The organism is Pseudomonas sp. SIMBA_067 (genome assembly GCF_046534675.1).
Taxonomy (GTDB): Bacteria; Pseudomonadota; Gammaproteobacteria; order Pseudomonadales; family Pseudomonadaceae; genus Aquipseudomonas; species Aquipseudomonas putida.
The window spans coordinates 56461-106983 of sequence record NZ_JAWRYH010000011.1; the positions used below are offsets into that span (position 1 = coordinate 56461).

Genomic DNA, 50523 nt, shown 5'->3' on the forward strand with positions numbered 1-50523 from the left:
GTGGTGCGCTCCAAGGTACTGGAGGCGCACAAGATCCTCATGGGCCTGAACGACTCCAACCGCGAAGCCTTCCATGACCTGGTCAATGCGCTGGAGCGGACCTGATTCTTGACCTGTGCCGGCCCTTTCGCGGGTAAACCCGCGAAGAGGCCAGCACAGACTGAAGACGAGACTCAGCCAGTAAACTCGGTAGCCTCACCCCCACCCGCATCGAGCTGATACACCCGTATCGGCCGCCCCTGTTCATCAAAGAACACCTGCCCCAGCCCCGCACCGTTCCACAAACGCTCCCCGGCCTTGCTGTGGCTGGGCGTACGCGGCACCACTTCCATCTCCCGGCGCTTGGTAAACCAGTTCAGCGGGGAGCGCGGTGCATACAGCCAGCGGTTGAGCCGGTCGAGTACGTCCAGCAGGCGCCGGGGGAACTCGTTCTTGATCCCGCTGCTGGTCACCTGCCACAAATGCGGGCTGCGCTGGCGGTGGCGGATCAGCACTTCATAGACGAACGAGTAGTGCACATCCCCGGACAACACCACGTAGTGCCCCGGCGTGCGCGAGTGGCGGAAGATGTTGAGGATGACCTGCGCCGCACCCCGGTGGGCCATCCAGTTTTCGGCATCCACCAAAAGCGGGTAGCCCAGCCAGCTGAACACCTTCTGCACCGTCTCGATCAGCTTCACGCCAAAAATCGGCGCAGGCGAGACAATCACCGCTGACGGGTGGTCGAGCAGCGCCTGCTGCAATTCGCTCAGTGCTTCCCAGTCGAGCAGGCCGGATGGCTTGGCCAGGTTGCTTTCGCTGCGCCAGCGGCGGGTACGGGTGTCCAGTACCAGCAAGGGAGGGTTTGTCGGCAAGCTGAATTGCCAGCCCTGAAAGCGCAGCAGTTCGCCGATCAATTCATCGCGGGCCTGGCTGCACAAGGCCTGGCATTGCCTGACCAGTGGCTTGCAGCTGTCCGGATCGTTGCCCCAGGCCTGACACAGCAGGTAGCCAAGCAGTGCGTTGCCAATGATCCGCCGCGAGAAGGGGTGGCCGTAGGCGGTTTCTTCCCACTGTGCCGAGAGGTTCCAGTCGTCGGTGATGTCGTGGTCGTCGAAGATCATCAGGCAGGGCAGGTGGGCCATCACCCGCGCCACCTGGCCAAGGTTCCCGGCAAACCCCTGGATAAGCGGCAGCTCCTGTCGATAACGGGCCTGGCGCTGGTCGGTCAGCCCGCTGGGCATCGCCATGTCCACCAGCTGCCAAGGCACGGGTGACCACACCAGCAGGTACATGGCCATGACCTCGGCGAAGGTCACCAGATGGTTGTCGGCATTGCTGGACGAAAAGATCGGCTTGCGCTTGCCGCCAAAAAACCGCTCGCGCAAGGTGTCGTTGGTTTCCTGCGCCGGCAGCAGGTCGGCGCGGTGGTAGTAGCTGGCCGGGTGCTGGTACAGCGCCTGGCTGTCGGCAACCACGGCGCCATCCAGCTGCTCGTCGAACAGGCCCAGGCGCTCAATCAGGCTATGGATACCACGCAGCATCGGGCCGGCGACATCGTCGGCGTACACCTGGTCGCCGGTCATCAGCAGCACGGCCGGGCGATCTTCAGGCTGCTCGCAGGCCTGCAGCAGGCGGTCAGCGCACAGCAAGCCATCGGCAGCGGGGTGGTGCGGCTTGCGGCAAGAACCGTGCAGCAAGTGATCGAGACGGTCGCGCAGCACCAGGCTCGGGCGCTGGGTGCCGGGGTAGAGCAGGTGCGGCGCCCAGCCCGCGATGCCCTGGCCGTTGATGAGCAGGTCGTAGTCGAGCTGCTGGTTGCAGGGCAGGGGGTTGGCGAAGTGGATTTCCAGCAGGTGAATGAAAGCGTGCTGGCCGATCGGGACGACCTGGCAATCCACCTTGGCCTCGCTTGCCGGGAAGATGAATTCGGGTTGCAGCGGTTGGGTAGCGACCAGCCAGATGGCCAGGCGCTGGGGTTCCAGGCGGCGCAGTACCGGGCCGGTGAGTACAAGGGGCAAGGATGGGGTCATCAACAGCTCTGAAGGCTAGTCGACCCCTTCGCCGGCAAGCCCGCTCCCACAGGTACGGCACTGCACTCAAGGGCCGCACTTTACCTGTGGGAGCGGGCTTGCCCGCGAAAGGGCCCTTGGATTCAAGAAAATGCTAAAGCCTGGCGCGGAAACGATAGCAAACAAAAACGGGCGGAAAATGCTGAACACTTCCCGCCCGTCAGGCAAATTCGATTTGTGTCAGGCTTTTTCAGCCATCAACTTCTCCAGTTTCTCCTGGTCCCGCGCAAACTGGCGAATACCCTCGGCCAGCTTCTCGGTGCCCATGGCATCTTCGTTCATTGCCCAGCGGAACTGGCTTTCATTCAGCTGCTGCTTGGGCTCGCCGGCATTGCCCGGCTTAAGCACGCGCGGCAGTTCACCCTGGTCATCGCTCAACTGCTGCAACAGTTCAGGGCTGATGGTCAGGCGGTCACAGCCGGCCAGTTGTTCGATCTGGCCGATATTGCGGAAGCTGGCGCCCATGACCACCGTGTTGTAGCCATTGGCCTTGTAGTAGTCATAGATGCGCGTCACCGACTGCACGCCAGGGTCGTCGGCGCCCACGTAATCCGTGCCGGTGCTCTTCTTGTACCAGTCGTAGATACGGCCCACAAATGGCGAAATCAGGAACACCCCGGCATCGGCACAGGCCTGGGCCTGGGCGAAGGAGAACAGCAGGGTGAGGTTGGTCTGGATGCCTTCCTTCTCCAGCTGCTCGGCAGCACGGATGCCTTCCCAGGTGGAGGCCAGCTTGATCAGCACGCGGTCTTTGGAGACCCCGGCTGCCTCATACAGCCCGATCAGCTGGCGGGCCTTGTTCAGCAGTGCCGGCTCATCGAACGACAGGCGAGCATCCACCTCGGTGGAGATACGCCCCGGAATGACCTTGAGAATGCCTGAACCCACGGCCACCGCGAACTTGTCGCAGGCCAGGTCGACATCGCCCTTGGCATCGGCCTTCACCTGCTTGAGCAGGTCGGCGTAGCCCGGGATGGCGGCGGCCTTTAGCAGCAGGGACGGGTTGGTGGTGGCATCCACCGGCTTGAGGCGGGTGATGGCGTCCAGGTCCCCGGTGTCGGCGACCACGGTGGTGAACTGCTTCAGTTGTTCCAGCTTGGAAGTCATGGGCGTGCTCTGTCCTGTGCATTTACTCGACATTACCCGAGCCCCGACAGCCGCTCAAGGGCCTGTAGAAGCGGGCTTGCCCACGAAGGGCCGTACGTAAGGTGAAGATTCGAGTGCCCGGCTGCCTTGAGGTTCCACATACTGCAATTCTCAAGCTCGCACGATCGTCTGTAGGAGCCGCCGGGTTGCGTGCACGGGTAGTATCACCGGCCTTGCAGCAATTCCACCGCCTGGTCAAACACTGCCAGCGGCTGCGCCGCCTTGTGAATGTCCGCCGACAGCAACTGACGGAAGCGCCGCGCCCCTTTGAACCCTTGGGCCAGCCCCAGAATATGCCGGGTAACGTGGTGCATCGCGCCACCGCTTTCCATATGCGCCACGATATATGGCCGCAACTGCGCCAACGCCTCGCTACGGCTGACCACCGGCCCATCGCTGCCAAACAGCTGCTGGTCCACCTCGGCCAGCAGGTAAGGGTTGTGATACGCCTCACGCCCCAGCATCACACCATCGAAGGTTTCAAGGTGTACCTGGCATTCTGCCAGGGTCTTGATCCCGCCATTGAGCACGATCTCCAGGTCCGGGAAGTCCGCCTTCAGCTGCGCCGCGATGTCATAGCGCAGGGGCGGAACCTCGCGGTTTTCCTTCGGCGACAGCCCCTCCAGAATCGCGATACGCGCATGCACGGTAAAACTCCGGCACCCAGCCTCACGTACCTGTCCGACGAAATCGCACAGTTCGGCGTAGCTGTCGCGGCCATTGATGCCGATACGGTGCTTGACCGTCACCGGTGCCGACACCGCATCCCGCATGGCCTTCACGCAATCGGCCACCAGCGCCGGGTGAGCCATCAGGCAAGCGCCGATCATGTTGTTCTGCACCCGGTCGCTCGGGCAGCCGACATTGAGGTTGACCTCGTCATAGCCCGCGTCCTCGGCCAGGCGTGCGCAGGCTGCCAGGTCGGCGGGTACGCTACCGCCCAGTTGCAGGGCCAGCGGGTGCTCGGAGGCATCGTGGCGCAGGAAACGGTGGGCGTCGTTGTGCAGCAGGGCACCGGTGGTGACCATTTCGGTGTAGAGCAGGGTTTGCTTGGAGAGCAGGCGCAGGAAGAAGCGGCAGTGGCGGTCTGTCCAGTCCATCATCGGCGCAACAGAAAACCTCCTAACTACCGTATCGCCTGAGGTTCCTATGTTTTCTGCTTGTTTCTGGGGCATTTCTCTATCTCTAGTTGTTGCCGCTTTATTCCGGTTCTTGCTGGTTTTGCTACTGCGGTTGCTACAATGTAGCAACTCCAACCAGCCGTGTAGCAAATCATGGGAACCATCACGCAGCGCAAGCGCAAGGACGGGTCTTCGGGCTTTACGGCCCAGATCCGAATCATGAAGGAAGGGAAGGCAGTTTATCAGGAAAGCCAGACGTTCGACCGGAAGGCGACGGCGCAGGCCTGGATCAGGAAGCGTGAGGCCGAACTGTACGAGCCGGGCGCCATTGAGAAGGCCAAGCGGAAGGGCGTGACTGTCAAGCAGATGATTGACCAGTACCTGGCCGAGTACGAGAAGCTGCGGCCGCTGGGTAAGACCAAGCGTGCAACCCTCAAGGCTATAGGTGAAAGCTGGCTTGGCGAGGTGGAAGACCAACAGCTGACCAGCCAGAAGCTGGTTGACTACGCTATGGACCGGATCGAGAAGGACGGCATCCAGCCGCAGACGGTCGGTAACGATCTGGCGCACCTGGGAGCAGTCCTGTCCGTGGCAAGGCCGGCCTGGGGCTATGAGGTTGATCCGCTGGCGATGCCTGACGCCCGGCGCGTATTAAAGAAGCTGGGCGCCGTGACCAAAAGCGTTGAGCGCAACCGCCGACCGACCAGGTATGAACTGGAAAAGCTGATCAAGTACTTCCAGAAGGTGCGCGATGCCAGGCGGCAAGAGATCGACATGGTGCGGGTGGTGGTCTTCGCGCTGTTCTCCACGCGGCGCCAGGAAGAGATCACGCGGATTCGCTGGGATGCGCTCAATGACCATGAGCAGTCGGCGCTGATCACCGACATGAAGAACCCGGGCCAGAAGTACGGCAACGACGTGTGGTGCCACATGCCCGACGAGGCATGGCGCATTTTGCAGTCCATGCCAAAGGTTGCCGACGAGGTGTTCCCGTACAACTCGAGATCGATATCGGCGTCGTTCACTAGGGCATGTCACTTCTTGCAGATTGAAGACCTGCACTTCCACGACCTGCGCCATGATGGCGTAAGCCGCTTGTTCGAAAAGGGGTGGGATATTCCGCGCGTGGCCAGCGTGTCGGGCCACCGGGATTGGAACTCGATGCGGCGCTATACGCACCTGCGGGGGAAGGGAGACCCCTACGAGGGGTGGGAGATGCTGGAGGAGGTGGTAACGGGCCCCGTTATCGAGGCCCAAAAGAGGGTCAAGAGACACGCCTGAGGCCGCGACCCATGAGCTTGTCCTGCTCAGCCTTGGCCTTCTCGCGCTGGTTGTCGATGTAGGCAGCCAGGTCGGTCAGGTGTACGCCTCGGGCGCCTTTCTGACTTGGCTCCATCCAGACCAGGGGCAGGTTGATTTCGCCGCGGGCCACCTTGGCCTTGAGCTTGGTGGGGGTGATGTCGAAGTAGTCCTTGCAGACCAGGTCGATTGGGATGATGGCCTGGCCGTTGTACTGGGCCATCAGCAAGAAAGCTGTATTCATAGGTGTCTCCTTTATATAGACGGTCAGGCCGTGAATTTGTGCCCGACCTGTGCCGCGGGGGCGGCTTCCTCGGTGCGGAACATGAGCTGGGTTTTGCTGGTGCGGCCCCAGCTGTTGTATTCGACGTCGACCCACCAGGCGCCGAACTTGCGGTACGGCTCGCCGAGGATCTTCGTGACGTAGCAGTCGATCAGGTTCATGGGCAGAGCTCCTTCGGGACTGTGATCGTTTCGCCACGGGCGTGGTGAACCACAGCACGGGCTGCAGCTTCTGCCCGTGTATCGCCGGGCTGGCGGTCGAGAGGGTGACCCGACACGCAGGCCAGCCAAGGCCAGCTGTACCCGCGCTCGATCCACATGCCATGCTTCTGGATCAGGTGCTCGCCGGTTGCGTCGTCGATGACCTGGTCGCCCAGTGACAGTTGCAGCTGGCCTGCCGCCGCCGGCACCGGACCGTCCACCAGTTCAACGGCCCAGAGCAGCGCTTTGCCGGAGAGGTCGCAGGTTTGCACTCTGATCAGGCCTGACATGGCATCAGCTCCTTCGGCACCTGGACGGTATCGCCGAGCTTGTAGCTGACGAAGCCGCGGCAGAACGCGACCAGCGCCGTGGGGCCGTAGCACCAGACACCTGCGCCCTCCGGGCCGCCGCTGTAGCTGACATCCTCAGCCAGGCCTGGGCAGTACTGGGCGCTGCCGCGGTGCCTGTCGATCAGCTGGCCGCCTTGGGCCCAGCAGGTGGATGGGCGGTAACCGAAACCTTTCGCTGCACCTCGGATGCTGATGCTGGTAGGTATACCGTCGCGGTGCCATACGGTTGTCCGGCATTCCGGATCTATGGTGAACCCCGCGGCCATGGCCACCGCCCAGTCGAGCGGTGCGCCAAGGAGGGTGGAAACCCTCACTTCGATCAGGTCGGTCATGGTGCCACCTTCAGGCCCAAGGCCTCGATGTTCGAGCGGACCACGCCGAGAACCCCAATGATCACGCCCCTGGTAAGGGTGCCGTTCTCCTCAACACTGGGGAGGTCAACGACCACGGCTTCGCGAGAGGCCTGCCAGCCAATCCAATACCGCTGAACATGCACGTTGCGGTAATCGCCGTTGTTGTATTTGTCGTGAGGCGGTTCGCCAACAACCACGCTGGCATGCCACGCCTCGAACTGCTCACGCATCTTCTCGCTCACAGCTGATACCTCTCATCAATCCAGCGCCCAGGCGCCAGTGCGGGTGTAGGTTCGGGTTGTGTTTCGTGCGGGGAGAGCTGGCGCTGGTGATGGGTAACGCAAGGCGTCGCCTGCTCGACCTTGTATTGGTTCATCCATGAGGCGCCGATCAGCGCGCCGATGGCGCCGTATGTCAGGGCCTCAATTAGCCAGCCGATCATGGCTGCACCTCGGCGTTGTAGCGCTTGTAGTCCTTGCCGAACTCCCAGCAGTAGGTCGCAGGCCATGCGCCTGGCGTGCCTTCGTCGACGAACACGTAACGGTGCGCAAACTCGCCCGACCGATCCGGCACCGTCTTGCACCATTTGTGCTGCGGCCCACCCAGGAACCAGCCCGGGCACTCCTTCACGGCTTCAGCCATAAACGCCTCAAGGTCGTGGTGACCCTTGCTCATCGCGATGTAGGTGTCGCTGCCGACGCTCTGTATGTCGAGCGGATACTGTTTCAGTCTCATGGCTGCACCTTGTGGCGAACCCACACGCAGATCGGGCCATCCTCGGTGTCATGGATGGAGAAGATGAACCAGCCATCACCCGCCGGTTGCGTAGGGTTCCAGCTGGTGCAATCTGCCGTTCCGTCGTGGTACCAGGCTGCCTGCAGGGTTTCGGACGCGTCGTACTCAAACTCAACCTGCTTCACGTCCAAGCCGCGATCATAGAACCAGGCATAGGGAATCAACTCCTCTTCCGTGGATGGCCACGCAGGGTGAGTCCAGAAGCCGTGCTCATCACGCTCAATGGCTACCGGCTGAATCAGTTGCTTTTCTTCAGGCATGACTTCGTCCTTGGCCGCCATATCGCGGCAGTGAATAGAGGGGAGAGGGGTTACAGGTGACTCAGGCTCGCTCAGGTGTGCTGCGCGTCTCGCTGCGGTCGCGGAAGTATTTCCCGTGGACATCAGTGATGTCGTTTTGCTAGCGTCTCCTGCTCGGATATCCACACAGGGAGCGTTTTGAAATGGGTTCAGCACTTTTTGTAGACGGCGGTTACGCCATTAAAGCTTGGGCAACCGTCGCTGACGGCGCCAAGATGGATTACCTCAAGTTTCGAAAGTTCATCGAAGAGGAAGCTGGGGAGCAGCTTGGGGATGCCTACTATTTCAACTGCGATAACGACCCTCCAAGCGCAGCACAGAATGGCTTCCACAGCTTCCTGCGCTCTGCGCCGCCGCGCGGTGCTGGGATTCGAGTGAAGCTGTATTGGCTTCAGACAAAGCATCATGAATGGCCAACCCATATGGGTGGAGGCCGCATTGTTCACCCTGAGTCGGGTGAGCAGTATGTGACTAAAGCTCAGAAAGCGGTTGATGTTGGACTGGCGTTCCATTTGATGAGGTCTTTCAACAAAGAGAAATGGGATCGCCTCTATTTGGTAGCCGGTGATGGTGACTTCAGTGAAGTCATCCAGCATTTGGTCGAGAATGAAGGGGTGCACGTAACGGTCATTGGCAACTCAGGCTCTATCAGCAGTGAGTTGGCCCCATTCGTCCAAATCATCGAATTCGATTCGATTATTGATAAGGTCAGCAAGGACTAAGTCCCTCTACTAGCGGCGCCGGCGCTCCGTCCGAGGGGGCCGGCGAACAGGTCGATTGCTGTTGTCATGTGATCCTCAGATTCAAGCAGCTGGCGATTGGTCCAGCAGGAAGTCCATTTGCGCGGCGCCTTCGATCCAGGCTGTGTCCAGGCGCTGGCGGGCGAGGGCGGCATATTCGGGGTTCAGCTCGCAGATGACCGATTGCCGGCCTTCCTGCATGGCCACGAGCGCGGTGGTGCCGGCGCCGCCGAAAGGGTCGAGCACCATGCCGCCGCGGGGTGATCCGGCCAGAACGCAAGGGCGAATTAGGTCCGGGGGGAAGGTGGCAAAGTGCGCGCCCTTGAATCTGGCGGTAGCCACCGTCCAGACGCTGCGCTTGTTCCGCGTCTCGTCATAGTCGATGTCATCGCGTCCGGCGCGGTGCTGGGCGGTCTGACCGTGTTCGCCTTCGGTGTACTTCGTTTCCCTGGCGAAGCTGTTGCGCCTGCTGGCTCCATCCGGTGCAGATTGGGCGCGGGCAGGTTCTCGGATGGCGTCTTGGTCGAAGTAGTAGCGCGGACTCTTGCTCATCAGGAAGAGGTACTCATGGGCCTTGGTGCACCTGTCCTTGATCGACTCGGGCATGGGATTCGGCTTGTGCCAGATGATGTCCTGACGCAGGTACCAGCCATCGTCCTGCACCGCGATCGCCAGGCGCCAGGGTAGGCCCATCAGATCCTTGGGCTTGAAACCACTGTGGTTGGGCTTCTTGAGCTTTCTGGCGCTTGCCGCCACCTGCCGAGCACTGAGCGACTGACCGCCCAGCCCCATATCATCCCGGCCGTGCGCGCCCCAACTGCCGGCGTAGCTGTCGCCCAGATTCACCCACAGCGTGCCGTCATCGCGCAGCACCCGCCGGACCTCCCGGAACACGGCGACTAGGTTGTCGATGAATTCGCGCGGAGAGGGCTCCAGCCCGATCTGGCCGTTGACCCCGTAGTCGCGCAGTCCGAAGTAGGGCGGGCTGGTGATGCAGGTGTGCACGGATTGATCCGGCAGCGTCCGCATCATCTCGATGCAGTCGCCCACTAGGATGCGGTGCTGCTGGGTCATGTTGTGGTCCTTGCGTGCAGGCGCCGCCCTCGCCGGGCTGGCGTGATTTGTTGATGTGGGGTATTGGTATCCGACTAACTCTGTTCTCGAGATCGGAATGAACAAGGAAGCGAAAGCAGATCAAACGCACGGAAGGATTGATCTTTCAAAAATGATGCAGTCCGGTCACCCCATTGCTTGGCTGTCAAAGCTCAGTTGGGAGATCGCGGAAGCCATTACTCATCGGGATAGCAACCCTGCTGGCCGGGTATACAAGTCAATGAATTGCGCAATAACTGCTTGGCATATGCATGATTGGATCTGGCAGTTCAGTGATGAGGAGATGAAAGAGCAATTAGCCCTTTATTTAAAGGTGCCGAAATTTAAGGCCATTGGAGACTTTTCCAAGGCCATCCAACGCCTCTCTCCCGCTATCGCTCTCTGTCGTCAAATTGGTACAGCTGTGAAGCATGTTTCGCTCGCTCATAATCGGCCAGAGGTGTCTACTCACGTTGTGCGATTTGAAGATGAGTATTCCTGTGGTTACAGAGTGAAAATCGTTGATGGCGATGTAGAGCATCTGGACACAGATGTGTACACCGCTGCGCTCGATGTATGGTCAAGGATCTATGTGGAGCTCGAATTCCCCATGTGGGAAGCCGTTTACGAGCTGTGGCCTGAGTGGCAACAGGGATAAAATTAAGGCTTGCAATCGGGCTTATAGTAGTTCGTGCTAGGAAGTTAGGTCCTTGAGAGGGCGCTGTGTTTCTCCATTGCAGGCCCCGCCCTCGCCGGGGAGGCGTTATCGTTGAATAGGGGAAGGCGCTGGCGGGCAGCGCGGGTGGTTCAGGGGCAGTTGTTCGCGCCGCAGTTCTGGCAGTCGTTGAGGTATCGCCCGTCCCAGCTGATGAAGCGTCCGCAGCCGCAGCAATTGAGCATCGGCTGGCGGCGCTTGGCGACCTTGGGCGGCCTGGGCATCTTCACGCCTGCCACCCGCAGGGCCAGCTTGTGGTCGACGTTCTGGCGATGTACCAGGCGTCGGCGGATCTCCTCGATGTAGGCTGCCGGCCAGAATACTCGCGTGCCTTGGCCGGCGTGGTTGGCATAAGTGAACTGGGCGTTTTCCAGATCCATGCAGATGGCCTGCTGCAGATTCTCGGTCACCTTTCCGCGTTGCTCGCTGACCCAGTAGACGTCGTTCCCATTCCAGTCACCTGGCACGTGCACGTAGACGCGGGCGCCGGCCTGCAGGCCCGCGATGCGCCTGTCTTCCTCCATCAGCTGGCAGTCGACTCCGTAGTGCGCCCTGGCGTCGATGTAATCCTTCGGCCAGGGGATATCGGTGTCACGGTGGCGGCATGCCTCCTCGAAGGTGAACAGCTCGGCCTGGTCCAGGTTGGTCACGTAGCCGCGACCTTCCTTGGCCCAGAACATCATGCCGTCACCGACATGGCTTCGGCTGTCCTGCAGGTAGAACTGGGTCATGGCTTTCTCCATGCATGCGCCGCCCTCCGTGGCCGGATGCGGCATAGTGGCAAATTAGGAATGAATGGGGTAATTAGACCTCTCCACCCAGTGAGGAAGAGAGACATGGCTGAATTGCTAGAGGATGTAGTAGGCGTAAATAAGGCCGGCTTGGTCTGTCATCCGTACAAGCTCACCCGCGGCAAGAAGGCGGGTCAATACAGCTATACGCTTGAGACGGATAACAACCTCAACTACATCGGTATCGATGAGGCTGGCCTCCGCTCTTTGATTGAGTCTGGTGCATTCAATGAAAAGGGTAGGATTCGCATGCTGCCCGCCAGCTGTCCTCCGGGTGCAGTCGGCAACGCTTTGTCAGTCCGCCGCTATCAGGGAAAGCCGATGCCGATTCGCTGAAATTTGGCATGGTGGCAATTTGGTTTGGGATGGGGTATTACGGGTGACCGGCATGGGGCCGGGTCAAGGAGAGGCAATTGAACTACTGGGATTCGTACGATTATCCAGAGACAGATCCTAAGGTCAGGATCACTTTCGGCGCACAGCATGCCGGTTCGCCGGTTGTCGCGTGGATCGGTCTTTACGGGAAAACGGTTGTGCCCCCAAAGGTTAATGTAGAGGCTGAGTACAGCATACATACCACTGACGAAGCAGAAGCCAGAAGGATCATGAATGCTCATGCCGACGACTTCATCAGAGAGCGCGATATAGAATCAGTCGTGGTGAAGCCGTAAGGCCTCTCGGGCCCGGAAATTCTCAAGCTTCCGCGCCACAGCCGGTGACACCGTGATTTCGTGGCGCGGAGGTTCCAGCAGTGGTAGTGCTCCACCCGGGCCAAGTCCATGCAGGTGATGAATCATCAGCGTCATCGCCTCGCCCTGTTCCTCGATCCCAGCCCACTCCATCAGCTCAAGCAGGGCCTGTTTAGTCCCTGGTCGAACCTTCAAGCGCAGGTCTTCTTCCTGTAGGCGCTCGGCCTTTGCCCGGCGCTTCTCGTCACGCTGCTGCTGCGTCAGAGCCATCGTCGCCTCCATTGCGCACGAAGGTGGCGCCCGTTCCGATGTCGAGCAGGTCGCATACCCGGTTGATGATCTTGAGGGCAGCGTCGAACACCTTGGCATCGTCCGGCTCGCGTGCCAGGCGCTTCATGTTCGGCTGATGCTCCAGGCAGACTTTGTCGACCAGGCGCCGGGCCAGTCTGCGCAGGTGGTCGGCGCTGTCGTGCATGCGAAGGCTCAGCGCGAAGGCCAGGGCCACATCATCAGGCCGGTACTGGCCGCCGCTGCGGGTGTTGTACAGCTTCTTGACCGGCCGATTCATCCAGGCCGGCAGGGTAACCACTCCAGAGGGTGCTTTCTGCATGTCTGTGCTCCTGTAGGCCGCTGGGCGGCAGGTGGAACTGTTCTTGCCGCCGGCGCTGGCGGACCAGGTTGTTGAGTCTTTTCATTTCCTGATGCGTACCCGCGGGAAGTCGATACTGTTGCGCTCGATGATCTTCACCAGCGTTCCGTAATTCAGGTCGAGCTGCTCGGCCACCTGGGCACGGTGCAGGCCGGTATCGCGCAGCGCGCATATTTTCTGGACCACCTTCAGTTCCTCGATCCGCTTCAGGTTCCGCTGGATCTGGCGCTGGGCGTCCCGTTTGCTGTTGGCTGACTTTTTCCTCTCGGCTCGACGGAAAACAAAGTTGCCTTCGCGGGCGGCCCGGAATAGGGCCTGCTTGGAAATGCCGGTCGCCTCGTGAACCTGCTGACAGGTCATGGTCTTCGCCATCTCGGCCACCGTTGCAACTCGGGCCTTCACCTTCTCCTTTCGCGGGGCTGGGGTAGGCTTCTTGGGCCTAGCCTTAGCGGCTGGCTTTGGCTGCGTATCGGGATGCTTGCGCGGGGGCAGCGGTCGATAGGTGAAGCCTTCAAGGACGACGAGTTGGCCACCAGAGGCAAAGAAGGCCGCTGTTGCGGCCTCCAGGTCGATTGATGGGTTCATACTTACCTCACTTGATGCGGATTGAGCTCTCGCCGCGCTCCAAATGCGCCCAGGCTGGCTCAGGTATCAGTTCGTGTTCGCAGTCTTCGCCGGCGGCCATGCGCTTGCGGACGGCTTCGTTGTGCTCGCGATCGGCCTTGAGCTTTGCGGCGATGGCGTTCTTGTCCGGCGCGATCTTGGTCTGCACTGATGTCAGGTCGTCCGGCACCGCCTGTTCGTTGTCGACGATCACCTTTTCCTTACCGGCAACGAGGCTGATGGTGAACAGCGGGCGCTTGATCGACTTGATGTTGGCTGCGTCCATGTTGCGGCGTAGGTAGTCGGTGATCGCGGTCACGCTGTTGGCCTTGATGCGCTTTAGCTCGCTCAGGCGCTCGATTTCAGCGTCGATCGCACCGATGTCACCCTCGATGTTCCGACGCAGCATGACGATGTTGTCGGCCTTCACCTCGAATTCGCCCTGGATGCCGGCCATGGTGTCCTGAATGGCCTGCTTGAGGCCTTCGTCGTCGGTGTCACACATGGCTGCCAGTTCGGCCATCTGGCCGGTGAGTGCGTAGAGCTGGGTCATGCTGCGGCCTCCTGCGGCTTGCCGGCTTCGAGTTTCTTCAGTTCAAGGGAGATCCGTGCGGCTCCTTTCTCGTCCTTGCGGCCGACGAGCTTGCGCACGGCGTGGTCGTGGATTTTCTTGCGCTCATGCGGCGTTACCGCCTTCTGCATGGTCTCGATCGTTTCCTTGATGAAGTCCAGGCGCTCCTGTTGCTGGCGTTCAATCTCGGCCTGGCGGTCTTCGGCCTGTTCGATCGCCTGCTCGGCCTGCAGCTGCTGCACGTAGTTCACATCGTCGAACATGCCCAGGAACACGTCAGCGCTGAAGCCGAGCATGGACAGGGCCTTCTTGATGGCATCGGTCAGCGACTTCTTCGGCGCCTCGCCGTCGGTGGTGGTGCCGTACTTCGACTTGTAGAGATACTGGGTGCAGCCGTACTGCTCGATCTCGCCGCGCTGGCCGTCCAGAACGAACCAGAACTTGATCTTGATCGTGTGGTTCAGCTCGAAGCCGAGGCTGACGCGCTTATCGCCTTCGCCGCTGAACATCTCGGCGCCCTTGTCGAAGCGCTCTTCAACCACGTTCCAGCCAAAGCCGATGCCAGCCGGACCGAAAACCTCGGTGGCCTTCATGATCATCGCGGTGCCGTTCAGGCTAGTGATCTGCTGGCCGCCGACCTTGGCGTCCTTGGTGAATCGGGTGTCGGTCGTTTGGACCTTCTCCCAGATGCTCATGTTGGTAGTGGACATTAGAAAACCTCGCGCCAGGCCGGCGCCGTCAGTTGGGATAGGGAAATGCCAGGTCACCCAGATTGGAGGTACGCTCCAGGCCCTGGCTGCGGTGGATGGTTGCGCGCTCTCGCCGCTTACGCTCCCGAACGGGTACGGTTATCCCGGAGGCCCGCCGTGCGCCGGGTGTGAATTCAGGAAGTGATGGTGCCGGCCAGTGCGCTGAGGAGGAGCCAGCCGGTGCAGAAGGTGAGGGCGATGAAGGAGCCGCGCCAGGTGGGGAAGCGGCTGGCTCGCTGGGGGCCGGTCAATTGGGAGACTCCCATGGATATTTCGACAGGTGCTGTTTGACCTCTTTCGAAATTATCTCGACCAGAGATTGGTCGGTCGGCATTTCACCCGTAGTCACGACGTTGATGGTGAGCGCCTCGCGCACCGATCCCTGGCGGATGAAGTCGATGTCGATGAGCATGGTCACTTCGCTCATGCCCGCACCTCATACCCGACCGTCCACTCCCCGCAGATGCAGGCCCGGCACTTCCAAGCCTGCGGGTTCTCGATGCTGGCCAGCGCCGCCTCATTCACTGCGGCGGCGAATGTCGGCCCCTTGAACAGCATCAGCACCCGGTCGGCCGGCATGGCCTGAGCTTCGGGCAGTTCAGCGATCTGCTCGTCGATGAGAGTCTTCACGATAGGCGTTGTCATGCAGCCTCCTTGCGCCGCTCGGCAATACGCCGGATGCGCTCGCAGTAGTGTTTGAACTCGTTGGAGTCGATGGCCAAGAGGGAGAAGTAGGCGACCACCAGGGTTTCGGCCTTGGCGTCCTCCACCGGGCCAGAGCCCGGCAGAAGCATCGTTTCGATTGCGGCCTCGATTGCGCTGACTGCCAAGCTGTGAGGGCTCATTGCGCCTCCTCGGCCTGGGCCAGTACTCCTTCTTTGGCGAAGGGGGTGAGCAGCTGCCGGGCGATCTCTTCCAGCGCCGACTCAGGGTTGGCCACGCTCATGATCTCGTCAGCTGCCGCTGCTGCGTCGCTGGTCACTTTGCAGCGCGCCGCCAGAACCAGGCGGCCCAATACAGAGTTGCTGATGCCGTTCAGGCCCAGCTGGCCCATCACGAACTCATCCACCGCCTGGGCGAAGCGCTCATAGGTGACGCCCTGCTTCGGGCGCATCCGACGCTGAAACACTACGTCCCGGCGCGCCATCAGCTCAGCGATGCCGTCGTCGATCCAAGTGGATTCCGCGTCGGCAACTTCGCTCACCGCCGGCGGCATCCGGTTGTCGTACTCAAACTGTGCTGCTCGAAGTGCGCCCATAGTCGCCTCCAGGTGGTGGGTTCAGTCGGTGTATGCGATGTACTTGAAGAGGCCTTTTTCCGCGTCGAATCGCTCGAAGCGTCCGCCGAAGGTGCCGCGCACCTTGTCCTCGACTTCCTTGGCGGTGGTGCCAACAGGGAAGACGCCTTCCTTGATCATCGAGCTTGCTGTGTGAAGCTTGGCCACCCAGTCGATCTTGGTCGGATCAAGCACGCGCGGTTTTGTCTGGATGCAGGGAAGAGGGGCACCCAAGCTGATGGATTCGATCTCACGGACGCAGAGAGGGTCATCGGCCGCACGCCAACCGCAATCAGGGCAGTGCATGTCGGCGTGCTCGTGATTCCAGCAGGGTGCAGCGATGTGGCAGCTGCAATCCTTTACTGGCTCGATCTCGATGGAGCCCTCGCAACCGTCGCGAGCGCAGGTCTCGCCTTCGAAGTACCCGAATTCGCTCATGGCTTCACCCGGGCGGCGAGCATGGCCTTGCCGTAATCGTAAGCCATGCTTGCGGTATGAGCCGGGTCGCTGTTTGAGTGATAGCTGCCGCTTCCCTCGTCGCCAGGCCAAGACAGAAGGCCGACAAGCGCCTTAGCTGCGAAATAGTCGAGCAGGGTCATGCCAGACATGAGCTGCTTGGCCTCGTCGACATGAGATGGCTGGAAGGTGTCGTGGTCGTATGAGACCGGGAAAGCCGGCCCGCCTGTGTCGTTGCTCATGTTGGAAACCTCGGTAGCCAACCGCATTGGCCAGGAGCCAGGCGCGGGTGACCAAACCCACCGTGAAAGGTGGCCTGGCGCCTGCCGATGCGGTCGTATGTGAAGGGAAGGGGATGCAGAGGCCGGGCGCTACCCCGGCAGCTGGCTTGGCGTGGACCCATCCAGCGGCGCAATTCGTTTACCCTCAGTGCGAGGGAAGGGACGTCCACAGGTGCTTCGGTAACCGCGCCCTGAGCTGGGCGCTTCTCTGCATCGGGGTGTGATCTGCATGACGTTTGCCGCCCATTGCTCTCGCGCTGGGGGACGGTACTCAGATCACACTCCGATGCAGCCTGCGATGGGGAGCAGGGCATCGGGCCGTCTTTCCGGCTGTCATGCACCAGAGCCCGGCGGGCCGTGCAGCTGCGCGTCACCGAGGATTGCGCAGCCTGATGATCTCACCTCGGTTGATTCGTTGATTTCCCGTCTGGCCCTGTCGCCAAGGCCAGCCAGTGAAATCTGTGTTTCCTCGCTGCTCGCGCTGTGCCAGGCACCGACGCCCGTTCTGAGGGCATCCCGACAGGGAGCGTTTGCAGCGCAACCCTTGGCCCGCTTGACGCTTTCAGTGAGGGAGCGCGCCGCATGGCTTCGAGCTGGCCAGTTCCAGAGCTGGCATGGGGATCGAATTTATTGCTCGCGCTGTGCCGTTGCCGGGATCGATCCGCGAGGTTCCCATCAATGTTAAAGAGCGGTGAGGCTTGAGGGCCTCTGCAGCCCCTCGTGAGTGACTGCGTGTTGGGGCAAATATCACGCAATGTGTTTTTTATGTCAACACGAAATGTGATTTATTTTTTCGAGGCCGTGTTGGAATTCTTCCAAGCGAAGCGTGTTCACCTTTCACAAGGCGTGATGTATGCTCTGCCCATTACTGGATGTATGTACAGTTTACGGAGGAATGAATGGCCAAGCAGAAGAAGTCGGTGCCGCAGGCGCGCCAGGAAATGACCGGGCTAGAACGCCTGGGCCTGCGGGTTTCGTCGATGATCAATCACCCGATCGCGCAGGCTCAGCGCTGGGTGACGATCCATCGCCTGGACACGGATGGAGACATGGAGTGGGAGGAGGTAATGGGGCTGCTGGCCGAAACGCCAGAGCTGGATCTGACGTTCAACGACGACGAGAGCGTGACCATTCGGTGGGAACCGCAGAGCGCAGACGATCGAGACGACATGGTCGTGGAGAGGGATTGGGAGGAGGAAAGGGTAGAGGAGGAGGCGCCTTTCTAGCAGATGGAATCTATGGCCTGCCCACCCATCCAGCATGGATGGAAAGCCAGTAGCGACATCTGTGGTGGCGTAGTACGGTCCGCCTTCAACAAACCACTCGGTTCGTTGCCTCCAATCCCACGGACCGGGGCTCTCATGACCTGGGAGGTCGAATGGAAGTCGCTCGAAAGATCAGCCAACAAGAATTGGATAACGCCCTGGTAGCCTTCGCCCGCTACAAAATCGGAGAAATCAAAATCTTCGACTTGGAGCAGGCGATGAGCTTTGAAGCTGGCGAAGCCTTATCCCAAAGCGGGCTGGTCCGATTCTCAATAACCAAGATGGTGTCCGGACGGTATCGCATTAGCGATGAAGGGGAGAACGCCATCACACCGGCCGGCCGGGATCGCCTTGAGGTGATCCGCGCCTGACTATAGGCAAGCTTGGCGACGGCCGCAGACAGCTCCTGCGGCCATCTGCAAAACATAGGCAAAGAAAAGCCCGCGCTAGGGGCTCTTCGGAGCAATGGAGGACTACATCGAGTCGATTTGAGCCTTCAGCTGATTCGCGGAAAGCTCATACTTGCGCTCATAGGCTTCGCGGTCGTCGTCAATGAGATGGTCGAGGTACGTGAGCCACGACACGTACATGCTAACCAGCTCCGCCTTCATGGATGGAAGGCGATCAACCTCGGCCTTATATAAAGCCTTTCCCTTATCTTTGGCATCATCTACGCAGGTCCTAACCACCTCCAGGCGGCGATGGAATGCTTCTGACCAGCGCTTACTGCCTTCCCCATATTTTTTTGCAGCAGCCCAGACCTTTGTTTCTTCGTGCATGGCGTCAAGGCTACAAATGGCAGGGAGGCCGGTCATCTTTTCGATGTAGGTAGGCTCCGCGAGGGCCAGGCCTGACCAAAGGGTCGCGGCGAAAAGGGAGGCGGACAGGTATTTACGCATCTGAGCTCTTCCTGAGAAATTGCCATCCTACCATTCTGGCCCTGAGCCATCACGCAGCCAAAGAAAAGCCCGCACTGCTATGCGGGCTAACGTAGGGAGATCGGATGAGCCTTGACTGTGCAGGGTAGGGCGTGAAAAAAGCGTGAAGGCATGAAAAAGCCCGCCGAGGCCGGCAGGGCAGAAACAAGAATCCTGGTGCTGGGTTAAGCACAAGAATCAGTGGGCACCAGCTTGCAGATTGGTGAGCAACTCAGCCTTGGACTCCTCTAACACATCGCGCTGACTCTGGAGTGTGTTGAGTAAATAATGATTCGACAAACGAAACTCTTCGACGATGGACTGCCACGTCTTCACATACTTTTTGATTAAACCAGCTCCAACCAGTCCGGGGTCGTTTCTGTCTGCTAGCTGCTCAAGTCTTTCTCCAATGTCGTAATCAACTGCCGAGATTTTACGGCCGAGCAGGATTATTTCGTATCTGGTTTGAATTCCCTGGTAGCTCGGATGCTTAGCCAATATTCCTGCGTAATCATCAATTTGTCGCAGGTGGTTTTTATTGAGCGCAATGCTGGGGCGCTTGATTTCAATGATCACACATTTGAAATAAGGCTGATTGTTTATTGAGTCATGCTGCATGCTGCGCCTAACCAGAAAAAGATCTGTTTGTCGATTTGCCCCGGCTACAGTTGCACCATCTTCAACATCATCTTCGGAGACGTGGTCGATTCCTTTTACTTTATCTCGTAAATTCTGAGCAATTTTAGTAAAGGTAGTTTCTTCTGCGCCAATGGTTTCGTATTGGCTTCCAAAGAGCCACGTATTCGCCTCAATTACACCCTGTAGGTCAGGGGTTTCAAGAACGTCCTTGTAGTGGTGTAGCATGATCTCAGAAATTCTAGATATAGCGTCTTCACGGTGCTGAAGTTTTTCGATGGTGCTAACGATGTTGTTCAGTTTTGCTGTTCTAATTTGATCAGAAAAAACGCGCATAGAGGAATCATCCAAGTCGAGTACGCTTTCGAGAACCTCGAATATGGCATCATTCTCATTGGAGATGGCGAGCCTGTCCAATAATCTTATTACAAGTTTTCTCTGTTTTTTATTACTATCTTTAAATACTTTTGGGTCGGATATTAGAATGACTCGAAGTATATTTTTGAGGTGGCCTAATCGCCACTCTGCATATCCTTTGCTTGCACCTTCAAAGCTGGGCAGCTCGCCATCAATCTCGAGTTGTTCTAGCTGCTCGTCGGCTTTGCTGACAAGAAATTTCTTATAGTGTTCTTGGCCGAAGTCACTAATTTGCTTTTGCAGAGATTTCCATATCTTGGTCTGTGTCAATGTGCCAAACGACAGGTTTAGGCTATCATTATCGACTTCGGATGCGTCAAACCAAGCTGAGCGCGCTGCGAGAGTTGTATGATAGCCTGGTTTTTGGTTGAGGCTGCTGAGGGCGTAGTCTACGACTTTGTCTTTGGAGGAGGTGTAGTAAATGTATGACTTTCCCGAAGTAGGCTTGTCTGCCCAATGAATCAGCTTTACCTCAAAAAGCTGACCATCAATGTTTAGCGAGGTTGTTGCTGAGCTATGATCTGGAGGAAGGATCTTTGCTCCATTCAAAGTTATGGTTTTGCTAGGGTTAATTGCTAAGTACCAGCCAAATTCAAGAGACAGACATTTGACGATGTTTTCGGGACTCAGGTATGGCTCAGAGAACCTAGTCAGCTCTACACAAGTTCCCGAGACTAAATTTGAAAGTAATGCATGTTGGCTGCCTGACGGAATTGTGGAGGCTTCAACCTTGTCCAGTGCGGCGCTATGAACAGTAAGTTTTGCATCTGTCCCGGCAGATTTTGTGTACCAATCAGCGCGGTTGCATATTTTATGAAAATATAGGCGCCCGATACCTTTTTCACCATGAACGTCATGTGATCTCTTTTTTTTCGAGTCACGAAAGTTAAAGAAGCTAGAGTCGCTACCTTCGACATCAATTCCGTGACCATCATCTAGAATAGTGATGGACTCAACGCCGCCAAGGTTGTTTGTATCAATGTTGACGGACACATGCTTAGCTTTCGCATCGAACCCGTTCCAAATTAGCTCAGCCAGGGGTCTCCAAGGGGATACTGACTTGCTAAAGTGATTTCGTATGCCTCTGTCAGTGATTTTGGTTGTACCAGAAAACTCCCTTGGAACAAACCCTGTGGATCCATCCATTGTTATGCGCTCAGTAAAAACTTAATTATTTATTAATTTATGATGTATTCATTGAAGGCGGCATGCCCGTGCCGCCACAATATACACCATGCCCTATCCACAGCCCCCATAGCTTGCGGGGTCACTTTTCGTACACGCAATCCGCCCCACCTTCACCTCATCCCCATACCCCACCAACCGATCCTCCCCAGCCTGCATTACCTGGCAGATCCTGATCACGGCCTGGGCGTCTGGTTCGTTCCCGGCCTCGCTCAGGCGTACCGCAATCCGCATCAGCTCGACTGCCGACCATTTCAGGTCAGAGGCCAGGCCCTGGAGGTCGCGGCGGAGTTCTTGGTTGGGCTTGGTTAGGGGCATGGCTACACCAGATGCGCGTTCCAGACTAGCAGCACCCGGGCCTGGATGTAGGTCATGTCCCGTCGGATGAGTCGATCCTTGTGCCGCGGGTTGTCCGAAATCATCTCGTAGTGATCCTCATCAGCCACCTGCAGGCGCTTAATGTAGAGCAGGTCATCCCAGACGAAGAGGTACACCCCATCGCCCACGAAGTCGCGGACGTTAATATTCACGATCAGCGGGTCGCGATGCTTGATGGTGGGCTCCATCGACTGGCCCCAGCCGGTGACGACCTTCAGGTGGAAGTGCTCTTCGAATTCGACGCCCAGTTCACGGAGATGGCTAGGGCTGACACGAATGTCCTTGATCAGTTCTGGGAAGTCGTGCGCGTTCTGACCGCCGCCCATCGAGGCCCGGACATCATAGTGGGCTATCCACACCTCATCACCAACCAGGCCTGGGCGGGAGAAGTCAGCCTCAATCACGTTTGACGGTTGCGGCTCCTCAGCTGCTGCGAGAAGCCGGCGGCGCGCCTCTTCGGAAAAGCCTTTTCCGCTCTTTGCGAGCATCTGCTTCACAAGATCGGCCATGCTCCGCTCAGGCGCGGCAGTTGGTTCTGGCGCCGGCGAATTCAGGAGCAACTCGGACTGATCCACGCCCAAGGCTGCTGCCATCGAGGCGATATCTGCCAGGGTAGGCTCGCGAGTGCCTACCTCATAGTTACCAACCCGGGATTGCGATTTCCAGCCGCAGGCCTCAGCAAGCTGGGCTTGGGACATCCCTTTGGCTTTTCTCAGGCGCTTGATGCGCTGGCTCAATGATTCGTTCATGCGCGGAATTTCATCACGAAACGAAATAGCCGGCTTTCACTTATTGTGTTTGCAATTAACACGATGCGTGTTTATCCTTCGGTCATCAATGGAGGAAGACCGTATGAACCAAGTCCGAACGATTCGCGAAAGGGCTGGCGTTACCCAGGCAGCGCTGCGCCGTCAGCTCGGCTGGAATCAGTCCCGCTTGGCCAACTACGAATCAGGCCTTCGCAACCCAGGCCTGCAAGAGGCGCGACTCATTGTGGAAGCGCTGAACGTCCTTGGCGCCAATTGCGCTCTTGACGATGCATTCCCACCTGCACAAGTCGCCGCCTAACCAATTTCATAGCCGCAAGGAGCCACCCAAGCATGTACGCCAACCCCAAGCACCTGCATGACCGTGAGATCAAGGTCCGGGTCGATGAGGACACCTTTGAGCTGATCCAGGCGCTAGCGAAGTTTCATCGCACCCAGCGCGCAGTGCTTTGCCGTGAGCTGCTGGAGGCTCAGCTGGCCGCCCTGGCTTCGGAGAATACCGGCGATCAGCACGTGGCCTGAAGGCCCTTAGGAGGCCCCATGCCGATTGAAGAGATCGGATTGGACCAGGGGCAGATGGAGCAGCTGGAGAAAGAGGCGATTAGAAGGGGCGTAAGCCCTGAGGCGCTGGCAGCTGAGCTGATCCGTCGAGAACTGGCCAACCGAACCAAGCCTCGCAACCCGCGAGGAGTCGTGACCCCGTTTCATCGAAAGGCCTGATTAGGCCCTGATAAGGCCGGATTGCGGGCACAAAAAAGCCGGGTGGCACCCCGGCTCTCTGCAACACAAAACTCTGAAGGGAATTATGCATATGCAGACCCAAAGTGTACAGGCCCTACCAAGGGCGGCGCCACAAAATGCGAACCACGATTTCGTGGCGCGAACCCCAATCGTGGCCATCGTCGACGGGGAGGCGGTGACTACCACCGCAACCATCGCTCACGAAACGGGCAACGAACACGCCAGCGTGATTGCCTTGGTTCGCAAGTACCAGGCCGACTTCGGCGAGTTTGGAGGGGTGCGATTCCAAATCGAACCCTTCGAGACCGCTGGTGGCATGCAATCCCGCGAGATCGCGCTGATGAACGAGCAGCAGGCGACCTTGCTGCTGACCTACATGCGCAACACGGCCATCGTCCGTGAATTCAAGAAGCGTTTGGTCAAGGAGTTCTGGCGTCTGGCGAAATCCGCCCCGGCCCAGCCCGCCGACCTCAGCAAGCTGGAAATCCTCCAGATGGCCCTGGAGTCGGAGAAGGCCCGCGTGCTGCTCACAGTCCAGGTCGAGGCCCAGGCCAAGAAGATCGACCACCTGGAGAACCTGTTCAAGGAGGGCATGAGCCCTGTCCAGTTCTGCAAGGGCCTCAATGGGATCAACGTGATGCAGGTGAACGCTTTCCTCAAGGCCAAGAACTGGCTCTACACCGAGGGCAGCAGCGGCACGCGCTACCGCGTCGGCAATTACGCCCGCGACAAGTACATGACCGAGCATCAACAGACGATCACGCCGCACGGGAAAGAGGCTTTCATCAGCTACACGCCAATCCTGCTGCGCAAGGGCGCCGTGCGCCTGTACGAGCTGTACCTGGCCGGCGAGCTGCCCATGAAGAAGAACTGGGACGGCCTGCACACCCACGACAAGGCCGTGCGGGGTGCGGCATGAGCGTCGACAAAGAGAAGCTCAAGTCTGCTGCTTTGCTGGCTACCAAGTCGAGATGGACGACCGACGACCTGAACGAGGTCATGAGTGCCGAAAGTGACCAGCTCAACGGCGGCTACATCATCGCTGATTGCCAGGGGCCGGACCGCTGGAGGAATGCAGTATATGTCGCAGCAGCGTGCCCTGAGTCCGTCCTGGCGCTGCTGGCTGAAATCGACCAGCTCAATGCCGAGAACGAGCGTTTTCGCCGCTACTGCGAAGTACTGGAGGGCGACAAGAAAGCGCTCACCGAGACGCACGTCCTCTACACCTGGCTGCGCAAGAAAGTTGACCAGCCGAACAACGAGTTTGTGGCCTTGCTCATGAAGGCCGGACAGGATTGGGTGCCAGTGCATGACCTCGACCGCGATCTGCGCGACATGATCGAGCGGGAGGAGCCATGAGCATGACCAGCGACATCCCGCGTCAGTTCAAAGGCGTCTGGATTCCTGCCGAGGTCTGGCTGGACCACTCCCTGTCTATCACCGAGAAAGTGATGATGGTGGAGATTGGCAGCCTGCAAGACCCCGTGCGCGGCTGCTACGCGAGCAACAGCCACTTCGCCAGGTTCTTCGGTCTGTCGAATTCCCGCGTCTCGGAAATCATCAGCTCATTGTCTGCAAAGGGTTTTTTGCGGGTCGAGTTGATCCGTGATGGCCGGCAGGTAGTAGAGCGGCGCGTGCGTCTTTCCAACCTATTCGGAAAGTCGAATACCTATTCGGAAAACGCTGCGACCCTATTCGGAAAAGGCGGTGACCCCTATTCGGAAAAGGCGGAGGAGAGTAATACAAAGAGCAACAGTACAAATGAGGGTGAGCGCGCGGCCGCCAAGGCGTCCACGACCGCTTCGCGCAAGACTTCGAAGTTTGACCCTCTGACCTGCTGCCCGCCCAACGTCACCCCGGCCATCTGGGCCGACTGGTGCCAGCACCGAAAAGAGATCCGCAAGCCGCTGACGGCCACCACCTGTGCGAAGCAGGCCAAGACCCTGGCCGGGCACCACGCACCTGATGCCGTGATCAACCAGTCGATCAGTAACGGCTGGACCGGCCTGTTCCCGGAGAAGGTGCTGCCAGGTGCCCAGCAGGGCCAGCGCCGCCAGAACAACGAACCCGACTTCAACGACTCATCCTGGGCCGAAGGGCTGATGGTGCGCACATGAAATCAGCAAACCAACTGATGGCTGCGATGCAGAACCGTCCGCCTGAGCTGCACGGCGGGCCGGTGGTGGTCTCGCTGGAGACTGCCGAGGTGGTCAACGACCTGTTCCGCCGACTGCGAGGGATCTTCCCGGCCTGGCGCCAAGCGTGGCCGTCCACCGAGGCCCTGGCCGCCGCCAAGGAGGAGTGGATCAAGGAGTTCGCCTCCGAGGGTATCCGCACCCTGGAACAGATCGAGTTCGGCATCGAGAAGTGCCGCAAGCTCAAGAAGCCATTCGCGCCGAGCGTGGGCGAGTTCATCGCCATGTGTCAGCCGACCCCTGAGGACTTCGGTATGCCGGCGCCGGCCGCAGCCTGGGTCGAGGCACTGCTGGGCGTGTACAGCCATGAGGGCGTGAAGATAGCCGCTGTGGCCACCGGCCTGTTCGACCTGCGCTCTGCCCAGCAGAACGACAAGGGCCTGCAGGCGCGCTTCGACCGGGCCTACGAGATCGTGCTTCGCCGCGCCCAGGAGGGCGAGCCGCTCGACGGCAAGATCGCCACCGGCATCGGCCACGACAGCCAGAAGAGCCTGATCGAGCTAGCCGACGAGTACGCCAGCCAACGCCAGGCCCGCCTGCTGGACCTGCAGCAGATCCCATCGAGCGCCGCCGCGTGCCGTGCACACCTGCTGGCCAAGTTGAACATCAAGCGCGCCGGGCAGCCGGCCGGGGAGGGCGTATGAGCCAACTCCAAAGAGATCTCCTGTTCCGCATGCAGGTGAGCAACGCTCTGTCTGTCCTCGGCGGCTGGTACCTGAGCTGGGACTTTTACTCCAGCAGCCCATACATAGGCCTGCGCGCTCACGCGCTCTACTCGAAGGCCCGGGGCCTGGTTGAGCATGAGCGGGCCCTCTGCAAGGCGATGGTACGGCTGGAGGGGCGCAGCGATGACTGAGTTCGCCATCCGCAGCACCCACGACCTCAATCGTGTTTACGGCGCCCTGCACGCCATCGACCTGACCAAGCCCAAGGTGGTGGTCATCAAGGACGAGAAGCGCCCGGACGTCTGCAACCGAAAGATGTGGGCAATGCTTCGCGACGTCTCCCAGCAGGTGGAGTGGTACGGCCGAAAGCTCAGTGACGAGGACTGGAAGCACATCTTCAGCGCGGCGGTGCAGAAGCAGGACGCGGTACCGGGCATTGACGGTGGATTCGTTGTCCTGGGCGTCTCGACCCGCAAGCAGTCCCAGAAGTGGTTCAGCGACCTGTTCGAAGTGATGCATGCCTTCGGCGCCGAGCATGGCGTGCGCTGGACTGAGCCGGATCGGTGGGGAGGGCGGTACTGATGCTTGCCAAGGAGATCAAACCGAAGAAGTGCAAGGCACCAGGTTGCGGCAAGCCTTTCAAGCCGACAATGACCACGCAGAAGGTGTGCAGCATCGTCTGCGCCAAGGCCATGGCCAAAGATCCGAAGCTGCAGAAGGTTGCGGCCAAGGCCATCACCAAGCAGGCCCGCCAGGACCTGCAGGAGCGCCGGGAGAAGCTGAAGACACGCCGCGAGCACATGGCTGAGGCGCAGACCGCGTTCAACGCCTACATCCGCGAGCGCGACGCCGGCCTGCCGTGCATCAGTTGCGACTCGAACCCAAGCGACCACGACCTCATCACCGGCAGCCGCTGGGACGCCGGGCATTACCGGTCGGTGGGTGCTTGCCCGGAGCTGCGCTTCGAGCCGCTCAACGTGCACCGCCAATGCGTGAAGTGCAATCGGAACTTGTCGGGCAACGCGGTCGAGTACCGCATCCGCCTGGTGAAGCGCATCGGCGCCGCGGCCGTGGAGTTCCTCGAAGGGCCTCATAAGCCCCAGCGCCTGACCATCGAAGATCTGCAGGCCATGAAGGCCCTGTACAGGCAGAAGCTCAAAGACCTGAGGAGAGCTGCAGCATGAACTGGACACCAACCGACACCGGCCAGCTCCTGCTGCTGGCCATGGCCATCTTTGGCGCCTACTGCATCGTGCGGGGCATGCGGGTATCGAATCGACGGAAGAAGGAGCAGGGCCAGTGAGCTATCAGAACGTGGTATCAGCAGTAGTTCGGGCGCTGGCGGCCGAGACCATCAACAGCGCTGGCGGCTGCGAGTTCGAGCCGAAGGTTCAAGCCGCGAAGCAGAAGGGTGAGATCGTCGGCAAGGAGGCAGCTTTCCTCATGGACTGCTGGGTGTTCGGCCGGCTGCACAAGAACCTCAGTGAGGAACAGTGGCGGCACCTGGTGGCGAAGTACTCGACCCATGTCGACCGCAAGCACGCAGCCATCGAGGAAATCACGCGGACCCTTCGTTCACCGGCACCCAAACGCTTCCGCCACTGCGCGATCCTGACCTGGGCCATGCCCAAGCTGCCCGGGGTGGATGGCAAGCGCAGCACCAATGTGCTCCCGGCAGCGTGGTATGAGATGGACAACTGGAGCAACGAGCCCCACCCGATCAAGACTCAGGAGCGCTGGCGGCGCGACATCCGCAAGGCTCTAGAGCGTGAGGTAGACGCGGCACTGGTCGAAGCTCAGCACATTCTCGACCATGAAGGCCTTTTGGTGGCAAATGTCGCTTGACTGCGAGTGAGCCAATGAGCCAATATGCGTCCATCCTGTCATTCCTGCGCGTTTAGGAGTGACCAATAGCTTAGGGGGAAGACTGGTTCGATTCCAGTGGCTATGCCGGCTATCCGGATGGCGGGTTTGTTTGCTCTGGCTGTGGCTGTATCTGCACTCCCATCAATGAATTCGCTGATCGCAGCAGTAATGTCTGCGAAGGAGGTTAGCTCTATGATTAAAGACGTCTTTGGTTTCCTGTTGGTACCGGTTACTCAAGGTTTGTCCGCTGTCGGGTATAGCTGCGTTGCTGCTGGTGCAATTCCTCTTTCCATTTGAGCCTAGAAGCTCACGTAAACCCGGCCCCAGTGCCGGGTTTTTTATTGCCCGAATAGGCCCTGAAGAGGGGCGGCGAGAGTGCCGACCCCTGGGGTGGGCGAGATCAAGCAGCCCGCATCGCGGTGGGTGTCACCATGAGTCGAACCCCGAACTTAGCCAGAGCTTCTTCCAGGCTTTCGAGTTTCGAGGTGTGCTCGAAGTCGACCAGGCGCCCGGCTGCGGTGGGTGATACGCCCAGCATCGAAGCGAGGTCAGCCCGGGTCTTTCCGGAACGGACCAGTTCATTCCAGAGGGCTATTTTTGCGACCGTGACGCCAGAAAGCCGGACGATGTGATCGCCGGCTTCGGTGGCAGGTGGAATCGCCCGCTTCTGGTCCACGTAGATCGACAGCGCCAGGGTGAGCCCGTCTACCGCATTTGCCAGAAGCTCTTCCAGGCTATCGCCAACGCTGTGTGCCTCTGGAATGTCTGGGCAAGACGACCAGAAGTGATCGTTTTCCTCGTGAGCCACGATTTTGTAGTCGTACATGTTTCCTCTCATGGGGCTGACTGGACGTCTGTTCAGGGTGGTGGGGCCTCATTTGAGGCCCAGTTGCTTGATTATTGCCTTCCTGAGTCCTTCACCAATTTCCTTGGATCCGTGGCTCGGGAAGATCGTCTGGCGGTCCTTGTAGCGAATCTTGAAGTGGCTGCCGTTGGCTGACTTCGAGAACTCGACCCCTTGGGCCTCCAACCATCTCCTGAACTCGCTGTACTTCATCAACCCTCCGTTGTGCGTTGATGGAGTAATTATATAAACATATGTGTTGAGTGTAAACACTTGTGTTGATTTTTATTGAGAGGAATTATGGACCCGACCGACCTCGGCCCAGGCACAGCCACCTGGCTGGGTGGAACGGGCACTGTATTGCTGGGTGGTTTCCTGTGGCTGCGCAAGTTCCTCTCCAAGGATGCGGCTGACCGGGCCATGGATAACGCCGACATCGGCACCGTGCGCCGACTGAACGAACTGCTCGACTCCGAGCGCGAGGCCCGCAAGCTTGCCGAAGCCCGCGCTGATCAGTTCGCCAAAGAGCGCAACGACCTGGCTGCAACCGTTGGACGTATGGAAGGAAAGATCGAAGCGCTGACCAGCCAGGTCGGCCAGCTCACTGAGCGCGTGACCCTCCAGAGTGAGGAGATCGCCCGCTTACGCACGAAGCTGGGAGGAATGATCTGATGGACAGATGCGCAATGGAATTCATCGCTCGCCGCTGGTGGCGTCGAGTTGAGGTGTGGGCAATTGCCCTGTTGCTGGTAACCGGCGGCGGGTTCTTCGGCTTCCAGTTGAGTCAATGGACATTGGCCAAGTCCTATATGGATCAGGTAGCCCAGATTCGCCAAGCCTATGACGAAGCCTCAAAACAGCGTGACATCCGCCTGGATGAGCTGACCCGCAAGACTGGCACAGCAGCTGACAAGGCAAGCAAGGCAGCGGCCACCGCGACCAAGGCCATCGACAAGGCGGATGAGGCCCTCAACCGGGTTACTCCATAGCCGCGCCACAAAATCGAGGTGCGCCGTTTCGTGGCGCGGGAGCAACCATGACCAACTTCACACGAATTCGGCATGAGCTGCCGGTAAGCATGGATATCGTCCATGCGGTGGCAGAGTTCGATGCCGCCCTGGTGAAAGCGATTGATGCTGCCAAGGAAGCGGGGCTGCCTCAAGGGCTGGTGGTCGGCATCCTGCACGGGCATGTACATGCCGAGACGCACAGGATGGTGGAGGTTAAGCCTCTTTCAACGCTTTAGGTTGTGGAACCATGACTCGTAGTAAATGACCAGGACCTTCTGAATCATTTCTCCGGACACAGTGTAGGTGCCAGTTTCATCCGCTAGTGGGATAACGCCATCCTGGCCATTGATTACCGTCAGATACGCATCAGGGCGATCCGGAATAGGTTTCAAGAAGGCCTTCTCAGGCAGATAGCCACCTTCAGTAAGGAAGCGGGTGACGGATTCGTTGGTTTTCTTCGCGGTCTCAAGTTCTTTGTTCGTCGCTCGTGCAGGCTGTGAAAGGACGATACGCGCAGCAAAGAAATTCGCCGCAAACGCGACCATCCTCTGCTCTGGGGTTTGCTGGTCTTGATCTGACATCTGGAGTTTCTCTGATGTTTATGAGGGAAATGTTGCCCATTCGAGATGAGGGCATAAAGCCATCGTTTCAAGTAGAGGGAAGCAATGAAAAGGCCGGTCCCACCTGTTGAATTTGATGAGTTGCCATGCATAACGCTCTGTCCTGCGTCAGATGTGTGGGACTGGATTCAGGGTGAGATCCTGGCCGAAACTGGCAGCATCCATAACCCAGACCACGCTCACCTGATCGACGCCAACATCGGCGTGCTGTGGGCATCGAGTGGATTCGGCAAGCAGGGCAGGGTAGTGCTTGGCCAGGCAGAGCAGCTGATGTTCCGCGCTGGCGGGTGGCAGAAGGCCCGCCAAGAGCAGCAGATGCGGGAATGGTTCGGTGAGGAGCCGGACTACCTCATCACCTTCGCTGCCGACTACTGCGCTCAGTGCACTGATGCTGAGTTCTGCGCTCTGGTCGAGCACGAGCTCTACCACATCGGCCACAAGCTCGATAAGTACGGCGCCCCAGCGTTCGGCGATGACGGCATGCCCAAGCTTGAGATGCGCGGCCATGACGTTGAAGAGTTCGTCGGGGTTGTTCGCCGGTATGGGCCAAGCCACGACGTACAGCAGCTTATCGACGCTGCAAGCCGGCCGCCTGAGGTGGCCAAGATCAACATTGCGAGGGCCTGCGGAACCTGCCTGCTGAAGTCGGCGTAGTTTTGACAGGCGCTTGACGGAACCCAAACCTATGGCAGCCCTGAGCAACGAGGTGAAGGCCTTTATCGTTCAGGCGTTGGCCTGCTTCGATACGCCATCTCAGGTGGCAGAGGCCGTCAAAAACGAATTTGGGATCGAGGTGAGCCGCCAGTCGGTGGAAAGCCACGATCCAACCAAGCGCGCAGCGCAGCGCTTGGCCAAGCGCTGGGTAACCCTGTTCGAAGACACCCGCAAGCGTTTCCGCGAGGAGACGGCTGATATCCCGATCGCCAACCGTGCCTATCGCCTCCGCGCGCTGGGCAGGATGGTCGAGAAGGCTGAGAGCATGCGCAACCTTGCCCTGACCGCCCAGCTGCTGGAGCAGGCGGCCAAGGAAGTAGGCGACGTATACGTGAACCGGCAGACGAAGGTGGATAGTCCGCTCGACAATGCGGTACCCACCTCGGTGCAGGTCACGGTGATGGATGCGAGGAAGCGCGATGCCGACGCTTAACGTCCCTCAGGCCACTTTCATCAACATGCCGCACAAGTTCCGCGGCTTCGTCGCTGGGTTCGGCTCGGGCAAGACCTGGGTTGGTTGTGCTGGCATCTGCAAGCACGTGTGGGAATGGCCCCGGATCAACTCCGGCTACTTCGCCCCGACGTACCCGCAGATCCGCGATATCTTCTTCCCGACCATCGAGGAGGTGGCCTTCGACTGGGGCCTGAAGGTCAAGACGAAGGAGAGCGACAAGGAGGTCGAGTTCTACAGCGGCGGCCAGTACCGCAGCACGACCATCTGCCGCTCGATGGAGAAGCCGCAGACCATCGTAGGCTTCAAGATCGGGCATGCCCTGGTCGATGAGCTCGATGTTCTGCCCGCGCTGAAGGCTGAGCATGCCTGGCGCAAGATCATTGCCCGGATGCGTTACAACGTGCCTGGGCTGAAGAACGGCGTGGACGTCACCACCACCCCTGAGGGGTTCAAGTTCGTTTATCAGCAGTTCGTGAAGCAGCTGCGCGAGAAGCCAGCGCTGCAGGGTATGTACGGCCTGGTGCAGGCCAGCACGTTTGACAACGAGTTGAACCTGCCGCCTGACTACATCCCATCACTGATGGAATCGTACCCGGCCCAGTTGATCCTGGCGTACCTGAATGGCCAGTTCGTCAACCTGAACGCCGGATCGATCTACCACGCCTACGACCGCAAGCTGAACTCCTGCTTCGACACGGTCGAGGCGGGCGAGCCGCTGTTCATTGGCATGGACTTCAACGTTGGCAAGATGGCAGCGATCACGCACGTAAAGCGCGCTGACGGAAAGCCCAGGGCAGTGGATGAGCTGATAGACGGCTTCGACACCCCGGACATGATCCGGCGCATCAAGGAGCGCTACTGGCGGCACAGCGGCAACACGTACGAGAAGACCTGCGAGATCAGGATCTACCCGGACGCCTCTGGCGGGTCGCGCAAGTCGGTGAATGCCAGTGAGACGGACATCGCCATCCTGCGCCAGGCCGGGTTCAGCGTGATCGCCCCCGATGCAAACCCACCGGTTAAAGATCGCATCAACGCCATGAACGCGATGTTCTGCAACGCGAATGGCGAGCGCCGGTACCTGATTAATCCGCTGCGCTGCCCGACGTACGCGGATGGCCTGGAGCAGCAGGTGTGGGCGCCCAATGGCGAGCCTGACAAAAAATCCGGCGTGGACCATGCGAACGACGCCGGCGGCTACTTCATCCACCACGACTACCCGATCAGCAGGCCGGTCACTCACGTGCCGATCTCGTTCACTTTCTGAGGCCATCCATGCCTAATTTCCTCCCCCGGGCAGAGTACTCGGAGGCCTTGCCCGGCTGGCAGCTGGTCAAGCGCTGCGTGGCGGGCGCCCGAGAGGTGCGCAAGCACGACATCTACCTGCCGATGCCGGACCCGGAGAACAAGTCTCCCGAGAACCAGGCGCGGTACAAGCAGTACAAGAAGCGGGCGATGTTCTTGAACATCACCGGGCGCACGCGCACCGGCCTGCTGGGTGCGGTGTTCCGCAAGACTGCAGAGTTGGAGCTGCCCGCCGGGGTCGAGTACCTCAAAGAGAACGCTAGCGGCGACGGCACGAGCCTGGAGCAGCTTTCCAAGGATGCCGTGGGTGAATGCCTGGATGCCGGTCGTGGCGGGTTCCTCGTGGACTTCCCTGCGGTTGAGGGTGTGTCCTCCATGGCCGACATGCAGGGGCGCAGCGCGCTGATCCATCACTATGGCGCCGAGTCGATCATCGACTGGGATGAGCAGGTGGTCGATGGCGTGAAGCGCCTGGTCTATGTCTGCCTGCTGGAGTGCGTGTCAACGTTCAGTCCGGACAGCTTGGAGCGCACAACTAGCACCCAATACCGCGTGTTGCTGCTGGTCGACGGCCGCTATGTCCAGCGTGTTTATGCAGAAGACGGCAACACCTACACCGAAGTCGCGCCGCTCGACAAGAATGGCCGGCCATTCGACCACATCCTGTTCAGCTTCTACGGCGCCCAGAACAACGACGCCAGCGTCGACAAGTCGCCTCTGGAAGACCTGGCCGACGTGAACATCCTTCACTACGGCAACAGCGCCACGGTGGAGGAGAGCGGGTTCATCAGCAGCCAGCCGACGCTGTTCATCACGACCGACATCAGCGCCGACGAGTTCGTCAAGGTGAACCCGAACGGCATGCACATTGGATCGACCCGGGGCTACAACCTCGGCAAGAGCGGAACCGCGACCCTGGTCCAGGCAACCGAGAGCCAGTTGGCTCGCACGCTGCTGAAGGACAAGGAAGAGCAGATGCTGATGATCGGCGCCCGCATCGTCCAGAAGGCGGGTGGTGCAGAGACAGCAGAAGCCGTGCGGATCCGCTACAGCTCTGACAACAGCGTGCTAGGTACCATCGCCGGCAACGTGTCCGAGGCCCTGAAGCGAGCCATCCTTGACGCCGAGCGCTTCATGATGGGCGAGCCGGACGAGGCTGGGACGGTCTTCTGGCTCAACCAATCGTTCTTCGACGAGACGATGACCGCCCAGGACATCATCGCCCAGATCCAGCTGTGGCAGCAGGGCTTCATCGCCAAGCGGGATGTGCGGGTCAATCTGCGGCAGGGCGGCGTGCTCGAAGCGGATCGTAGCGATGAAAAGATCGACGAGGACCTGGCCCAGCAGCCGCCAGTGACTGGAGACGAAACCGGAGGCGGTGAGGATGAGCAGTGACGGCTACCTATCCGACGCAGCGACACGTCACCAGGTGCACCTCCAGCGCTACGCCGGGGGCAGCCTCAAGCGGCTGGCCAAGTTCATCACCAAGGCCATCAACACCGCCAAATCGCGCGTCTCAGAAGGATTAAGTCGTTACGGCACCCAACGGTACGAGAAGCAGATCCAAGAGCTACAGGGCGAGCTGGCGGGCGTCTACGGCGAGATGAAGCAACAGGCTGTGCTCGACCTGACGGAATTCGGCGGCTACGAAGCCGAGTTCAACATGACGCTACTGGGCAAGGTCGTGAAGGCGGTCGTTCAGCTGAATAGGCCCAGCATTGAGCAGATCGCCGCCGCTGCCCTGGCTGACCCGCTCGACCTGGAGGTCGGCAAGGGCCGACAGCGCATCAGCATCAACGGCGCGCTCGACCAGTACGGCACCAAGAAGAGTGCTGAGATCATCAGCGAGATTCGCATGGGGTCGGCACTGGGCGAGACGACCGGGCAAATCAGCCGGCGGCTCACATCGCTGGGCGTGCAGCAGCGCGACCAGGCCGCATCGCTGGTCAGGACCATGACCAACCACATCGCCAGTTCGGCGAGGGCGCAGGTCATGGCTGACAACGCCGACATCTTGAAGGGGAAGCGTCGCGTGGCCACGCTGGACGGCCGGACAACGCCGCTATGCCGGGCACTGGACGGCACTGTGGTGCCTATGACCGCATCGTCGCCGCCGTTCCACTGGAACTGCCGGACGACCGAGATTCCCGTACTCAAGGATGAATTCGCCAGGGAGATCCCGGGATCGACCAGGCCGGCAGTAGGTGCCGATGGCGTGGAACAAGTCAGTAGCCGGACCACCTACGGCGAATGGCTCGCCAAGCAGACGGCAGCCTTCCAGGAAGATGTGCTGGGCCCCGCTCGCTACAAGCTGTTCAGCAAAGGGGAGTTGACCATCGACAGGTTCGTCGATGACGACGGCCGGACCCTAACCCTAAAGCAGCTGCGCGAGCGTGAGCCGATGGCTTTCGAGCGGGCGGGACTTTGAAGCCAGATTATCCGACCAGCTCAAGGGCATTCACGGCGCGATTGAAAAAGTCATAGCGCTTCTTCGTGCGGCGGAATCGTCCAGTGGATACCAGCGCATCTACGACTTCAACGGTCGCTTGCATGGTGTTGCGGTACGAGGAGTCGGGCGCCAGAAATTCGCGGCGAATGATCGGATCGAGCGTCATTTCCTGCTCTTTGGGATATGCAGTTAGTACCTGAGCACGCTGGTTGATGGCGAGGTGGTTGATCCCATGATCTTTTAGGTATTGGACTAGATCCTCAATGATCAAGCAGGTGCCCGGCCCGCCATAGGGAAGCTTGATAGCCGTCTTGTCCTTGGTGAGCAGCGGGTGCGGATCTTCAACATCAGAGCCACCCGAAGTCAGCGCTCTGTAGTGGGCAATAGGCATCACTGCATATTCAACATCACCGTTTTCGTTATGAATAAATTGTACAGATTTCATGGGGTATCCTCTGGGTTTGTGCTCCCAATGTAATCTACATTGTAGAAAAACGAAAGCATTTTCTTGCAGGCAGGGCCTGCTCAAAGTCTCTGGGAGACAGCAATGACCTTGAAATTCCAACTGGACAGCCTTGAAGGCGTAGATGAATCAGTAGCAGCCCTTTACGTCGAGAGGGACGGCAAGTTCGTCCTCGGCATTGATGGGCTCCCGCAGCAGGAAGACGTCACCGGCCTGAAGGCCAAGGTGGAAGAACTGCTGGGTGAGAAGAAGGCCGCCGAGAAGGCTCGTCGCGAGGCCGAAGAGAAGGCGCGCACCGAGGCAGAAGAGTCCGCCCGCAAAGCCGGCGACGTCGAGGGCCTGGAGAAGTCATGGTCCGAGAAGTTCGCCCGCCGTGAAGCTGAGCTGACCGCCCAACTCGAAAGCACCAACAGCACTCTGCAAGGCCAGATCCGGGATCTGACCGTAGGGCGCACGGCGACCGAGATCGCGACCACCCTGGCTGTCCCCGGCAGCGCCAAGGCATTGCTTCCCCACATCGAACGCCGGCTGAGCGTCGAGCAGCGCGACGGTAAACCCACCGTTGTCGTGCTGGACGCCGCCGGCAAGCTCTCGGCGGCAACGCTCGATGAGTTGAAAGCAGAATTCACCAACGATCCGGCCTTCGGTCCGCTGATCGCTGGCAGCAAAGCATCTGGCGGCGGGGCCGGGGGTGCTGGAAAAGGCGGCGGGGCCGCAAGAGGCAACATCGGCGGCACCAAAGAGGAACGCACGGCGGCACTGGCCAGCCGGTTCCCAGACCTTCCACTGAAATAAGGAAATACACCCATGTCCCTGTCGCAAATGCAGGTTTTCAACGAATACATCATGCCGGCGACCATCGAGACGCTGGATCAGATGCTCGTTGCGTTCAACGCCGCCAGCCGCGGCGCCATCGTGCTGTCCCCTGACGGCTTCACTGGCGACTTCCTGCAGGAGTCGTTCTTCCAGACCCTGGCCGCTGCCCAGCGCCGCGTTGATCGCTACGCTGCCAACGGCGCCGCGCCGATCACCGACCTGACCGAGCTGAAAAACACGTCTGTGAAGGTTGCTGGTGGCTTTGGCCCGATCCGCTACGAGCCGTCCCAGATGACCTGGCTGGAGCGCCCGACCGCCCAAGGCGTCGAAGTCGCCTCCCGCGCGTTCGCCGAGATCCTGCTGAAGGACCAACTGAACACCGCTATCGCCGCCCTCGTGGCTGCGATCACAGCCCAGGCCGCTGCCGTCAACGACGTGTCGGCCACCGCCGGCATCACCTACGCCGGCCTGAACAACGCTCACGCGAAGTTCGGTGACGCGAGCCAGAACCTGGTCACCCAGGTGATGCAGGGCACCACTTACCACAAGCTGGTCGGTCAGAACCTGGCCAATCAGCAGCAGCTGTTCCAGGCCGGCAACGTCCGCGTGATCGATATCCTGGGCAAGGTCTCTGTTGTGACTGATGCCCCGGCATTGATGCAGGACGGCACCCCGGACAAGGAGATCATCCTGTCCTTGGTCCAAGGTGCTGCTCTGGTGCACGACGGCCGAGACATCATCAGCAACGTCCAGACCAACAACGGCAAAGAGCGGATCGAGACCACGCTGCAGACCGACTACACCTTCGGCCTGGGTCTCAAGGGCTACACCTGGGATGTGACCGCCGGCGGCAAGTCTCCGACCGATGCCGAACTGGCCACTGGGACGAACTGGGACAAGACCGCCACCAGCATCAAGCACACCGCTGGTGTTGCTCTGATCGGTGACGCCTCCAAGTAACTCTGATGGCGGGCCGGCCCTATGGCTTGGCCCACTGAGGACGTGAGCATGAGCAAAAACAACATCTGGTACTTGGCGGGACCGTTCCACCAGTACCAGGAGGATGTGAAGGCCCTGGCCAAAGAGCATGGCCTGGTCATCCTTGACGCCAACGCCGCCACCAGCCGCAAGGGCGCGGCCAACGATGTGCCCGAGGTCACCATTCGCCCAGAACTGAAGGCCGCGGCCGTGGTTGTCGGGGCAGGCGGTCTGGCTCAGGGCGAGGCCGATCACTTGGTTGCTGAAATGGCAGCCATCGGCGTGATCGTCGAGTCGTTCGCCAAGCAGAGCCTGGAGCGTCCCGAAGGTGAGCTTGGTGAAACCGCTGGCCACCTATTCCGGGTTCTGGAAGCGGTCAATGCCGGCATCGCCAGCCTGCAAAGCGAGCGCGATGGCGAGGTTGAGAAGGCCGGCAAGCTGCAGGAGGAGAACGAGCATCTCCGCGCTGAAATCGCTGCCTTGAAGCAGGCTGCGGCCAGTGACCCAGAGGTGGAGCAGCTGAAAGCCAAGCTGACAGAGGCCGGGGTGACCTATCGCACCAACGCCTCCAAAGAGTCTCTGCAGAAGCAGGTCGACGAACTCGCCAAGTAACACAGGGGCATCGGCCCCACTCATTACAGCGGAGGCCTGATGGCTACCTACATCACCGTGGCCGACGTGGATAGCATCCTCGGGGCTGGCTGGGCAGCTGACGACCTCAAGGACGAGGCGGTGTTCGAGGCAAACGCCTACCTGACAGCGCTAAACCTGACCGGGATCGATATGGAAGCTATCCCTGACGACGTGAAAGAGGCTGGCGCCCGGCTGGCCAAGTGCGCGTCCCAGGGCAAGCTGTACCAACAGCAGACCGAAGGGTCGCTTGAGGCGAAGACCGTCAAGGCTGGCTCTGTATCGACCAGCAAGACCTTCGGCTCCATCGACAAGACCAGCACGGCCGCCCAGCCGGCGTGTGTGCAGTTGGCGCTGGCCCTGCTCACCCCATGGCGCAGCAATCCATTCGCGTTCCGCGTGTCGAGGGGGTAGGGCATGGGGCTCCGTGACGATATACAAGCCGACCTGGTCGAGGCATTCGACGATGATCTGGCTGATGCTGTGCAGGCCTTCACTGGGTCTTACATGGGCCCGGGCGTATGGGATCCTGTCAGCGAGACGACCACCGCGCAGCCTGTGACCTATCCCGGGCGCGGTGTCTTCGATAACTACGACAGCCACAGGATCGACAACATCAACATCCTTGTGGGTGACGTCCTGCTGATCTGCCTGGCCAACGAAGTCACCGATAAGCCGGCGGTCGGCCACGAGATCACCGCCGACGACCTGATCACGGGCGATCCGGTGACCTATCGCATCGTCAGCCCAGGCATCGACCCGGCCAAGGCCCACTACGAGATCCAACTGAGGAAGTGACCATGTCCAGAAGGGGCTGGAGCACACCGCCCAGCCTTTTCGCTGGCGTGGTGGAGGAGCAACTGAGCCAGCGCGTTCGAGTCATCGCAATCGCGCTCCTCAACGAAATCGTTCTGCGCTCGCCGGTTGATACCGGGCGATTCCGTGGGAACAACATCGTCAGCGTCGGGGCGCCGGTTTACACCAGTACCGTGAACGTCGATCCAACGGGCGCAGAAACCCTCCAGGCGGGTGTGCGGGCGGTCACCGGCCTGGAGCCATATACGCAGGTCTTCATCCAGAACAATCTGCCGTATGCCCAGGCCCTTGAAGATGGTCATTCCAAGCAAGCGCCGCCGAAGGGTATCTACGAAGCCAGCTTTCATGGCGTCACGCAGGCCTACTCATGACCTTCGAACAGATCCGAGCCATCGTCATCGGGCGCATGGCGCAGTGGACCGGGATCCCTGCTGACGCAGTGGATTACCCAAACCCACCAAAGCCGTTTAATCCGGCAGGGCGGAGCATCTGGGCTCGCCTGGCAGACATTCCCGGCCTGAGCAGCACGCCAGAGGTCGGCATCGGCCCATGCGTGCGCCACACCGGAATCGTCGTCATCCAACTGTTCGTGCCCAGCTACAGCGGCACTCTAGCAATCACCAGGGCCGTAGACACGCTGGTTACCCAGTTTCAGTACTACAGCGCGCCAGAGGGGCCTTTCGACTTCTTCGAGGCATCCCCGCAGGTTGTCGGCGACGACGGCAGCAACTGGTACCAGGTCAACGTACGCGTTCCATACCGGGCCTACTGAGCCCTCAACATCCACCGCCACATGGCGGTTTTTTTACGCCTATCGATAGGAGAAACCGCATGTCGAGCGGAGCCAAGGTCCAGCTGGCCTGGATCAAAGAAGTAACACCTGGCGTAACGCCGGCAGGCAACTGGAACGTGCTGACTCGTATCAGCAACGGCCTGATGCCGACCTTCAACTCGGAAGAGAACAACGAAATAGGCTTCACTCGCATGTCGCAGGGCACCGCCCAGACCACTGTGGACGTGGGCGGCGATATCGAAACCAAGTGGCGCTTCGGCGCGCTGGACGAGTTCATGGCCTCCTGCTTCGGCAAGGCCTGGGCAGCGAACGTCCTAGCCATGGGCGACGACCGCATCACATTCTCGATCGCCTCGTACGCAACCGACATCGGTGTGTCGGCCATCGCCCGCGGCGTTCAAGTCGCCACCATGAACTTCGACTTCCCGGGCGACAACGAGGTCACGGTCACCACGACCATGGCTGCGCGGTCCTGGGATGACAAGGGCGACAACACGTCGTTCATCGTCAACGCGCAGTCCGAGAGCAGCCAGCGCCGCTTCAGCTTCAAGGACATCAGCGGCCTGAAGATCAACGGCGTCCAGGTGGGGCAGGACAACGCCTGCGTCGACAGCTTCAACCTGCAGTTCGACAACGCCGTCCAGACCCAGCGCTGCATCGGCAACGGCAACCCATACCCGGGCAACATCATTGCCACCACCTTCACCCCGTCCGGATCGATCACCATCAGCTGGTCGAAGATGGCCTACGAGCTGTGGAAGGCCCAGAAGGGTAACGACGCCATCAGCTTGGAATTCACCATCGGCAACGCCGACGGCGGCTACAAGTTCCTGATACCTGAGATGGAAGTCACCGCAGACTGGCCTGATGGCGGATCGACCGACATCATCCAGATGGAACTGAACTACACCGCCCGCCGCGTGGCCCCAACCATCACCCGTCTGCCCGCGCCGATCGTTGTGGCTGCGGTGGATGTCACTCCGGCCACCCTGAACCTGGCAGTTGGCGCTACGGGCGACCTCGAGGTCGTGGTCACCCCGGCCGGTGCCAGCCAGCAGGTCACCTGGACCAGTTCCGCCCCGGCAATCGCCAGCGTGAGCGAGACCGGCCTGGTCAAAGGCCTGACCGTCGGCACGGCCACTATTACGGCAACCAGCGCTGCGGACGGCACCAAGACCGATACCTGTGCTGTAACCGTCACCGCTTAACCCTTTGCCCGGCGCGCCCTGCGGTGTGCGTCGGGCCTTTTACCGCAGAGGAATACCATGGCTCTCGTCATTTCCCAGGCTCCGAAGCTGGACATTGAAGGCACGCGATGGGTGGAAATCGCCCCGGGCGTGAAGATCCAAGTCGGTTCGGCTGCCAACCCTAAGTTCAAGTCGCACCACGCCATGATTCAGCGGCATCAATCCATCGTCGACTCGCGCTATGGCGTGGGTACCGAGGGGTTCGACCCGGTGAACGCTGAGATCCCCGATATCGAAAGCATGGATGACATGCTGGTCGATCTGGTGTGCAAACACATCATTCTCGACTGGGAGGGGGTTGAGGAGGCCGAAAGCCCTGGCGTCGACACCCCATATACCCAGGAGCGAGCAAAATTGCTCATCGGTCTGCGCCCTGACGTCTACTTCACCGCGCTGCAGGTGGCAACCGATATCGCCACCCGGGCCGAGGAGCGGGCCAAAGAGACGGCAAAAAAGCCGTCGACGCCTACTGCTGGGGGCGTGAGTGGGCAGGCGAGTCGAGCGAGAAAGCGCGCTGGAAGCGAGAGCGTCTTAAGGGCGTAGAGCCTGTTCCATCCGCGCCAGAAATCGACCCGGTAACCGCAGAGATCCTTGAGGCCTACGGGCGCATTGGGAGATCTCGCCAGTACGTCGGCATGGTTGGTGCGCCTGCTCCAATCTCACCGGCAATCATCGGCCAATATCTCGACCGATACCCTTCGGCAATCTGCCGCGAGGAGTTCGATACCGCGATCTTTGCGTTAGATGATGAATTCCGGCGCCATTGGGATGAGCAGCAAGAGAAGGCCAACCCCAAAACACAGCCGAAGAAACGATAGCCCGCCGAGCGGGTTTTTTTACGCCCGGAGAAAGGCATGGCCCAGGAATCTCGCCTCTCGATAGTCATCGACTCGCGGAGCGCAAAGCCGCAGGTTGATCAATTGCGCACAGGCCTTGCTGGCCTGGACAAGGCAGGCAGCCAGGCGGCTGATAGTGTGGGCAGCGTGGGGTCTGCAGCTCGCGCTGCTGGTAGCGCCCTGGCCGCTGTTGGCGTTGGTGCAGTAACCCGTGAGGTCCTGCGCCTAACCGACTCGTTCAAGTCCATGCAGGGCTCGCTGGCCCTGGTCAGCACCTCGACGACGAACGCCAATGAGTCGTTCCAGAAGCTTCTGGCGATGGCCAACAACACCGGCAGCTCGCTGGAGTCGACCGTGTCGCTGTACACGCGCCTGGCTAATGCTACGCGCGGTGCAGGATTCTCCCAAGAACAACTGCTGAACGTCACTGACGCACTCAACAAGGCGTTCGTGATCTCGGGCGCGACGATGCAAGAGGCGTCGAACGCCGCCATTCAACTGTCCCAGGGCTTGGCCTCTGGAACCCTGCGCGGCGAAGAGTTGAACTCCGTAATGGAGCAAGGGCCGCGGATTACTCGGGCTCTGGCAGAGTATCTTGGGGTCACCAACGGCCAGATCCGCCAGATGGCAGCGGAAGGCAAGATCACATCCGATGTGGTCACCAATGCGCTGTTGCAATCGCTGTCGTCGCTGAACAGCGAGCTCGACAAGATGCCTCGCCGATTCGAGCAGGCGACCGTGGCATTGAAGAACAACTTCCTGGCCGCCGTAGGCCAGATCAACGTTGATCCGGTTGTAAGCTCGGTTGACGCTCTTGCCAGCTCCCTGGCAAAGCCAGAAGTGGTGATGGGCATTCAGAGCATCGCGAATGCGCTCGGTAGCCTTGTTGCTGTCGGCGGCGATGGACTGAAGACCGTTGCAGAAAACACTGACGCCCTGATGGCAATCACCGGCGCTTATGCCGCCAAGGTTGGCGTGGGCCTGGTTGTGTCGCTCGCGGCGGCAACCAAGGCCAGGTACGCAGACCTTGCGGCCACTCAGCAACAAGTAGTCGCCGAGAGGCAGGCAGAAGCGGCTTCGACCGCTGCAGCTGCCCAGGCTACCCGGAAGGCAGCGGCTGACGAGGCCGCTGCTGTTGCTGCTACTCAGCGATCGCTTGCTGAGACGGCGGCGGCTCGCGCGGCACAGGCCAATACCATTGCCCAGCTTCAGGCCGTCCAGCAGCAGCTTACGGCCGATCGCGCGCTTGAAACACAGCGCATGCAGGCGCAGATCAACGATGTTGGCCGCCAGCAATCGTTGACTCGACTTGCCGAGATTCGCAGGACAGAGGCTGCAATAACATTGCAGCAAGCGGCAGCAGAGCGCGCCCTTGCACAGGCAGCCGGGCAAGAAGTCATCATTCAGGGTCAGCTTGCTGCAGGCCAGGCTAGGCTGACAACGCTTCGCGAAGCCGATATTGCGGCTGTTGTGGCGCAAAACGCTGCGCAGGTCCGTCTGAATACTGCGCAATCGCTTGGTGCTCGCGCGTCTGCTGGACTCATGGCGCTAGTGGGCGGGCCAGTTGGGCTGCTCACAACCGCCCTGACCGTAGCCGCTGGGGCTGCCATCTACTTCGCCTCAAGCACCGACAGCGCCACTCAGTCTCTGATTGACCAGAACCTGACCCTGGATGACTCGATCTCCAAGTTCAAACAGCTCAGCGCTGAGCAGCAGCGGTTCCAATCTGCAAAGTGGATGGAGGCACAGCGGGATTCGGCCAAGGACGCCAGCAGCGCGCTGAACGAGTACTTCACCCGTGCTTTCGACGGCGTGAACTCTCTTGGCATCAGCGGCATAGAGTCGGCAGAAACCTTCAAGCGAATGTTTGAAGAGGTCAGGAATGGCCAGCGGTCGCTTGATTCGCTGACCGGATGGCTGACCAGTAACACCCAGATTTCCAGCGCGTACCGTGACGAGCTGGTCAAGATCGGCGCCGAATACTCGACCAGCAGCCAGAAGGCTGACGACTACGCCCGCCTGCTTGACCGCAGCAAGACCGCAACGGATGGCGCTACCAGCTCAACGAAGTCCCTGGCGAGTGCGCACCAGGTTTCGGCGGCGGCAGTTGGTGGTGGTGAGCAGGCGTGGGAGAAGTACATTTCCCAGCTGACTCAAACCCGCGACCTGGTTGGCGCAAACACTGCCCAGGAGGCGGCATATACGGCTGCGAAGGCCGGCTTTAACAGTCAGCAGGTCGAATATGCTCGTCTGATCGGAGAACAGACCGATCTGCTCAAGAAGTACGAAGAGGCCGTCAAGGATGGCAAGAAGGAAGACCAGGAAAGGCTGCGGGTTCAGTTAACGGCATCGATCACCGCGTCCGAAGCCATCAAGTCTCAAATGGAGAGTCAGGGGCGCTCCATGAAGACCATGGCCGAGAACGCCGAGTCGAGCGCCAAGCGCCAGGTTGATGCGATTCAAACTGTTATCGACCAGACAGTGCGCTACGCCAAGGGGCTTTCACTGGTCGAGAAGTACGAGCCTAAGCAGAATCTGCAGGGTGCAAGCCTTCTGACCTTTGGTCAGCAGCAGCCGACCACGCAACCGAAGTCATCGCCGAAAACCAAGACGGTTGCGGAGATGGTTCAGGAAGTACTGGATCAGATAGACGGAAACACCACTGCGAAGTCCGGAAACACTGGATCTCCGAAAGGGCAGAAGGGGTTATCGAGCAAGCTGAACGAAGCCCAGACCGCTTTCGACAACCTGTATAAGGCTGCCCAGCCGGCCAAGTTTGCGCTGCAAGAGTACGTCGAGAGGCAGTCCCAGCTGGAACTTCTGCTGTCGAAAGGGAAGATCACCCAGCAGCAGTACAACGAGGCCCTGGCTCAATCCTCGATCAACTACGCCGCCGCCATCAAGGGGGCCAAAGGCCTTTCCCAGGCCGAGCAATACCGGGCGCAGCTCCAAAAGCAACTGGACAATGACCGCGCCCAGTACAGCCTGGATGCGGCCAGCGTGGGCATGGGCGACCAGCAGGCGCAACGCCTTCAGCAGCGCGTTCAGCTTGAGCAGCAGACGAACGACCGAATCCTGCAGCTGCGCACAGAATTGGCCAACGCCACGACGGAAAAGCAGCGCCAGGATCTACAGGCGCAGATCGACCTGACGAACGAGTTCCTGCCGCAGCAGCTGGCAGCTATGCAGGCCGGCTGGGCGCAGATGGACCAGGCCATGCTCAACCCTATTAACGGCTGGACGGCGGCGGTGCAGAACTTCGGCAACCAGGCGCGTGACATCGCCGGGCAGACGGAGTCGATCTTCTCCAGCGCGTTCAACAACATCTCCACCGACATCACCGACGCGATCATGTCCGGGCAGCTGTCGTTCAGCACCCTGGGCGACATCGCATCGAACGTTGTGCGGGAGATCATTACCGGCTTCGTGCGGATGGGTGTGCAGATGGCGCTGAATGCGGCGCTGAACGCCACGCTCGGCACTGCTGCGGCCGGTGAGAGCATGATCCTGGCGGGCACGACGGCTACGGCCTGGGCGCCGGCTGCGGCGATGGCGTCCCTTGCAACATTGGGTGCCAACTCCGTTCCAGCTGCTGCCGCGCTGACCTCGACCACAGCCCTGGCCACCAGCCTGGCTGTGATCCCAGGTTTCGCCACCGGTGGTTACGTGTCCGGTGCCGGCACCGGCACATCCGACAGCATCATGGCCCGCCTGAGTGACGGCGAGTTCGTGGTGAATGCCGCGGCGACCAAACGAAACAGGGCTCTACTGGAGGCGATCAACTCGAACGAGCGTGTGTCGGTGGCTGGCGGGGGTGGATCCGTAGCCTCTACGCAGGCCCCGGCATCAGCGGCGGCAGCTACACAGGCCCCGGCGAATGTCGTAGTGAACCTGATTCAGGATCGCTCACGCGCCGGCCAAGTTGATCAGCGGACGAGTGAGGATGGGACGCAGCATATCGACGTGAGTGTCGCTGACATTTACGGAGGCGGACCGCTTTCACAGGCTATCGAGGATACCTACGGCGTCCGCCGGCAGGGATCTTGACGAGGAAATCCATGACCACCACTGAAACGGAAGAGGCCGAAACCGGGCCGGGCGCACCTGTGCCCGACCCTGTCGTCCCGCCTGATGAGAAAGAGCTCCTGCTGCAACGGCGCCTTGCGCGCATCGAGGAAGCGCTGGGCCTCAGCCCTCTCACCTAAAACGAACCTCAGCTGAGGAATGGCAATGATTCAATACCCGGCAGAATTGCCACTTCCTCTGCAGGAGGGGTATGGCCTGAGCACGGTTGATCCGATGCGGGCCACGCCGATGGTCACCGGCCGGTCTCGGTATCGACGGGTAACCAGCAATCCCCCGACCTCCGCTCAGTTCACATTCAACTTTAGCCAGGAAGAGGCTGCACTCTTCGAGGGGTGGCATACCTGGGCTTTGAACCTTGGCGTCGAGTGGTTCGAGATGCCACTTCAGACCCCGCTGGGTATGCAGGTGCACCTGGTGCACTTCAAAGGTATGTATACCGGCGGTGAACTGGCTCAGATCAAGCGCTGGCGGTTCTCTGCTCGGTTGGAGTTCAAAAAGCGCCCGGTCTACACCGAGGACCAGTTCATCGGCGCTTCTTTGGGTATGCCGCTTGACCAATTCAACACCGATCTCTCCGGCAGCCTGGACAAATGGTACGCGAGGTACTTCGGATGAGCCTGATCGAAGAGTGCTATGCCTCGGGGCGCGGGGAACTGGTCGACACCATCGAGGCGCGGGAGGAGGGTGGCACGGTCTCCCACCTGTACTGCTCTGGGTGGGAAGACCGGGTGTGCACCACGGAGGATGGCCGCACGCTCACCTTCATAGCGATGGCCATGGACCTGGCCCTGCCCAAGAACGACAACAGCGCGTTTCAGAACCTGGTCCTTGGCCTGGACAACGTGACCGGCGAGGTCCAGGAGGTCGTGGAGGCGGCCAAAGCGACTGACAAGCGCTTCATCATCACCTTCCGGCGTTACCTGGCCGAGGACATGTCATTCCCGAGCGAGCGCTACCACATGACGCTGCTCAGCCGGGAATATGAGGACGACGTGGCCAAGCTCACCGCCGGCTTCTTCGACCTGCTCAACACCAACGGTCTGCGCACCATTCTGACCACTACCTTGGCACCCGGCCTGAAGTACATCTGACCATGATCGAGAAATTCATGCGCGCCCCGTATCGCGAGGGCGCACGGGGGCCTATTGCCTTCGATTGTTGGGGGCTGTGTCGCGCGATCCGGCACGAGTTCTTCGGGCTGGATTTGCTGCCATCCCTGGGCGGCGTGGGCAAGGACAAGATTCGCGCGAACACGAAGGCATACCGCGTGCTGCGCAAGGCCATGGAAGAGTGCAGGCCAGAGCCCGGCGCAATTGCAGCGGTTCTGCGCGGCGAAGCGCTTCTGCATGTCGGCACGGTCCTTCTGAGCGAGGGCCGACTGAAGGTGCTGGACACAAACCCCGGTGGCGCCTGCCTCCGGACAACCGGCGAGTTCGAAGCCGCTCATCCCAAGGTGGTCTATTACCGTGACAAGCTACAGGACGTGCATCTATCAGATCAGAAATCTGGTTAGCGGTAAGACCTACATCGGAAGCGCCTCAAACTATCCGGTTAGGAAATCAGTTCATCTGAATTCTTTAAGGGGCGGACGCCATAGAAATAGGCATCTTCAAAGCGCTTACGACAAATACGGCGAGTCGAGCCTTGAGTTTTCGAAGATTTTGATCTGCGAGAAAAGAGACCTTCTCTTCTATGAGCAAAGGGCAATTGACTGCCTTGCTCCCGAGTACAACATCCATCGCGTTGCCGGATCGCCGGCCGGTTACAGCCATAGCCCAGAAACCATTGAAAAGATGAAGTCCGCTTGGGCCAACAGGCCTGCAGACATTCGCGAAAAGATCGCGGCCGCTGACCGGTCTGGGGAAAGGCATACCGAGAAAAGCAGGCGGGCGATAGCAGATCACCAGCGCTCCAGGGTTAGAGGCGATTCGGAAAGGCGGAAGATCGCGCTGTCGGTTGGCATGTTTACCGAGGCTCAGGTCTTGCTGATTCGTGAGCTCAGGTCCGCTGGGGCGAAGCTCTCTGACCTGGCTGCACGGTTTAACACCTCGTCACCAGTCATATCGAATATAGCCAACAGGAAAACTTACCGATGGCTGTAGAATTCTACCCGAACAAGCTGAGTGATACGGCGCCGCTCGGCACCTGGAAGACCGGCCGCCGCATGTCCATCGAGGAATGGCTGAAGGCCCTGGCTCCGTCATATGAGCGCCGGGAAAGCCCACCGATCAGCGTTGTCCTCAATGATGAGGTGATCGAGCAGCACCTGTGGCACAAGGTGAAGTTCAAGCCGTCTGACCTGCTCCAGATCTACCGCGAGCCGAAAGGCACCGACCCGTTCTCGATCACATTCGCTCTGTTTAAGGGCGCAAAGGCCGTGCTCAAGGCGATAATGCCGAAGATGCCCGGCATGCCGTCCAGTGCAGGCACCCAGCAGGGCGACCCCCTGATGGATGCCAGCGCCAAGGGCAACAAGGTCAAGCTGGGCGACCCGGTGCGGCAGATCGCCGGGCACCAGCGCACCTATGGCTCCTACCTGGCTCAGCCCCGTAGCGCGCATGTCGCGCCGCGTGACCTGCGCGTGGAGATGCTGCTGTATATCGGTGAGGGCGAGTACGACATTCCGCTGGCGAAGGTGAAGGTTGGCGAAACCCCACTTATTTCTCTGGGCGCGGACGCAACCTTCACCATCTATCCGCCGGGCGCCGATTTGTCCGCCGATCCGGCACACATCAACTGGTTCAATGCGCCCGAGGTAGGAGCCAGTTCCAGCGGCTCTGCGGGCCTGGAATTGACCATGGCCACCGACATTACCCGGTCCGCCACAGCGTCGGCGTATCAGTTCGCTGGAGAAACGATCAGCGTGCCGGCCGGCTCAGGCCAGTTCCCGGCCGACTGGTCGAACGGCATCATCATTCGCGTTCTCGCCCCATACACCTACACCGTGATTGACGGCGGAGCGGGTCGTGACATCGTTCGCGGTCCGCTGGAAATGCTGAACCCAGCCCCTGGCATGCTGATCGAGGTCGCAGGGGCGAACGCCGGTCTGTATGTGGTGCACAGCTACACGCCATACAGCCCTGCAGTGCCGGCCAACCCTGGCACGGCATCGATGCTGGCCGGTTCAGCGGCGCCAACCCGGTACGACTTCAACGTCACCTCGCTGAGCTTCACCTTGTTCCGCGGCGCGACTAGCTACCCGATTACGCTGAACACCGCGACGACCAACCTGTCCGGGCTGGTCTCTGCGCTCAATACGCAGTTCAGCGGTAAGCCGTTCCAGGCGCAAGTGAGCGGCAGTGTGCTGCGCATTGTCGAGCTGACACCGTTCGCCGGCCAGGCCATCACCGCAACTGGCGCGACCACTATCTTGGGAGCCTCGCCAGCGGGCGTCACCGGCACGGCAACCACCAGTGCCATCCCGGAGCAGCCAGCCGAGATGACTCTGGACTACGACGGCGGCTCGCCAGTGGTCGGCTTGGCGTTGGGCCAGGGCCTTGCAACCATAGGCCCGCGTGGCCTGCGGTACCGGATCGCAGCCTTCAGTACCAGTCTGATCGAGGTCGAACGCCTGACCTCGTCAGGGGCTGCCGACACCGGGTGGCCAGGCTTCAACGCCATGCAGACGGTGAATGGCCTGATCACGCTGGACCCCTCGAACCTGCAGGGTGGATATCGCGGGCCATTTGCCTTGTGCCCTGAAGGGGAGAAGATTACAGACATCGAATGGACAGTCACTTTCGCGAACGGATTATGCGGAATAGGTCGTGAAGGTCAGATTTATGAAATTACCGCCTATCACGTATTCGAATATCGCGATATGGACGTCGCGGGCGACTGGACTGTGATCGAGAAGGCCCACACGGGCGGATCTCTCGATGCTCAGGGCTTCACCAATCGCACGACTGCCCCATACCCAATGCGTGCCGAGGGCAGGATTCGGGAGCTTTACGTTGACCGACCCGGTCGCGTTAACGAGGAAGCCCGGGATGACGCGACCTGGACGGCGCTGCGTGGGCGAATGCAAAACTCACCCACAAGCTACCCAGGCCTTACGGTGATGACCTGCAGTATCCGGGGTGGCGACCGCCTTTCTGCGCAGTCGGAAAGCCAGATCAGTGTCGAGGCAACCCGAATCCTGCCGTTGATGGAGGGCGGCACCGGACCAACCCGCGACATCGTGCCGTACTGCATCTACCAGCTGAAGCAGCGCGGGTACACGGATGATGACCTGGACCTGCCCGAGTGGCAGGCCTTCCATGAGATCTGCGTGGCCCGTGGCGATACGTACGATGAGACGCTGGACTCGACGATCACGGTCAAGGACATGATCAACAACGCGCTGGCGTGCAGCTTCGGTGAACTGGTTACCTTCCGGGGCCTGCTGCGCCCGGTTCGGGATAGTGCCCGGGCCGCGTTCGACGTGACCTACGGCCCGAAGACGCAGACCTACTCGCCACAGAACATGACCAAGATGCTGAAGATCAGCGGCGCCATGCCGTCGATCAACGACTTCGACGGCGTGGATGTGGAGTTCTTCTCGCGCATCACGTGGGCATGGGAGACGGTCGAATGCCGCTGGCCGGGTGATCTTGGCACCAAGGTCGAAAAGATCAAGATGCCAGGCATCAGCGACAGGACAAGAGCGTGGCGCATCGGCATGCGCCGGCGTGGACACCAGAAGTTCCGGACCGATACCTACACCTGGGAAACCGAAATGGACGGCAGCAACAGCGGCTACCTGAGCTTTGCCGCCGTTGCCGATGACGCTCCCAAGCGATGCCAGAGCGCGATTCTGCTGGCCTTCGAGGTCACTGGAGCGGGAACCCTGCTGATCTCATCGGAACCGCTGGACTTCAGTGCTGGCGGCGAGCACCTGATCGGCGTGCGCAAGCTGGACGGCACGCTATCTGGGCCCTGG

Annotated in this window: 76 protein-coding genes (2 of these 76 cut by a window edge); 44 read left to right on the forward strand and 32 right to left on the reverse strand. The window is 60.0% G+C overall.

Annotation, left to right across the window (positions count from 1 at the left end):
• Window positions 1–105, forward strand: partial view of an anti-sigma factor antagonist RssC gene (gene rssC, locus SB765_RS21745; protein WP_016500715.1) — the end only. Its footprint begins 378 nt before the window's first position; only the last 105 of its 483 coding nucleotides appear in the window; its start codon lies off the left edge, out of view; it ends in the stop codon at window positions 103–105.
• A 68-nt stretch (window positions 106–173) separates the two neighbouring features.
• On the opposite strand, the gene SB765_RS21750 is transcribed toward rssC, so the two are convergent.
• The 3 genes from SB765_RS21750 to dusA form a co-directional block, all read right to left on the reverse strand.
• Window positions 174–2012: an alkaline phosphatase D family protein gene (locus SB765_RS21750; RefSeq protein WP_410931882.1), complete on the reverse strand. Its 1839-nt coding sequence runs from the start codon at window positions 2010–2012 to the stop codon at window positions 174–176.
• A 219-nt stretch (window positions 2013–2231) separates the two neighbouring features.
• Window positions 2232–3158, reverse strand: coding sequence for a transaldolase (gene tal, locus SB765_RS21755; protein WP_410912219.1), 927 nt, complete (start codon window positions 3156–3158; stop codon window positions 2232–2234).
• 203 nt (window positions 3159–3361) lie between these two features.
• On the reverse strand, window positions 3362–4372 hold the full coding sequence (dusA, locus tag SB765_RS21760; protein ID WP_410931883.1) for a tRNA dihydrouridine(20/20a) synthase DusA: 1011 nt from the start codon (window positions 4370–4372) through the stop codon (window positions 3362–3364).
• 99 nt (window positions 4373–4471) lie between these two features.
• On the opposite strand from dusA, the gene SB765_RS21765 reads away from it, so the two are divergent.
• Window positions 4472–5599, forward strand: a complete 1128-nt coding sequence (locus SB765_RS21765; protein ID WP_410931884.1) for a tyrosine-type recombinase/integrase — start codon at window positions 4472–4474, stop codon at window positions 5597–5599.
• Here the strand turns inward: SB765_RS21765 and SB765_RS21770 are convergent.
• From SB765_RS21770 to SB765_RS21805, 8 genes are read right to left on the reverse strand one after another with little or no spacing between them, the layout of a single operon-like run.
• The gene (locus SB765_RS21770) at window positions 5583–5861 is read right to left on the reverse strand and encodes a pyocin activator PrtN family protein (protein ID WP_016485670.1); all 279 of its coding nucleotides are present in this window, start codon (window positions 5859–5861) and stop codon (window positions 5583–5585) included. The genes SB765_RS21765 and SB765_RS21770 overlap by 17 nt on opposite strands.
• 23 nt (window positions 5862–5884) lie before the next feature.
• The gene (locus SB765_RS21775; protein ID WP_410931885.1) at window positions 5885–6061 is read right to left on the reverse strand and encodes a hypothetical protein; all 177 of its coding nucleotides are present in this window, start codon (window positions 6059–6061) and stop codon (window positions 5885–5887) included.
• A complete protein-coding gene (locus tag SB765_RS21780) occupies window positions 6058–6390 on the reverse strand; it encodes a hypothetical protein (protein ID WP_410931886.1) in 333 nt (110 codons plus the stop codon). The genes SB765_RS21775 and SB765_RS21780 overlap by 4 nt, the downstream gene beginning before the upstream one ends.
• Window positions 6378–6782, reverse strand: a complete 405-nt coding sequence (locus tag SB765_RS21785; RefSeq protein WP_410931887.1) for a phage protein NinX family protein — start codon at window positions 6780–6782, stop codon at window positions 6378–6380. The genes SB765_RS21780 and SB765_RS21785 overlap by 13 nt, the downstream gene beginning before the upstream one ends.
• A complete protein-coding gene (locus SB765_RS21790) occupies window positions 6779–7045 on the reverse strand; it encodes a hypothetical protein (protein ID WP_410931888.1) in 267 nt (88 codons plus the stop codon). The genes SB765_RS21785 and SB765_RS21790 overlap by 4 nt, the downstream gene beginning before the upstream one ends.
• On the reverse strand, window positions 7042–7245 hold the full coding sequence (locus tag SB765_RS21795) for a hypothetical protein (protein ID WP_008099683.1): 204 nt from the start codon (window positions 7243–7245) through the stop codon (window positions 7042–7044). The genes SB765_RS21790 and SB765_RS21795 overlap by 4 nt, the downstream gene beginning before the upstream one ends.
• Complete coding sequence (locus SB765_RS21800; protein WP_410931889.1) at window positions 7242–7538, reverse strand: hypothetical protein; 297 nt, start codon at window positions 7536–7538, stop codon at window positions 7242–7244. The genes SB765_RS21795 and SB765_RS21800 overlap by 4 nt, the downstream gene beginning before the upstream one ends.
• The gene (locus SB765_RS21805) at window positions 7535–7858 is read right to left on the reverse strand and encodes a hypothetical protein (protein ID WP_410931890.1); all 324 of its coding nucleotides are present in this window, start codon (window positions 7856–7858) and stop codon (window positions 7535–7537) included. Before SB765_RS21805 ends, SB765_RS21800 begins: the two co-directional genes overlap by 4 nt.
• A 182-nt stretch (window positions 7859–8040) precedes the next feature.
• Between SB765_RS21805 and SB765_RS21810 the strand changes: the two genes are divergently transcribed.
• The gene (locus tag SB765_RS21810) at window positions 8041–8619 is read left to right on the forward strand and encodes an NYN domain-containing protein (protein ID WP_410931891.1); all 579 of its coding nucleotides are present in this window, start codon (window positions 8041–8043) and stop codon (window positions 8617–8619) included.
• Between the two features lie 81 nt (window positions 8620–8700).
• Here SB765_RS21810 and SB765_RS21815 read toward each other — a convergent pair whose 3' ends face one another.
• A complete protein-coding gene (locus tag SB765_RS21815) occupies window positions 8701–9711 on the reverse strand; it encodes a DNA-methyltransferase (RefSeq protein WP_410931892.1) in 1011 nt (336 codons plus the stop codon).
• 97 nt (window positions 9712–9808) lie between these two features.
• Here SB765_RS21815 and SB765_RS21820 point away from each other — a divergent pair, with 97 nt between their 5' ends.
• Entirely contained in the window at window positions 9809–10387 is a 579-nt protein-coding gene (locus tag SB765_RS21820) for a hypothetical protein (protein ID WP_410931893.1), read from the forward strand.
• Window positions 10388–10536: 149 nt separating this feature from the next.
• On the opposite strand, the gene SB765_RS21825 is transcribed toward SB765_RS21820, so the two are convergent.
• On the reverse strand, window positions 10537–11175 hold the full coding sequence (locus SB765_RS21825; protein ID WP_410931894.1) for a hypothetical protein: 639 nt from the start codon (window positions 11173–11175) through the stop codon (window positions 10537–10539).
• 105 nt (window positions 11176–11280) lie between these two features.
• Between SB765_RS21825 and SB765_RS21830 the strand changes: the two genes are divergently transcribed.
• Together SB765_RS21830 and SB765_RS21835 are read left to right on the forward strand one after the other, a co-directional pair.
• The gene (locus SB765_RS21830) at window positions 11281–11571 is read left to right on the forward strand and encodes a hypothetical protein (RefSeq protein WP_116053470.1); all 291 of its coding nucleotides are present in this window, start codon (window positions 11281–11283) and stop codon (window positions 11569–11571) included.
• 77 nt (window positions 11572–11648) lie between these two features.
• The gene (locus SB765_RS21835; RefSeq protein ID WP_410931895.1) at window positions 11649–11906 is read left to right on the forward strand and encodes a hypothetical protein; all 258 of its coding nucleotides are present in this window, start codon (window positions 11649–11651) and stop codon (window positions 11904–11906) included.
• Here the strand turns inward: SB765_RS21835 and SB765_RS21840 are convergent.
• The 11 genes from SB765_RS21840 to SB765_RS21890 form a co-directional block, all read right to left on the reverse strand.
• On the reverse strand, window positions 11886–12194 hold the full coding sequence (locus tag SB765_RS21840; protein ID WP_410931896.1) for a hypothetical protein: 309 nt from the start codon (window positions 12192–12194) through the stop codon (window positions 11886–11888). The genes SB765_RS21835 and SB765_RS21840 overlap by 21 nt on opposite strands.
• Complete coding sequence (locus SB765_RS21845) at window positions 12169–12534, reverse strand: hypothetical protein (protein ID WP_410931897.1); 366 nt, start codon at window positions 12532–12534, stop codon at window positions 12169–12171. Before SB765_RS21845 ends, SB765_RS21840 begins: the two co-directional genes overlap by 26 nt.
• A gap of 81 nt (window positions 12535–12615) precedes the next feature.
• A complete protein-coding gene (locus SB765_RS21850; RefSeq protein ID WP_410931898.1) occupies window positions 12616–13158 on the reverse strand; it encodes a hypothetical protein in 543 nt (180 codons plus the stop codon).
• Window positions 13159–13165: 7 nt separating this feature from the next.
• Window positions 13166–13729: a siphovirus Gp157 family protein gene (locus SB765_RS21855; protein WP_276217502.1), complete on the reverse strand. Its 564-nt coding sequence runs from the start codon at window positions 13727–13729 to the stop codon at window positions 13166–13168.
• Window positions 13726–14457 carry a hypothetical protein gene (locus tag SB765_RS21860; RefSeq protein WP_410931899.1) on the reverse strand — a complete coding sequence of 244 codons (732 nt, stop codon included), beginning with the start codon at window positions 14455–14457 and terminating at the stop codon, window positions 13726–13728. The genes SB765_RS21855 and SB765_RS21860 overlap by 4 nt, the downstream gene beginning before the upstream one ends.
• A gap of 286 nt (window positions 14458–14743) precedes the next feature.
• Window positions 14744–14923 carry a hypothetical protein gene (locus SB765_RS21865; protein ID WP_268968437.1) on the reverse strand — a complete coding sequence of 60 codons (180 nt, stop codon included), beginning with the start codon at window positions 14921–14923 and terminating at the stop codon, window positions 14744–14746.
• Window positions 14920–15141 (reverse strand): hypothetical protein, encoded by a 222-nt coding sequence (locus tag SB765_RS21870; protein ID WP_346640163.1) that lies wholly within the window; start codon window positions 15139–15141, stop codon window positions 14920–14922. Before SB765_RS21870 ends, SB765_RS21865 begins: the two co-directional genes overlap by 4 nt.
• The gene (locus tag SB765_RS21875) at window positions 15138–15341 is read right to left on the reverse strand and encodes a hypothetical protein (RefSeq protein ID WP_060516552.1); all 204 of its coding nucleotides are present in this window, start codon (window positions 15339–15341) and stop codon (window positions 15138–15140) included. Before SB765_RS21875 ends, SB765_RS21870 begins: the two co-directional genes overlap by 4 nt.
• Window positions 15338–15754, reverse strand: a complete 417-nt coding sequence (locus SB765_RS21880) for a hypothetical protein (protein WP_268968436.1) — start codon at window positions 15752–15754, stop codon at window positions 15338–15340. The genes SB765_RS21875 and SB765_RS21880 overlap by 4 nt, the downstream gene beginning before the upstream one ends.
• Window positions 15755–15775: 21 nt before the next feature.
• Window positions 15776–16210 carry a hypothetical protein gene (locus SB765_RS21885; protein ID WP_410931900.1) on the reverse strand — a complete coding sequence of 145 codons (435 nt, stop codon included), beginning with the start codon at window positions 16208–16210 and terminating at the stop codon, window positions 15776–15778.
• Window positions 16207–16470, reverse strand: coding sequence for a hypothetical protein (locus tag SB765_RS21890; protein WP_410931901.1), 264 nt, complete (start codon window positions 16468–16470; stop codon window positions 16207–16209). The genes SB765_RS21885 and SB765_RS21890 overlap by 4 nt, the downstream gene beginning before the upstream one ends.
• A 938-nt stretch (window positions 16471–17408) precedes the next feature.
• On the opposite strand from SB765_RS21890, the gene SB765_RS21895 reads away from it, so the two are divergent.
• Together SB765_RS21895 and SB765_RS21900 are read left to right on the forward strand one after the other, a co-directional pair.
• Window positions 17409–17735, forward strand: coding sequence for a DUF1654 domain-containing protein (locus SB765_RS21895; RefSeq protein WP_410931902.1), 327 nt, complete (start codon window positions 17409–17411; stop codon window positions 17733–17735).
• A gap of 152 nt (window positions 17736–17887) precedes the next feature.
• Complete coding sequence (locus tag SB765_RS21900) at window positions 17888–18145, forward strand: hypothetical protein (RefSeq protein ID WP_170029733.1); 258 nt, start codon at window positions 17888–17890, stop codon at window positions 18143–18145.
• Window positions 18146–18247: 102 nt separating this feature from the next.
• Here the strand turns inward: SB765_RS21900 and SB765_RS21905 are convergent, their stop codons facing one another.
• The 4 genes from SB765_RS21905 to SB765_RS21920 form a co-directional block, all read right to left on the reverse strand.
• Window positions 18248–18673: a hypothetical protein gene (locus tag SB765_RS21905; protein ID WP_410931903.1), complete on the reverse strand. Its 426-nt coding sequence runs from the start codon at window positions 18671–18673 to the stop codon at window positions 18248–18250.
• A 216-nt stretch (window positions 18674–18889) separates the two neighbouring features.
• Window positions 18890–20890, reverse strand: coding sequence for an ATP-binding protein (locus SB765_RS21910; RefSeq protein WP_410931904.1), 2001 nt, complete (start codon window positions 20888–20890; stop codon window positions 18890–18892).
• A 93-nt stretch (window positions 20891–20983) separates the two neighbouring features.
• Window positions 20984–21247: a hypothetical protein gene (locus SB765_RS21915; protein ID WP_410931905.1), complete on the reverse strand. Its 264-nt coding sequence runs from the start codon at window positions 21245–21247 to the stop codon at window positions 20984–20986.
• Window positions 21248–21249: 2 nt separating this feature from the next.
• Window positions 21250–22056, reverse strand: coding sequence for an XRE family transcriptional regulator (locus SB765_RS21920; RefSeq protein ID WP_410931906.1), 807 nt, complete (start codon window positions 22054–22056; stop codon window positions 21250–21252).
• Window positions 22057–22159: 103 nt separating this feature from the next.
• On the opposite strand from SB765_RS21920, the gene SB765_RS21925 reads away from it, so the two are divergent.
• The 12 genes from SB765_RS21925 to SB765_RS21980 all read left to right on the forward strand — a co-directional run bounded on the left by SB765_RS21925 (window position 22160) and on the right by SB765_RS21980 (window position 27520).
• Complete coding sequence (locus tag SB765_RS21925) at window positions 22160–22375, forward strand: helix-turn-helix transcriptional regulator (protein WP_151326208.1); 216 nt, start codon at window positions 22160–22162, stop codon at window positions 22373–22375.
• Window positions 22376–22407: 32 nt separating this feature from the next.
• Window positions 22408–22596 carry a hypothetical protein gene (locus tag SB765_RS21930; protein ID WP_027919780.1) on the forward strand — a complete coding sequence of 63 codons (189 nt, stop codon included), beginning with the start codon at window positions 22408–22410 and terminating at the stop codon, window positions 22594–22596.
• An 18-nt stretch (window positions 22597–22614) separates the two neighbouring features.
• Window positions 22615–22794 (forward strand): hypothetical protein, encoded by a 180-nt coding sequence (locus tag SB765_RS21935; RefSeq protein ID WP_410931907.1) that lies wholly within the window; start codon window positions 22615–22617, stop codon window positions 22792–22794.
• A gap of 91 nt (window positions 22795–22885) precedes the next feature.
• On the forward strand, window positions 22886–23734 hold the full coding sequence (locus SB765_RS21940) for a Rha family transcriptional regulator (protein WP_410931908.1): 849 nt from the start codon (window positions 22886–22888) through the stop codon (window positions 23732–23734).
• The gene (locus tag SB765_RS21945) at window positions 23731–24174 is read left to right on the forward strand and encodes a hypothetical protein (RefSeq protein ID WP_410931909.1); all 444 of its coding nucleotides are present in this window, start codon (window positions 23731–23733) and stop codon (window positions 24172–24174) included. Before SB765_RS21940 ends, SB765_RS21945 begins: the two co-directional genes overlap by 4 nt.
• 2 nt (window positions 24175–24176) lie before the next feature.
• Entirely contained in the window at window positions 24177–24932 is a 756-nt protein-coding gene (locus SB765_RS21950; RefSeq protein WP_410931910.1) for a helix-turn-helix domain-containing protein, read from the forward strand.
• Window positions 24929–25654: a replication protein P gene (locus SB765_RS21955; protein ID WP_410931911.1), complete on the forward strand. Its 726-nt coding sequence runs from the start codon at window positions 24929–24931 to the stop codon at window positions 25652–25654. Before SB765_RS21950 ends, SB765_RS21955 begins: the two co-directional genes overlap by 4 nt.
• On the forward strand, window positions 25651–25866 hold the full coding sequence (locus tag SB765_RS21960; RefSeq protein ID WP_410931912.1) for a hypothetical protein: 216 nt from the start codon (window positions 25651–25653) through the stop codon (window positions 25864–25866). Before SB765_RS21955 ends, SB765_RS21960 begins: the two co-directional genes overlap by 4 nt.
• Complete coding sequence (locus tag SB765_RS21965) at window positions 25859–26257, forward strand: recombination protein NinB (protein ID WP_410931913.1); 399 nt, start codon at window positions 25859–25861, stop codon at window positions 26255–26257. Before SB765_RS21960 ends, SB765_RS21965 begins: the two co-directional genes overlap by 8 nt.
• Window positions 26257–26859, forward strand: coding sequence for a recombination protein NinG (locus tag SB765_RS21970; protein ID WP_410931914.1), 603 nt, complete (start codon window positions 26257–26259; stop codon window positions 26857–26859). The genes SB765_RS21965 and SB765_RS21970 overlap by 1 nt, the downstream gene beginning before the upstream one ends.
• Entirely contained in the window at window positions 26856–26978 is a 123-nt protein-coding gene (locus SB765_RS21975) for a hypothetical protein (protein WP_410931915.1), read from the forward strand. Before SB765_RS21970 ends, SB765_RS21975 begins: the two co-directional genes overlap by 4 nt.
• A complete protein-coding gene (locus tag SB765_RS21980) occupies window positions 26975–27520 on the forward strand; it encodes a hypothetical protein (RefSeq protein ID WP_410931916.1) in 546 nt (181 codons plus the stop codon). Before SB765_RS21975 ends, SB765_RS21980 begins: the two co-directional genes overlap by 4 nt.
• Window positions 27521–27941: 421 nt before the next feature.
• Here the strand turns inward: SB765_RS21980 and SB765_RS21985 are convergent, their stop codons facing one another.
• Together SB765_RS21985 and SB765_RS21990 are read right to left on the reverse strand one after the other, a co-directional pair.
• The gene (locus tag SB765_RS21985) at window positions 27942–28367 is read right to left on the reverse strand and encodes a type II toxin-antitoxin system HicB family antitoxin (RefSeq protein ID WP_410931917.1); all 426 of its coding nucleotides are present in this window, start codon (window positions 28365–28367) and stop codon (window positions 27942–27944) included.
• Window positions 28368–28415: 48 nt separating this feature from the next.
• Entirely contained in the window at window positions 28416–28598 is a 183-nt protein-coding gene (locus SB765_RS21990) for a type II toxin-antitoxin system HicA family toxin (protein ID WP_258653050.1), read from the reverse strand.
• 87 nt (window positions 28599–28685) lie between these two features.
• Here SB765_RS21990 and SB765_RS21995 point away from each other — a divergent pair, with 87 nt between their 5' ends.
• The 3 genes from SB765_RS21995 to SB765_RS22005 are packed head-to-tail and all read left to right on the forward strand — an operon-like array spanning window position 28686 to window position 29631.
• Complete coding sequence (locus SB765_RS21995; protein ID WP_410931918.1) at window positions 28686–29057, forward strand: chemotaxis protein; 372 nt, start codon at window positions 28686–28688, stop codon at window positions 29055–29057.
• On the forward strand, window positions 29057–29374 hold the full coding sequence (locus SB765_RS22000; protein WP_410931919.1) for a hypothetical protein: 318 nt from the start codon (window positions 29057–29059) through the stop codon (window positions 29372–29374). Before SB765_RS21995 ends, SB765_RS22000 begins: the two co-directional genes overlap by 1 nt.
• Window positions 29375–29421: 47 nt before the next feature.
• The gene (locus tag SB765_RS22005) at window positions 29422–29631 is read left to right on the forward strand and encodes a hypothetical protein (protein WP_410931920.1); all 210 of its coding nucleotides are present in this window, start codon (window positions 29422–29424) and stop codon (window positions 29629–29631) included.
• On the opposite strand, the gene SB765_RS22010 is transcribed toward SB765_RS22005, so the two are convergent.
• Window positions 29620–29976: a hypothetical protein gene (locus tag SB765_RS22010; protein WP_410931921.1), complete on the reverse strand. Its 357-nt coding sequence runs from the start codon at window positions 29974–29976 to the stop codon at window positions 29620–29622. The genes SB765_RS22005 and SB765_RS22010 overlap by 12 nt on opposite strands.
• Window positions 29977–30060: 84 nt before the next feature.
• Between SB765_RS22010 and SB765_RS22015 the strand changes: the two genes are divergently transcribed.
• From SB765_RS22015 to SB765_RS22035, 5 genes are read left to right on the forward strand one after another with little or no spacing between them, the layout of a single operon-like run.
• On the forward strand, window positions 30061–30669 hold the full coding sequence (locus SB765_RS22015; protein ID WP_410931922.1) for a putative metallopeptidase: 609 nt from the start codon (window positions 30061–30063) through the stop codon (window positions 30667–30669).
• A 31-nt stretch (window positions 30670–30700) separates the two neighbouring features.
• The gene (locus tag SB765_RS22020; protein ID WP_258653037.1) at window positions 30701–31162 is read left to right on the forward strand and encodes a DUF2280 domain-containing protein; all 462 of its coding nucleotides are present in this window, start codon (window positions 30701–30703) and stop codon (window positions 31160–31162) included.
• A complete protein-coding gene (locus tag SB765_RS22025) occupies window positions 31149–32450 on the forward strand; it encodes a terminase large subunit domain-containing protein (RefSeq protein ID WP_410931923.1) in 1302 nt (433 codons plus the stop codon). The genes SB765_RS22020 and SB765_RS22025 overlap by 14 nt, the downstream gene beginning before the upstream one ends.
• Window positions 32451–32458: 8 nt before the next feature.
• A complete protein-coding gene (locus SB765_RS22030) occupies window positions 32459–33883 on the forward strand; it encodes a DUF4055 domain-containing protein (RefSeq protein ID WP_410931924.1) in 1425 nt (474 codons plus the stop codon).
• Window positions 33873–34916, forward strand: a complete 1044-nt coding sequence (locus tag SB765_RS22035; RefSeq protein WP_410931925.1) for a minor capsid protein — start codon at window positions 33873–33875, stop codon at window positions 34914–34916. Before SB765_RS22030 ends, SB765_RS22035 begins: the two co-directional genes overlap by 11 nt.
• A gap of 7 nt (window positions 34917–34923) precedes the next feature.
• Here SB765_RS22035 and SB765_RS22040 read toward each other — a convergent pair whose 3' ends face one another.
• Window positions 34924–35382, reverse strand: a complete 459-nt coding sequence (locus SB765_RS22040; RefSeq protein WP_410931926.1) for a hypothetical protein — start codon at window positions 35380–35382, stop codon at window positions 34924–34926.
• Between the two features lie 102 nt (window positions 35383–35484).
• Here SB765_RS22040 and SB765_RS22045 point away from each other — a divergent pair, with 102 nt between their 5' ends.
• The 16 genes from SB765_RS22045 to SB765_RS22120 all read left to right on the forward strand — a co-directional run.
• Entirely contained in the window at window positions 35485–36195 is a 711-nt protein-coding gene (locus tag SB765_RS22045) for a hypothetical protein (RefSeq protein WP_410931927.1), read from the forward strand.
• A gap of 12 nt (window positions 36196–36207) precedes the next feature.
• Window positions 36208–37176: a major capsid protein gene (locus SB765_RS22050; protein WP_410931928.1), complete on the forward strand. Its 969-nt coding sequence runs from the start codon at window positions 36208–36210 to the stop codon at window positions 37174–37176.
• 48 nt (window positions 37177–37224) lie between these two features.
• Window positions 37225–37806, forward strand: coding sequence for a hypothetical protein (locus SB765_RS22055; protein WP_410931929.1), 582 nt, complete (start codon window positions 37225–37227; stop codon window positions 37804–37806).
• 39 nt (window positions 37807–37845) lie between these two features.
• Complete coding sequence (locus tag SB765_RS22060; protein WP_410931930.1) at window positions 37846–38238, forward strand: protein singed; 393 nt, start codon at window positions 37846–37848, stop codon at window positions 38236–38238.
• A gap of 3 nt (window positions 38239–38241) precedes the next feature.
• Entirely contained in the window at window positions 38242–38622 is a 381-nt protein-coding gene (locus SB765_RS22065) for a glutamate 5-kinase (RefSeq protein ID WP_410931931.1), read from the forward strand.
• 2 nt (window positions 38623–38624) lie between these two features.
• Window positions 38625–39011, forward strand: coding sequence for an HK97 gp10 family phage protein (locus tag SB765_RS22070; RefSeq protein WP_410931932.1), 387 nt, complete (start codon window positions 38625–38627; stop codon window positions 39009–39011).
• Window positions 39008–39412, forward strand: a complete 405-nt coding sequence (locus tag SB765_RS22075; RefSeq protein WP_410931933.1) for a phage tail terminator-like protein — start codon at window positions 39008–39010, stop codon at window positions 39410–39412. The genes SB765_RS22070 and SB765_RS22075 overlap by 4 nt, the downstream gene beginning before the upstream one ends.
• 59 nt (window positions 39413–39471) lie before the next feature.
• Window positions 39472–40641 carry a phage tail tube protein gene (locus tag SB765_RS22080; RefSeq protein WP_410931934.1) on the forward strand — a complete coding sequence of 390 codons (1170 nt, stop codon included), beginning with the start codon at window positions 39472–39474 and terminating at the stop codon, window positions 40639–40641.
• A 57-nt stretch (window positions 40642–40698) separates the two neighbouring features.
• Window positions 40699–41223: a hypothetical protein gene (locus SB765_RS22085; RefSeq protein ID WP_410931935.1), complete on the forward strand. Its 525-nt coding sequence runs from the start codon at window positions 40699–40701 to the stop codon at window positions 41221–41223.
• Between the two features lie 311 nt (window positions 41224–41534).
• A complete protein-coding gene (locus SB765_RS22090) occupies window positions 41535–45563 on the forward strand; it encodes a tape measure protein (RefSeq protein WP_410931936.1) in 4029 nt (1342 codons plus the stop codon).
• A gap of 11 nt (window positions 45564–45574) precedes the next feature.
• The gene (locus SB765_RS22095) at window positions 45575–45721 is read left to right on the forward strand and encodes a hypothetical protein (RefSeq protein WP_410931937.1); all 147 of its coding nucleotides are present in this window, start codon (window positions 45575–45577) and stop codon (window positions 45719–45721) included.
• A 25-nt stretch (window positions 45722–45746) separates the two neighbouring features.
• Window positions 45747–46217 carry a transposase gene (locus tag SB765_RS22100; RefSeq protein ID WP_410931938.1) on the forward strand — a complete coding sequence of 157 codons (471 nt, stop codon included), beginning with the start codon at window positions 45747–45749 and terminating at the stop codon, window positions 46215–46217.
• Complete coding sequence (locus SB765_RS22105; RefSeq protein ID WP_410931939.1) at window positions 46214–46693, forward strand: DUF1833 family protein; 480 nt, start codon at window positions 46214–46216, stop codon at window positions 46691–46693. The genes SB765_RS22100 and SB765_RS22105 overlap by 4 nt, the downstream gene beginning before the upstream one ends.
• 2 nt (window positions 46694–46695) lie before the next feature.
• A complete protein-coding gene (locus SB765_RS22110; RefSeq protein ID WP_410931940.1) occupies window positions 46696–47115 on the forward strand; it encodes a hypothetical protein in 420 nt (139 codons plus the stop codon).
• Entirely contained in the window at window positions 47069–47704 is a 636-nt protein-coding gene (locus SB765_RS22115) for a GIY-YIG nuclease family protein (protein WP_410931941.1), read from the forward strand. Before SB765_RS22110 ends, SB765_RS22115 begins: the two co-directional genes overlap by 47 nt.
• Window positions 47695–50523 carry the 5' portion of a host specificity factor TipJ family phage tail protein gene (locus SB765_RS22120; protein WP_410931942.1) on the forward strand. 228 nt of this gene lie beyond the right edge of the window, so 2829 of the gene's 3057 nt are visible here — the first part of the coding sequence; it begins with the start codon at window positions 47695–47697; its stop codon lies off the right edge, out of view. The genes SB765_RS22115 and SB765_RS22120 overlap by 10 nt, the downstream gene beginning before the upstream one ends.

Excerpts from the sequence above, each read along its gene's own strand:
- SB765_RS21995 (WP_410931918.1), top strand. The coding sequence starts at position 28,686 with ATGGACCCGACCGACCTCGGCCCAGGCACAGCCACCTGGCTGGGTGGA.
- SB765_RS21965 (WP_410931913.1), top strand. The coding sequence starts at position 25,859 with ATGACTGAGTTCGCCATCCGCAGCACCCACGACCTCAATCGTGTTTAC.
- SB765_RS22060 (WP_410931930.1), top strand. The coding sequence starts at position 37,846 with ATGGCTACCTACATCACCGTGGCCGACGTGGATAGCATCCTCGGGGCT.
- SB765_RS21935 (WP_410931907.1), top strand. The coding sequence starts at position 22,615 with ATGCCGATTGAAGAGATCGGATTGGACCAGGGGCAGATGGAGCAGCTG.
- SB765_RS21820 (WP_410931893.1), top strand. The coding sequence starts at position 9,809 with ATGAACAAGGAAGCGAAAGCAGATCAAACGCACGGAAGGATTGATCTT.
- tal (WP_410912219.1), bottom strand. The coding sequence starts at position 3,158 with ATGACTTCCAAGCTGGAACAACTGAAGCAGTTCACCACCGTGGTCGCC.
- SB765_RS22005 (WP_410931920.1), top strand. The coding sequence starts at position 29,422 with ATGACCAACTTCACACGAATTCGGCATGAGCTGCCGGTAAGCATGGAT.
- SB765_RS21750 (WP_410931882.1), bottom strand. The coding sequence starts at position 2,012 with ATGACCCCATCCTTGCCCCTTGTACTCACCGGCCCGGTACTGCGCCGC.
- SB765_RS21975 (WP_410931915.1), top strand. The coding sequence starts at position 26,856 with ATGAACTGGACACCAACCGACACCGGCCAGCTCCTGCTGCTGGCCATG.
- SB765_RS22070 (WP_410931932.1), top strand. The coding sequence starts at position 38,625 with ATGTCCAGAAGGGGCTGGAGCACACCGCCCAGCCTTTTCGCTGGCGTG.
- SB765_RS22040 (WP_410931926.1), bottom strand. The coding sequence starts at position 35,382 with ATGAAATCTGTACAATTTATTCATAACGAAAACGGTGATGTTGAATAT.
- SB765_RS21900 (WP_170029733.1), top strand. The coding sequence starts at position 17,888 with ATGGAAGTCGCTCGAAAGATCAGCCAACAAGAATTGGATAACGCCCTG.
- SB765_RS22110 (WP_410931940.1), top strand. The coding sequence starts at position 46,696 with ATGATCGAGAAATTCATGCGCGCCCCGTATCGCGAGGGCGCACGGGGG.
- SB765_RS21850 (WP_410931898.1), bottom strand. The coding sequence starts at position 13,158 with ATGAACCCATCAATCGACCTGGAGGCCGCAACAGCGGCCTTCTTTGCC.
- SB765_RS21825 (WP_410931894.1), bottom strand. The coding sequence starts at position 11,175 with ATGACCCAGTTCTACCTGCAGGACAGCCGAAGCCATGTCGGTGACGGC.
- SB765_RS21800 (WP_410931889.1), bottom strand. The coding sequence starts at position 7,538 with ATGAGACTGAAACAGTATCCGCTCGACATACAGAGCGTCGGCAGCGAC.
- SB765_RS22100 (WP_410931938.1), top strand. The coding sequence starts at position 45,747 with ATGATTCAATACCCGGCAGAATTGCCACTTCCTCTGCAGGAGGGGTAT.
- SB765_RS22065 (WP_410931931.1), top strand. The coding sequence starts at position 38,242 with ATGGGGCTCCGTGACGATATACAAGCCGACCTGGTCGAGGCATTCGAC.
- SB765_RS21875 (WP_060516552.1), bottom strand. The coding sequence starts at position 15,341 with ATGAGCCCTCACAGCTTGGCAGTCAGCGCAATCGAGGCCGCAATCGAA.
- SB765_RS21895 (WP_410931902.1), top strand. The coding sequence starts at position 17,409 with ATGGCCAAGCAGAAGAAGTCGGTGCCGCAGGCGCGCCAGGAAATGACC.
- SB765_RS21770 (WP_016485670.1), bottom strand. The coding sequence starts at position 5,861 with ATGAATACAGCTTTCTTGCTGATGGCCCAGTACAACGGCCAGGCCATC.
- SB765_RS22090 (WP_410931936.1), top strand. The coding sequence starts at position 41,535 with ATGGCCCAGGAATCTCGCCTCTCGATAGTCATCGACTCGCGGAGCGCA.
- dusA (WP_410931883.1), bottom strand. The coding sequence starts at position 4,372 with ATGCCCCAGAAACAAGCAGAAAACATAGGAACCTCAGGCGATACGGTA.
- SB765_RS22025 (WP_410931923.1), top strand. The coding sequence starts at position 31,149 with ATGCCGACGCTTAACGTCCCTCAGGCCACTTTCATCAACATGCCGCAC.
- SB765_RS22035 (WP_410931925.1), top strand. The coding sequence starts at position 33,873 with ATGAGCAGTGACGGCTACCTATCCGACGCAGCGACACGTCACCAGGTG.
- SB765_RS22055 (WP_410931929.1), top strand. The coding sequence starts at position 37,225 with ATGAGCAAAAACAACATCTGGTACTTGGCGGGACCGTTCCACCAGTAC.
- SB765_RS21970 (WP_410931914.1), top strand. The coding sequence starts at position 26,257 with ATGCTTGCCAAGGAGATCAAACCGAAGAAGTGCAAGGCACCAGGTTGC.
- SB765_RS21945 (WP_410931909.1), top strand. The coding sequence starts at position 23,731 with ATGAGCGTCGACAAAGAGAAGCTCAAGTCTGCTGCTTTGCTGGCTACC.
- SB765_RS21955 (WP_410931911.1), top strand. The coding sequence starts at position 24,929 with ATGAAATCAGCAAACCAACTGATGGCTGCGATGCAGAACCGTCCGCCT.
- SB765_RS21930 (WP_027919780.1), top strand. The coding sequence starts at position 22,408 with ATGTACGCCAACCCCAAGCACCTGCATGACCGTGAGATCAAGGTCCGG.
- SB765_RS21880 (WP_268968436.1), bottom strand. The coding sequence starts at position 15,754 with ATGGGCGCACTTCGAGCAGCACAGTTTGAGTACGACAACCGGATGCCG.
- SB765_RS21940 (WP_410931908.1), top strand. The coding sequence starts at position 22,886 with ATGCAGACCCAAAGTGTACAGGCCCTACCAAGGGCGGCGCCACAAAAT.
- SB765_RS21840 (WP_410931896.1), bottom strand. The coding sequence starts at position 12,194 with ATGGCTCTGACGCAGCAGCAGCGTGACGAGAAGCGCCGGGCAAAGGCC.
- SB765_RS21795 (WP_008099683.1), bottom strand. The coding sequence starts at position 7,245 with ATGATCGGCTGGCTAATTGAGGCCCTGACATACGGCGCCATCGGCGCG.
- SB765_RS22095 (WP_410931937.1), top strand. The coding sequence starts at position 45,575 with ATGACCACCACTGAAACGGAAGAGGCCGAAACCGGGCCGGGCGCACCT.
- SB765_RS21870 (WP_346640163.1), bottom strand. The coding sequence starts at position 15,141 with ATGACAACGCCTATCGTGAAGACTCTCATCGACGAGCAGATCGCTGAA.
- SB765_RS22045 (WP_410931927.1), top strand. The coding sequence starts at position 35,485 with ATGACCTTGAAATTCCAACTGGACAGCCTTGAAGGCGTAGATGAATCA.
- SB765_RS21780 (WP_410931886.1), bottom strand. The coding sequence starts at position 6,390 with ATGTCAGGCCTGATCAGAGTGCAAACCTGCGACCTCTCCGGCAAAGCG.
- SB765_RS21845 (WP_410931897.1), bottom strand. The coding sequence starts at position 12,534 with ATGCAGAAAGCACCCTCTGGAGTGGTTACCCTGCCGGCCTGGATGAAT.
- SB765_RS21890 (WP_410931901.1), bottom strand. The coding sequence starts at position 16,470 with ATGAGCAACGACACAGGCGGGCCGGCTTTCCCGGTCTCATACGACCAC.
- SB765_RS21915 (WP_410931905.1), bottom strand. The coding sequence starts at position 21,247 with ATGCCCCTAACCAAGCCCAACCAAGAACTCCGCCGCGACCTCCAGGGC.
- SB765_RS21905 (WP_410931903.1), bottom strand. The coding sequence starts at position 18,673 with ATGCGTAAATACCTGTCCGCCTCCCTTTTCGCCGCGACCCTTTGGTCA.
- SB765_RS22020 (WP_258653037.1), top strand. The coding sequence starts at position 30,701 with ATGGCAGCCCTGAGCAACGAGGTGAAGGCCTTTATCGTTCAGGCGTTG.
- SB765_RS21885 (WP_410931900.1), bottom strand. The coding sequence starts at position 16,210 with ATGAGCGAATTCGGGTACTTCGAAGGCGAGACCTGCGCTCGCGACGGT.
- SB765_RS21830 (WP_116053470.1), top strand. The coding sequence starts at position 11,281 with ATGGCTGAATTGCTAGAGGATGTAGTAGGCGTAAATAAGGCCGGCTTG.
- SB765_RS21855 (WP_276217502.1), bottom strand. The coding sequence starts at position 13,729 with ATGACCCAGCTCTACGCACTCACCGGCCAGATGGCCGAACTGGCAGCC.
- SB765_RS21815 (WP_410931892.1), bottom strand. The coding sequence starts at position 9,711 with ATGACCCAGCAGCACCGCATCCTAGTGGGCGACTGCATCGAGATGATG.
- SB765_RS22080 (WP_410931934.1), top strand. The coding sequence starts at position 39,472 with ATGTCGAGCGGAGCCAAGGTCCAGCTGGCCTGGATCAAAGAAGTAACA.
- SB765_RS21765 (WP_410931884.1), top strand. The coding sequence starts at position 4,472 with ATGGGAACCATCACGCAGCGCAAGCGCAAGGACGGGTCTTCGGGCTTT.
- SB765_RS22105 (WP_410931939.1), top strand. The coding sequence starts at position 46,214 with ATGAGCCTGATCGAAGAGTGCTATGCCTCGGGGCGCGGGGAACTGGTC.
- SB765_RS21860 (WP_410931899.1), bottom strand. The coding sequence starts at position 14,457 with ATGTCCACTACCAACATGAGCATCTGGGAGAAGGTCCAAACGACCGAC.
- SB765_RS21920 (WP_410931906.1), bottom strand. The coding sequence starts at position 22,056 with ATGAACGAATCATTGAGCCAGCGCATCAAGCGCCTGAGAAAAGCCAAA.
- SB765_RS21865 (WP_268968437.1), bottom strand. The coding sequence starts at position 14,923 with ATGAGCGAAGTGACCATGCTCATCGACATCGACTTCATCCGCCAGGGA.
- SB765_RS21960 (WP_410931912.1), top strand. The coding sequence starts at position 25,651 with ATGAGCCAACTCCAAAGAGATCTCCTGTTCCGCATGCAGGTGAGCAAC.
- SB765_RS22075 (WP_410931933.1), top strand. The coding sequence starts at position 39,008 with ATGACCTTCGAACAGATCCGAGCCATCGTCATCGGGCGCATGGCGCAG.
- SB765_RS21925 (WP_151326208.1), top strand. The coding sequence starts at position 22,160 with ATGAACCAAGTCCGAACGATTCGCGAAAGGGCTGGCGTTACCCAGGCA.
- SB765_RS22050 (WP_410931928.1), top strand. The coding sequence starts at position 36,208 with ATGTCCCTGTCGCAAATGCAGGTTTTCAACGAATACATCATGCCGGCG.
- SB765_RS22030 (WP_410931924.1), top strand. The coding sequence starts at position 32,459 with ATGCCTAATTTCCTCCCCCGGGCAGAGTACTCGGAGGCCTTGCCCGGC.
- SB765_RS21775 (WP_410931885.1), bottom strand. The coding sequence starts at position 6,061 with ATGAACCTGATCGACTGCTACGTCACGAAGATCCTCGGCGAGCCGTAC.
- SB765_RS22000 (WP_410931919.1), top strand. The coding sequence starts at position 29,057 with ATGGACAGATGCGCAATGGAATTCATCGCTCGCCGCTGGTGGCGTCGA.
- SB765_RS22085 (WP_410931935.1), top strand. The coding sequence starts at position 40,699 with ATGGCTCTCGTCATTTCCCAGGCTCCGAAGCTGGACATTGAAGGCACG.
- SB765_RS21985 (WP_410931917.1), bottom strand. The coding sequence starts at position 28,367 with ATGTACGACTACAAAATCGTGGCTCACGAGGAAAACGATCACTTCTGG.
- SB765_RS21990 (WP_258653050.1), bottom strand. The coding sequence starts at position 28,598 with ATGAAGTACAGCGAGTTCAGGAGATGGTTGGAGGCCCAAGGGGTCGAG.
- SB765_RS21950 (WP_410931910.1), top strand. The coding sequence starts at position 24,177 with ATGACCAGCGACATCCCGCGTCAGTTCAAAGGCGTCTGGATTCCTGCC.
- SB765_RS21805 (WP_410931890.1), bottom strand. The coding sequence starts at position 7,858 with ATGCCTGAAGAAAAGCAACTGATTCAGCCGGTAGCCATTGAGCGTGAT.
- SB765_RS21785 (WP_410931887.1), bottom strand. The coding sequence starts at position 6,782 with ATGACCGACCTGATCGAAGTGAGGGTTTCCACCCTCCTTGGCGCACCG.
- SB765_RS21910 (WP_410931904.1), bottom strand. The coding sequence starts at position 20,890 with ATGGATGGATCCACAGGGTTTGTTCCAAGGGAGTTTTCTGGTACAACC.
- SB765_RS22010 (WP_410931921.1), bottom strand. The coding sequence starts at position 29,976 with ATGTCAGATCAAGACCAGCAAACCCCAGAGCAGAGGATGGTCGCGTTT.
- SB765_RS22015 (WP_410931922.1), top strand. The coding sequence starts at position 30,061 with ATGAAAAGGCCGGTCCCACCTGTTGAATTTGATGAGTTGCCATGCATA.
- SB765_RS21810 (WP_410931891.1), top strand. The coding sequence starts at position 8,041 with ATGGGTTCAGCACTTTTTGTAGACGGCGGTTACGCCATTAAAGCTTGG.